Here is a 51,197-nt window from a genome sequence, read left to right on the forward strand (position 1 = left end):
CCATGGCGTTGTCCTGCAACGTGGAAAAGAGGATGCCGATACAAAGCCTTGGGTATTCGACGCACATTGCGCCGAATGACCGCAATGTGCGCAGGGCACCTGAAAATCCCCAAAAACCAACCGACCGGCCAGCACACAATGTGCGGGCTTTTATCTAGCCATCCCTCGGTTGTGTTGCCTGCCTCTCCCCTCTCCGCACGCCAATGTACGCTAGGGCGCGAGATGATGCGAAAAGCGCTTACGCGGCTCATTTCGAAGACCTTTCACTCGCTTTGGGCACGAACACGCCGTTTGAGCGAGGTTCGGCGTCGGCCAGCCCGTCCTTTGGCACAGACTCTGAACCGCTATCGCGGGAACGCCGCGGTTGCAGCGAACGGTCGGTGAGCCGGTCGCCCGGCTGCGCAACGAAAAGCGGTGCCCGCTTCCAATTGTGCTGTGTCGGGACTGCCGGACCAATAGTTTCCCCTGCGCCGTCATTGCCGATGGCGGATGTAACGACGGTGACATAGGCGCGCGTTTCGCGAGGCAGCCGCCTGCCTTGCAGTGAGGCCTCGTAGCGTCCAGGACCGGCGTTGTAGGCGGCGATCCAGCCGGGCGATCCGTAGCGGTCGAGCAGTTCGCGGATATAGGCCGAGCCTGCGATGATGTTGTCGTGCGGATCGTAGGGATCGCGGCCCAGCCGGTACCTGTCGCGCAGATCGAACCAGGTATCAGGCACAATCTGCATCAGACCCATGGCGCCCTTGCGCGATATGGCACGTTGGTCGCCGGCGCTTTCGGCGATGAGAACGGAGCGGATCCACGCGGGCGGAAGGCGAAAGCGCCGCGCCGCTTCCGCGATGTGGACGTCATAGAGTTTGCGCGCCGACGGCAAGTCGACTGTCGGGCTCTGCGCCAGGGCATGCGCGGAAACCAGGCATAGGATGCTGAGCCCGCCAAGCACGCCAAGAGGTCTGCGCCGGCACGTGCGAGGCGATGCGGGCGCTCCCGGTTGGGTCGTCGGCCGACGGCGCGCGGACATCACCTGTCCTTCTCTGCGCGCTCACGCGGGCGCGACCATTGCAAGGACCAGGACTTGTTGTCGTCGCCGTTCTGGAACAGATAGGCGCGGATCGGCTGCGCGAAAGTCGGGTCATCTAACTGCAGCGTTACGAACTCGCCGGCCTTTTCGCTCGAGTGTTTCCAACCGGCGCCAATCGCGGTGCCGTCTTCTGCTCCAGCGTGCACACGATAGTCGGGCGCATTGTCCGCATCGCTCGCTTCCGCCACGACGATCGCAACCTCGAGGTTGAGGCTGAGCGTGCGGATTCGACCTGAATACCCCGTCTGATGGCGGATGAACTCTCCGATCTGTGGCATGTCCTGTCTCCTGTCTTGATGGGTGCGGTGACGATCCAACGGCACGGAAGGCGCCGCCGGTGGCGCGCTCACCGCGCTGACGCGCGCCATTGGAAGCGGCCGTCGCCCTGCTCATCCGTCCACAGGGGAACCGCGCGGCCGACGATGTGATCTATGGGGAGGAGGCCGAAGTAACGTCCGTCGAAGCTGTCACGGACTTGACTGTTCATCAGGAAGACGGCGCCGACGGGAATGGGCCGGCAGCCCTGCCAATCTGGCAGGTCGCGACCGGCGCGATCGCGTTTGAGCGCCGTGCCGACTTCGGTGCCATCCGCGGAAATGGTGAGCCCTTTCCGACACACGGTCTGGCCAGAAACTGCAACGACGTGCTTGAGCAACAGCACGCCCTTCGGCAGATAGCCGCGGTCGGCAAGCAATGTTGCGAGCGGTTCGGGTGCCTCTATGGCAACGAGATCGGTTGCCGAGAACGGTACGCCGCCGTCGATCAGGTACAGGCCGATTGGCGTGCTGGCTGAAGCATTCCAGATGAACCTTGGCGACGTCGCGGTAGCCGCGGGAAAGAGCATGGCCGTGGTCGCCAACGCGGTCGCAAGGAAAATTACGGGCCGCGTCATGGCTGAACCCGCCGGCGGAGCAAATGGGCGCGGTGAAGATCCAGCGTATAGGCGCGTGGCTCCTGTGCGGCCGTCAATCGGTTGTGGACATGCCGCCAGTGATCGGCTGAGACCGCTTGCGGATCGATGCCGAGTTGCTCGATGCCATCGATCGTTTGCAACACCCGCTCCACCTTGGGCCAGCCCTCGGACCTGAGCAGGATGTCGCCGCCGGGTCGCACGAAAGGCAGCGTCTGGTGGGCTTCGCCCTCGCCAACGACGCGCACGATATCGACACGGGAAATAATCGTGCCGAAGTCGTTCGCGGCCCAGCGAACGAAGGCAAAGACGGCGCCAGGACGAAACGAGACGAGGCGCCGGTGGCGGTCGAGGATCTTTTCCTGAGCGACCGAACCGAAGCGGATCCAGGACTCGATCTTCTTTTCAACCCACGTTAGTTCGACGTGGGTCAAGCCGTCATCGTCCATCGCGCCGAGCCCCGAGCGGCCTGAACGGAAGTCAACGACAGTGCCCATTGGCTGTCTCCTGATTTCACGGGGAAGCAGGCGGCGAGATGTCGTCGCCGAGGTGATGCCAGCGTGGTGACTCACCGCGCCCTGGCGCGGGGCACAGGTCAGCGCCCATACCGACCGGTCGGCGCAAAAGCGGCCGGCGGATGCCGCTTGGCGGGAAGCACGGAACCGCGTGGGTCCGAAGTCGAGGTCACTGCGCCGCGCTCAGCCCATGCCTGGAGCTCGTCGACGGCGTAGACGACACGACCGCCAAGTTTGCGATAGCCAGGGCCAGTGCCGTAGGTACGGTGTTTCTCCAGCGTGCGGGACGACAGGCTGAGGAACTCGGCAGCTTCCTTGGTGCGCAGAAAGCGCGGCGGCAAAACGGCTAGATCTGGTCGCATGTAACGAGCCTCCGTGGAGTTTTGAGAACCGCTGGTGCTCAGCGGCGGACAGCGACAACCGTGGCGGAAAGGAGACGTCGCAGAGGATGGGGAAGATTGGGGGGCGCAATATTCCCACCCGGGAGCGCTAGGAGCGCTTGCGATGGCGCAGCAGTTGCAGATAGCCGCCGGCGATCATGGCTCTTCCACCCTTGACGAGACCGATCACGGTATCGCGCAGGGATGAGGTTTTCCATGGCGCGGCGAGAACTCGCCCCGTCCCGTAGAAGGCGGTCGCGATTTCACGGTAGCTGGCGCCATTGGCGCGGCCATCCGAGGCCCGCATCATCAGGCGCAGGCGGCGCCTCTGTTGAATTGTCATTCGCGTATCGGGGGGAACAGGCCGCCTGTTGTAGGCACGCCAGAAACGAACGAGAGCCTCCACCCGTCCGAGTGTCTGAGAATCCAGCGGTATCAAAGCTGTAAGGGAACGGTTCTCGTCACCGCCGGGAAGGAGGAGAAGTTGTGTTGCTATGCCGCTGTCATGGACGACATGCGAACCTTGCGGACTGTCGCGACCAGGGCCGACCCCGGCAAGCGCCCTGGAAGGGTCGGACGACAGGAAGTCCGGCGACGGGGCGAGGGCGAGCACGGCAGGATCGGCAAGAGGTGACCATAAAACGTCTTGCGTCAATGCGGACAGGTCGGGACGGGCCGCGAAATCGCAACCCCCAGCGTCTCTGCACTTCTGCTGGAAACGGTTTCGTCTCAGTTCCCGACGAACGAGCGCCAGGTAGAGCCGCTGATATGAATCTGAGCGGCGCAGGCATTCCCAGGCGAGTCCTTCGATTGGCAAGCTGTCGAAGAAGTCGTAGCTGTTATTGTCCCCCCAACGCGACGTGTTCGGCTTCATCGTGTGGGTCCTCGTCAAACTGCAAGTCGTGCCTGCATCGATTCCGGGCGATTGGGATTGGCGGAAGACCCTGGATGGACATCGCGTGATGCTTTTTTGGCATCACCGGGGCGACAATATTGGCTAGGTGTCGGTCTTACGCAGAAGTTGCCGGTAGCCTGTGCGTGTCATCCAGCGCGCCCGCGCCAGATGGCTGTCATGAACCTGTCGGGCACGCTGTGGCTCCTCTTTCGGATCAATCCCGAAGAGGATTCTGACCACCTCGTGCCAATCGGCGCCGTCGGCGTCGGCGTCAAACAAGCGCATGTAGAGCTTGATGTGGCTGCGGTCGTATTCGGTAGTACTTCCCCCGTGGGCGCGGCGTCGTCGAACGGCTCGATCATGGTTTTCACTCCCCAACCCGCGAGATGGAAATCACAGTCCTTACAGAGGTCACGGCAGCTGCGGAGGCCGCTTTGCGGGCATCACACGATGCTAAGTCGACATCGCCACCCACTGCGCGCCATGTCGCTTCCCGGTTTGACGGCAAGAGGCCCCGCCCGGATGAACCGGGCGGGACTGCGTGTACCTCCTTATTCTGCGCCGCGGCGGCTCGGGCGGGACCAGATCAGGCTGTAGGCCTCACCGTCCTCGTCATTGAAGAGGTTGGCGAAGATCGGGGCGATGAAACTCGGATCGTCGAGCTTGAGGCCCAGATAGTCCCGGCCCTCGTTGGACTGCTTGGACCAGGCGGCGCCGATCTCTGCGCGGCCGACGAAGACCCGGTGGCTGGGGGCGTTCTCGCCATTGGCGCGGGTTTCAGGAACGATGCGCACGCCGCGGGCCTGGACGCTGAGAGTGACGATTTCGCCAGTGAACTCGTTGTTGCCGGACTTTTTGAAGGTGCCGATGGTGGCCATGATAATTTCTCCTTGATCGTAATGTCTCGAGCTCCACACCATTGCGGCTCGATGGTGGTCGAAAGGTCGAAGGCGATCGCTTGCGCACCGGAGGGCCGAAGCGCAGCGGAGGACGGCGCTGGAGCGACTTAGTTGCTCCGCGAGGAATGACGGCGCAGCCGGCAGGGGAAGAAAGTCGTGCCGCACCGTTGCGCAACAAGCGATTGAGGCGAAGCCGTTCTTCGGACCAGAAACACCAATCGAAGAGACCGCATCGGTGTTGGCCAAGACAGCCTAGGTGCCAGGAGAAAAGGTGACCTGCGCCAATCTGACCCCGGCAACAGGGGCTCCACGCAAACGGTAGTCGCTTCGCACCTGGCCCGCGCGTCTGCATTGACTAATCTGCGCATAGCGAGGTGGCTCCGGTACCCGGCTCTTCGGCGTTGCACATAGACGTCTCCCGAGTTCGCAAGCTACGACGATGCCTGCGGTGCAAAATTCGATCGCGTTTTCCGCATCCATGTGCCGGCTTGTCGGCAAGGGATGAGGGCGTCGGTCATCGCTGACGTGTCTCAAACGCCCCAGAAAGCTCCGGCAGGCTTTGGCCATGCACAGGTCGTTCGGATTCCGTCCGTGTGGGATTCTGACGGACAGTTGCCTTGGGCCTAAAAACTTGGAGCATGGGTTTGTGGGGGACTTATCATGCCAAATCGAGCGATAAGTTGGCGCCTGTCAGCGGGCTGCTCACCGTCCTAGCGGTTGCGCTTGGCCCTTCCGTTGCCGAACGGGGGATGTGAAATATCGGGTCCGGTGGGACCTCGCTTCGAAGGCACAGGTGAGCTGGATAGCAGCGTGGTCGGTGAGGCTGCGAAAGGGTCGATAGACAGCCGGGCAGCCCTAACGTCTATTTGAATTGCCTTTGAGGCCAAGGTTGTTATCAGCAGCCAAGAATGGATAGTGGTCCCGGAAGATCGCGCTTTTCATCATGGCCATGGCGATTGTCATCATCGTCATGTCCGTGTGGCTATTCGAGCCGCCCTGGCTTGGGCAGGTTCTGAAAGCGCCCGGCAGACCTATTCTATATCCCGCTATATCGGCCTATAATTGCGGTTGCCGACAAACGTCCCCCTATGAGTTTGCCGGTAGGCCCGGCGGCCGAACCCCAAGCCCCACACCCCAGACCGCTGGGCCGCCCGCGTAGATAGGTCGATTAGCCGCCTTTGGCCTTGCCATGGGCGTTGGGTCTTGTGTCGGGCGTGTAGATCACCCCTACGGCCGTCCCGCCGCATCTGTTGCATTTCAGCTTGGGAATGAGGTCATCGGCCATTGCCGGCGAGTCAGGGCCGTAGCGGTCCCGGAGCTGGGCGAGATCGAGCTTCTGGCTATGGTTGCAGGGCGACCAGTGGCAAAACGCCGTCACGGTCATCTTCGCGTCGATCAGGGATTGAAACGTCCAGCCCTTGCTCATCCGGCCGATATAGCGCGCTACAGGGGAGCCGGCCAGCGCACGCGGCTCGACGTCACCATCGGCTTACTTCAAGTCTAGGGGGGTGGGATCCACCACAGTAGGAGTTGACACCTGAACGTTGGCCCCGATTTCTGGCTCGGATTCAATCCGCCAAGCTGCCGTCGCGGTGCTGCATGGCTTCGAAGATCGCCTCGAAGACGCTGCCGACCTCCTCGTCGATCTCCCACGGTGCAATGCCTTCGCGCAGTGCCGCCTTTATGCATTCGTCGGCCAGGTCGCTGACTGCCACCGGATCGTCGGTGATCGCATTAGGCAGATGCTCTGCCAGCCATTTGTCCAGGAAGTTGATGCCGCGCGTGCTCATAAACAGCACAAGCTGAACACGTGAGTTAGGTTCCGCCGTTGAACCGCGCGCGAAGTCACCGAGAAGGAAGTGGCGTTCATCCGGTGCAACGGCACCGGCCCGGTGAGTCACTTTAGAGACCGCTAACCCAGCGAACGCCCACCGCACGTTCCAAGAACGAAAGGCGCAAAACTAAGTCGAATGGGCATGGGGTTACGCCTTTAGGCGGGCCCCCTGAAAGGGTTGCCGGTTCACTAGCTTTCTTCCCGGAAATCCTGCAGCGAGACGCCGGTCCATCGTGCTCCGGGACGAACTCTTCCCAGAGGCCATCTCGCGGCGCCATGGCACGCAGCCTTGCTCCCGCAGGCCTATGGACGTCCCGGGGGCTGCTCCTGCGGGAACTTGTCTTCATGGACGATTGCCACGGCCCGCTCGAGGTTGCCTCTCACCTCGAAGCCGATCCAGTGGCCATCCATCAGGTGCGTTTGTCTCGGACAGGCGAGGAAATAGTTCCCCGCCTGCTGCGCAACAAAGTTGAGTTGTCTCCGCTCATTGATTTTAATCCCCTCCAGCGGGGTGGTGTAGGCTCCCCAGATCGCGTCCTCAGCCTTCAACTTCACTGGCATCTCCGACTGAGCATAGACCCTGGTCAGCATCAGGCCGTGCCAGAAATTGGAGGAGCCGTTGATGAATTCGATCTGCACCGACCATTGCTCAGGCACGATGATCGTGAGATTGCCGCCCCAGTAGCCGTTGAAGTCGATAATGTCGGTCCGGATGTTGTCCCTGCGGTAGCGCTCGATCTGGTTCCAATCGGCAACAATCTCTATGGCAACCGCCTTGGCTGCGGGGTCGTTTTTGATCCAGCTCGGGACGAAAGGCTCCCCAGCCAATGCAATTCCAGGCGACAATCCCAGGGCGAAGGCGAGAAGGACAAGGTGGGCAAAGCGCGCCATGGCAATCAGAGGCTCCTTCCTGGCCGGGTGGCCGAGTGCAATGGAGACCTCGTCGGCCGCGAGTTGACTGGATGGCACGATATAGCGCGCCACGGGGAAGCCCGCCAGCGCGCGTTCTTCGTACCCGCTGTGCTAGGTGGCCCTGCGGCCGATCGCTTTGTATTCAAAGACGGTGGGTCGGTGACGACTCCGATGCGGCCTTTCGGTGGTGTCAGTGACCCGAACCCATTCGGAGTCGCCATTGCGAAGTGTGACCGTTCTTCCGGTGGCTTTCGCAGCAGCTTCGAACGGCGTTAACGCCGGGACAGAATGCGACGCCACCACAGCGCCGTCTCGCATCTCTTCGACGAAGTAGATTTTCATATAGTACGCCCCGCTATTTCTGCTCCTCCCGAAAATCCTGCAGGAAGCGCGCCGTCACCTCTCCCCTGGCAGTTTCAAAACCCCGGACTCAGCCGAACGCGCGGCTCGATCGGCATCATGATCCGCTACCCTCATGCCGCGCTGGAACAATTCTCGTACCGCCTGAGATCGAGTCGGCATTCTTCTCTCAAACCGCCAAGCATCCAGCACGGCCAGTTCCTCGGCATTGAGCATGATCTGTAGACGGTATGTTCGTTTGTTGGGCGGCACGTTCTGCTATCTCATCAATCTGCAATACCGGCGTCGTAATGAACGATTGCGTCGAGGATGACTTCATAGACGCTGCCGGTGTCTTCCTCAATCTCAGTGCTTCTGATGCCTACCGACTCCGCGTCGGCGAACAACTTTTGCGTCAACTCGGCGACGGAAATGATATCGGCACCCACCGTCTCGGGAACGTTGGCGCCTATCCACTTGTAAAAAAAGTCAGTCCCACGGGTGCTCATGGCCGACAAAAGTCAAAGGCGGGCATTAGGTTCCACAGAGCCTCGCCAGCGCATTTCATCGCCGCCGCTCTCCTACAGCGCCGAAGTATCCGGCGCGCTCTGGCGCCTCCCTGTGCGGGCAGTGGTGGCCAGCATTCGCGCCTGTGCGGCAATGCTCTCCCCACTTTAGGAACCGACATTCGATGCCGCCGTTCTCCTGAGCGATCTGGAGGTCTGAATGTTCAATCCGTGGTTCGATCTTTATTTGTCGGCGCTGGAAGCGCACCAGGTAATTTGGCTTCGAACGCTGCGGATTGCCCAGGGAGGTAAATTGGCAGAGCGAGAAGCGAAGCAAATGATCAGTGAGAAAGTGGAGGCGGCCGCGATTGCCGGCACGCTCTTCGCTACCGGATCGGTGGGCAAGGTCGCAGCCGTCTATCGGAGGAAAATCAGAGCCAACAAAAAACGGCTCTCCATCTAATTTCTAGATGACCTGGTGGGGCTCCTGCGAAACCGGAAACGACTGACACACGCTGATGGTAGCAGAATAGACCAGTCGCCCCGCTTCGTCATAGACGGAGACGGTCATGGATTCATCCAAATCGCTTAAGGCCATTTCGTCGACTGCTATGTCTTGCAGAGCCTTTAGCGCCTCTCGTCGCATTTCGCTTAGGCTATCGAGATCGACCCAGGCATCGCCAAGCGCCTGGCCATTTCTCACAACCTCGAAGAGGTATTTCGACATTCGGCCACTGTGAGACAAAGCAACTGTGGCGGCATTCAAATTTGAGGGCCGGCTATGAGCACGGCGTCCCGCCCTCCGCCTAGCCGGCGGTCAATGCTTTGTGGGGCCTGACGCCGTGGGCGAGAATGCTGATTTCGGCTTCCGTTAGCGTGATCTGATAGCGCTGTGTGGAATTCTTCGAGTAGATGTCGTCAGCAATAATCGAGACGGTCACATCGCCATTCTCGTCGATCTGCACATCCTCGATCTGCAGCGGCGCTGAGTATATGCACTTCGGTGATCCTGGCCTTCGCGCAGGCTGAGCAGACAGTCGCAATGTGAAAAATCCCTTGCCGTACCAGCAATGCGTCTGACGCAAAATTGATGCCAGCAATTCGGTCCCGAGATGAGACACTGAAACGTTGGGCTACTCCCACGTTCGTCCTTATGGATACGTGCCTGCTATTTCGGCAAGAGCGTATTGTTTCGGCAGCCGGCGCCGCGTTCGCCCCCGAACCCAGCGCCGGTTAGGCCCGGCGTTTGCTGGCCTACCCACGCCAGCCTGCCGGGCCGCTCCCGTTTCATGGACTCCAGCTTTTGCGCTTGTCCGGTGTGGCCGCGTGGTTAGTGAATTGTAGGTTCCGGTCGTCTCGGCCGGCTCCGCGGCACTCGTAGCAAAAGATCACATTTACCAGATCCCAATGAAGGCACGGCTGGTCAGGGCCGAGACGCTCTACAAGCGCGGCGACATCGAGCACGACATGGCGTTTGCAGGTGAGGCAGTCGACGGAAAGTCCGGTGCCAGCCTCCAGCTTCTTGCCGAGCGTGTCTTCTAGGAACGGGAATTTCATTGTCATGGCGATCTCCGAAAATGAGGTCGCCGCACCGGAGAGGATTATATTCCCCATCGCGGACAGATTGCCCATAGCGATTCGGAACCACGCACAGCCCGGGCTCGCTTATCGAGGTGACACAGGATTCGCGGGCCGGGCCGTGTCCCCTGGGGAAAGCTCAATTCCAAGGGGGACTGAGCATTCTGCATCCGTCAGGCCCTGTAGGGCAAGGAAAAGTCCGTCGCTGGGAGGCGTAGCGACGGGCTCCCTGGCGACCCAAGAGTAGAGCGGACTCACACGCATGGGCAACTACATCGGAGACGTTAGGCCGACATCTCTTTGATGACCGCATCGAGCGAGGCGATATCTTCCAGTGCGGCTATTTCGAGCGGATCAGTGGCCTGTGCTGGCGTGCGTATCTCAGGAACGCCATCAGGCCCTATTGGTGCGTGACTCATCACCAGGGTGTCGCGATACTGCTTGAGCAAGTCGAGCGCTCTACCGATGGTTCTCTGGTCCATGGGTGAGATTTTAGCATATGGATTGGCCGACACCAGCCGTCCAACTGCGCACGAGGCTACGGCTGGCGGAACATAAGCGGCCCGGCCTTCTTAATCTGTTGGTGACACAGGAAATCCACCGATGGCACTGGCTGACGACATCGAAATGGTGCAGGGGCACGTGAGGTTGGGAAGACGACACATCTCCGAGCAGCGCGAGCGCATCTCTGATTTGGAACGTCTCCAATTGCCTACCGGCAAGGCGTTCGAAGTGCTTGATCTATTCGAAAGTATGCAGGACCTGCACGAACAGCATCTGTCGCGGTTGCTGGCAAAGGCAGAAGAACGCGGCCTAGATGCGCGTCAACGTGTCGATGCCTAGCCGGACCCTTTCGCCTTCAGCATAGTTCACGGCGGCCTGCTCGTCTCGGAATGAGCGAATGCGTATGTGTTGGTTCATCTGCTCGACAAGCACGTGCCACTCGTTGTCCACCTCGGTTATGGAAACAGCGTTGCGATCCAGGCATTGTCTATGCGGGTCCAACTGAGGCGCGGTTTCTGCAAGCAGCCGCCTCGAACGAACGAGGCATTCTCTCGTTCGGACGAGCAGAATCCTGTCATGCTCGGATTGAAAAGCACTCTTGCTGGCGTTGTCTGGCATGGGTGCGCCTCCGGTCTCTATGAACAGACGGGAGCTGCTGACGTCCTTTGCTGTCAGCGATGCGAGTGATAATAATAGCCCGAAAACGCTCGCTTTTCAAACCTGGTTGGGGGCGCGTCGATCTTGCTTAGGCAAGGATGAGCCCGTCGCCGGTCGCCAAACTGAGCAGCGGGCGGTGGGCAACGTGGCACCAGCGGGTCACAGTGAGCAATTCACCTTTCGTTCACGGTTTTAGCGCAAGCTCATAATCGGACATGAAGGGTACAGCGTACATGCCCAAGCAAGCCCCAGCGCTGATCCCCCTCAGCGCTGGGGCTTTTCCTTTAATGCTGCGTCTTGCCGCTTGATTGATCCGCCTGCGCCAGGAACTTGTTGAAGGCGCGCGCCTCATCGACAGTCTCAAACTGCCGAGACGTTGTCGTGCCGTCCGGCTTTAGAACCACGGCGAGGAATGGAAGCCCGAACACGGGCGGGTGATAGACGGCATAGATCGTGCTGCTGCGCTTCATCGCGGCATTTTAAAGGGTTTTCTGGCCCGGAACTAGATCAGCGTCGGGGGCCGGTGACCTTAGGTCAGTTCGATCAAATGCCTGATGAGGTCATCGGGCATAACGGGTTTCACAAGACGCGGGACGCCCGAAAATTCGCTCGGGACAATGGTCCGGTCATACCCGGTGACGAATATGAACGGGATACCGTGCCCCTTCAATTCGGCCGCGACAGCGAAAGTCGGGGCACCACCCAGGTTTATGTCAACGGTGGCGCATTCGACGTCCTCGCTGGCGATTTTCCTCGATGCATCTTCAGGATTGGCCACAGGGCCAATTACCCTGCCGCCAGCTTCGGTGATGGCCTCTTCGAGTTCGGCGGCGATCAGATACTCATCCTCGACGACAAGGACTCGGCGTCCCTGCAGTGGCGCTGCCGGCTTGAACTGGGCTGAATTAATGGGAATGACAGAACACAACATCGACGCCCCCCTTTTGGGTTGTCGGATCATCAAGAGAAACTTATACCTACCGGCGAGATTTGCGAGTCATTTACCGTTGCCCATGTCGAGGCCGCGATACTGCCGACGCGAAAAATTGCCCGGTCCGCTGTCTTGCTAGTCGGCTAGCTGAGCGCCTGAAGGGTTGCACAGGTCAGATAGACGCAGCGCTAACAAATGATGGGTCGCGACAGGAATATTAGCAGCCGCTTGACGAAGCCCGAAGCTGCGCCAGACTCATTCCTATGGCGAAGGGCACCGTCAAAGTCGGCGACGAAGTAGCTATCGGCGCGATAGTACGGCGCCGGGTGACGGAAGACCGGGTCAGCGTCTCGATCCCTTCCGACAGCTTCCCGCACTCGATCATCGACAGGACGTCAACGGTGAAGAAGGGCCAGCACATCGAGCTAACTGGCGATGTTACCCATGTCGATGGGGATCTGGTGACGATAAACCTAGGCGTGCCGGTCACGGTCAACATCGAAATCGTAAGGCTGGTGACAAGCTACGTACTGCCGAAGCGAAAAACAGGCCGGTGGGCAAGGGGGCTGAAAAGAAGCGCCCGCTGTCAGAATGAAGCCTAAGGGGGTCTGCTTGGGCCAACTTAATCGGCGTCGGGGCTTTTGCGTATGATCCATTCGACCAAGTTGGGGTCGACGTAGTCATCGCCTGTCACAATCCGAACGAGCTTCGTTGCGCGCGGTCGCCACTGTTCCTCAGGAACCTTGTCCTCATCCACCCAGCGGTTGAACGCTTCGCGCATTACGTCGAATTCGAAGTATGAGGCGTTGTCGTTGGTCGGCTGCTTTGGCATGGGTTCGCAACGACTAATCGTCCGAAATGTTCCAGCGGAAGTATGGCCAATCGCGTGTTGGTTTGCCCAACATGTCACCGCCGGTCAGCCCCGAGAGAGAACCAAGGCACACCCGCGCTCGCCTCACGTCCCAGGCGATTGGCGACTGAGGTCCGATGGCCGCACGCATAGGTCTGAGCACAGGAAACAACGGACCGCCAGTTCATTGGTAGCAGTCGCAGGAGATTATCCCCTCCATGTAACCCTGAACTGCCCGCCGCTAACTCCTTGGCGGCGGGCCTTTTGGATCTGACTCTGAAATCCTGCGGAGAGGCCAACCACCCGAACCCCGGATGGCGGGTTCAGTTTGGCCGCCATGTTCCCATTGCTCGGCCGTCGCCTATTCCATCGCGCTCCGGCTCGAACAGAAAACCTCCGCGCCGCTGAGCTACTGCCGGCGACGCGGATATGACAACGCGATCGGCCTGTGCCCTTGACGCCGGGCAGCGTCGTTTCGCTCGCTTTAACAGCCTTCGGTCGTCGTTTTCATCTGACCTGGAGCAGCCGACTTTGCATCGATGTCCTGCTGCCCCGGCGCAGCCTGCTTCGCACTTCCGGTCTGGTGGCCGGGCGCGCAATCCTTCGCGGACTTCGGATTGGTGTCGCTGGTTGTGGTCGGGTCCGTGCCTTGATTGGTAGTGCTCGGCATCGTCGTCGTCGTGGTGGTCGTGGTGGAAGATCCGCTCGTGGTGCTGGTTGACTGTGCAATGGCAAGCCCAGTGGACATTGCCAAGATAGGTAACGCGAAAAGTAGCCGGTTCATCGGTTGTCTCCTTGCGAGGCGGTCCCTTCGATTTCCAAATAGGAAAACTCGCAAACGGTTCCCGAAAAGCCCGATGGCTAGTCGAAGCTGGTGAGGCGGCGGTCAACGTCGCCTCAGAGGCTCCGACAAAAAAGGCCCGCCGGCCGAGGCCAGCGGGAGTACTGGAGTAGCCAGAGTGTGGTCTGGCACTTGCAAACGGTCCCACCCGCGTTTTGTTTCAAGTTGCTAAATTGACCTAGGACCCTGCCAACGGGTGCTCCAGCGGGGGCGGCCACCCCGGGCGGGTTTTGCCGGCAGGCGGGTTTTTCTTACCGGTTGACGGGTTCGTCTGATCGGAAATGAGCTTGCCTTGACAGCATGCACGCTCATTTCTCGTGCCCTCTCCAGGGCCAACTGACTGGCATACTCAGCCTCAAAGGCCTCCGAGTGCCTTCGATCCTCGCTTCGCAGATGGAGGTATGGCAGCGCAAATCCGAAAAGGATGATGACGCCGATTGCCCCCGTCATGTGGTCGATAACAGCAAGCCGGTGGAAGACCACCATCGCGCCTGCGGTCACAACCGCTCCGGTCATTCCTGCACGGAAGGGGTCAAATTTGGGCGGCGGCGCAAGCGAATTGGCCTGTCGCTTCGCCTCTAGGTAAACGGCTGCCTCATCCATCAAATAGCTCCGATAAGGAGACCTTTAGCACTTTCTAATGAAATGGCTAAGCCGGCATTCGGGTCAGTTGAGCTTGCGACCGAAGTCCCGATTGGTAAGCGCAAGTGGCGAGTCTGGGGAGGGCCGTTTGGATCCGATAACGAGAAAGGCCTGGTCCCCGGCACGCCTACGCATCGGCACCCACGCGACATCGAAATGTTTCAATATCGCATGGCCGTTTCAGTTCCGTTAGCAAACCCTGAAATGCACCGGAACCTTCCTTTCAGTCCGCTATTGGTCAACAGGAGGTCCGTGAAGTGCGAAACCTGACTGCAGAGCAGTTGCTAGCAGCAAGAACGCTATTGAAGTGGTCGCGCGTGCGGCTTGGCGCCAAGTGCAATCTTAGCGAAGCGACGATCAGCGAATTTGAGAATGGGCTAAGGAAACCGCATCCCCGCAAGGTCGCCGCTATGCTCCTGGCTTTCGAAGGGTCGGGAATTGTCTTTTCCGCCGAAGGGAGCCCATCACTAGCGCGCCCTGAGGCTCAGACTGGTGGTCGCCACACCGGCAACAGATCGTGGCGCCGTCGGCAGACAAATCGCGCGGCGGAATAGAAGAAACTCCTCGCATAAGGAGATCCTGGCGGAAGGAGTCACAAGATGGCAAAGGACAAAAGCAGAGCCGACCTCCGCGCCGCAGGCCAAATCTCACTTGACGATGAATATGAGGTGAATTTATTCGCCCTGCAGAACAACATCACACCGGCTCAAGTTCGAGAACTCATCCGCAAGCACGGCAATGATCGCGCGACCCTGACTAAGGCTGCCAAGGCATTGCCAGGACGATGACGAGAAATTCCCAGACGTGAGACCACCAATGAGGCCAGCCGCCTTGGCCTGAGCACCGGGCCGACCACCGGACCTTGTCTACATCGGCCCCGTCATGACGCGACAAGCGCCTCAAACCCTGCCGTACGCGAGCATCGACGTGGCGCGATACCTGCAGGAAACGCGAAGCCCGCCGTCTCGGGGAGAGAACGACGGGCTCTTGCTTGGGGAGCGGCGGAGGGGACTGGCCGCTCGCGACAGAAATCCGCCAGACCTGAAACTGTTCCCTGAAATCTTCGACTGAGACGCTATCCACCGCCGACAGACCCGCTGATTTTTCTTCGCGCCAGCCCTGCAGTGTGAGATAATTCCGACCAGGGTTTTAGGGCGGCAACGATGTCATTGTCGCGCAACAGTGGTGTGTACGAACCCGCTGATCTGGGACCGACTGTGCAAAGAACGCCGGCTAGCCCTCAAGGACAGGGACCAGAGGGAATATCTTGCCTCGCAAATCTTTGAAGTTTTCGACAACGGATCTACCGATGAGACCGAGCTGTGGCGATCGCTTTCAAAACTTCGTACCTCCAAGGAGGCACGAGAGAGCCCGTCGCCTGGAGGACATGGCGACGGGCTCTCTGGCCACCCAGAAGCGGTAGATGACCGCTCCAGATAGAACCGCGACGGCGAAGGTCTGTTCCATGTTCCGGACACAAATATTAGCATCCGCTTGACGAGGCAGCCGACGGCCCCAGACTCCATAATGTGGAACGGATCCAGCGCCAATCAGAGCACACGGTGAACGGTCGATGGCCCCGAAATATCTCGATCATCGGTTGGAATGCCCATACTGCCTCACCATCAGGCTCAGGATTCCCGATGACGCTCGTCCGGATACGCCCATTTTTTGCGATGATTGCGGAAAGTACCTTGGCACCTGGGATGAGATACAAACCGACTTTGAGAAGCAGGGCGGCCAGAACGGTGTGTTTCGACTCGACAAAGGCCGCATCCAGCGGATCCGCTAGTGCCGGCCGGCAACCCTCTAGTGTCGACCTTTCAGGAACCTAGCCTCGCGAAGCAGCGAATTCCAATCAGTTCCAATCAACTCGACCAGTCGCTTCGCCTCTTCCTGCCCGATGCCAGTCTCTCTCATCAGTCGCTCCGCCAACAGCTTTAGATGGGCGATGCGCTCATCTTCATTGTGGATTGCCGAGCACATAACGGTTCCTCCAATGACAGGAACCGCTGAAGTTGGCTTTTGTTTCGAGTGGGTCGCGACTCCGGGCTCATCCGATTTGCGGATAGAGGAACCCGACACCCACCGCTTTTTTGCCAAATAGCAGAAGATGGAACGGCCGATAACGTCGCCAGCCGGTAGCCTTGCCGGCTAGGCCCGGCGGTCAACAAGCGCTTATCCCCGACCATCGGGTTGCTGTTTGCCAAGCCCGGCTCGCTGGTCGAGGTGACACAGGACTTGCGAGCCGGGCTGGCCGCCGACATCTTCCAATCCGGGGAGGAGTGGTTTCAACAGCCGGCGAGGAGCAAAACGTATCCGATCAGGCCTCATCATGCGATGTGGACTGAGGTCCGAATGAGCCTCCTGCAATGGTCTATTTTAGCAACTGCTTGACTATGCCGCCCTGCGCCCCAGAGTCTCCTTCATGGCGAAGGGCAGCATCAAAGTCGGCGACGAGGTCGCGATCACCGCGACCGTGCGCAAGCGCGTGACTGAGGATCGGGTCGCCGTGTTGATCCCTTCCTACCACCAGCCGCATTCGATCGTAGACCGGTCGCCAAACGTGAGCAGCGGGCAGAAGGTCGAGTTGGTGGGCGACGTCACGCATGTCGACGAGGACAGAGTGACGGTGAACCTTGGCGGTCCAGTCACGGTCAAGCTCAACACGGTGCGGCTTGTCACCAGCTACGTGGCGCCGAAACGGAAGACGCCGCTGGTCGATAAGGCGACGTAAACAAAAAGCCCGCCGGCCGAAGCCAGCGGGCAAGCGGTGGTCACGACCCTAGAGCCCGCGAGGGTCGAGCCGCAACTATGCTCGCACGGCAGGCAGGTATTCCGCGCTAACAAATGTTAGGCGATGGCCCCGCGCCTTCGCCGGGCACCCTCAAAGCGGCGCGAACGACGCCACGCAAAGATACAGGCTGACGATACTGCCGGCACCTGTGTTCGAGAGGCAGCCGCGCCACCCGGGGCGTCGGCAAAGCCGCGACGATTCATGAGGCGTGGGGGTCTATCTCACCGACGATCTCGGACGGGTCACCATCGTACTCGTCTGCCGGCATGACCGCGAGCGTGCCATCGCCGGCACGAAAGATGACGATGCTGACCATCAAGCTGGTGGCGAGGCTGAAGGCAAAGGCGTTTGCTTCTATGAGGGACATTGATCCGGCTCCTGCTTGGAAGCGGGGATCGATCCCCGCGTGACAGGCGCCCGATGTGTCCGGCCGAGGGCCGCAATCACCGTGGAGGCGAAGCCGCAATGGCGGCACGATTTGCGTAGTCCGACCCTTTACGGGTTGATGGCATCAGGTCCTCGGACCGGACCAAGGAATTGCGCCGACAAACGCGGAGATCGGTCCCCTGTCTCTGCTTCCAGGACGAGACAGATGTGAACCTGGTGGTTTGCTGCCTTGCCTTGATCGACGCCAGAGCGGCTTGAGCGGTCATTCGATGAACGCGCGGGGAGCGACGGAAATCAGAGCGAATGACTTGAGGCGAGTGGACTGGTAGCCCCTTCACGCGGGCCCGAACTTCATCACCGGAATGCCAAGCTTGCGGGCCTTGTCGGCGAGGTTGTCCTGAATGCCAGAGCCGGGGAAGTGAATGACGCCTATCGGCAATGTGTTGAGCATGGCATCGTTGCGTTTAAACGGCGCGGCCTTGGCATGCCTGGTCCAGTCCGGCTTGAAGGCGATCTGTGGCACCTTGCGGCTGTGAGCCCATTTGGCGGCGATCAACTCCGCACCCTTCGGTGATCCGCCGTGCAGAAGAACCATGTCAGGATGCTTGCCATGGACCTGGTCGAGCTTGGCCCAGATCAGCCTGTGATCGTTGAAATCGAGCCCGCCGGTGAAAGCGACTTTCGGTCCGGGTGGCAACAGCACCTGGCTGTCCGCATGCTTTCTCGCGGCAACGAAGTCCCTGCTGTCGATCATTGCCGCGGTCAGGTGGCGATGGTTGACGACAGAACCGGAACGCGGGCGCCAGATCGAGTGGGTGTTACGCTCGTAGTGCTCGGCGGCCTGGTCGCGCATCAATTCGAAAGCGCTGCGGCGTTCGAGCAGGGTCTGACCTTGCGCGATGAGGCGCTCGAGCTCGACCGACTTGACCTCGGATCCGTCCTGTTCGCGCTGCAGCCGCAGCTGGCTAAGCTCGTTTTCATCGAGCTCCCGCTCGATCCGCCTGGTCGCGCGATGGAACAGATTGACCGTTCCCCACAGGAGTTCCTCGAGATCGGGTTCAAGGCGTGTGTCGGCCATTGCCACCACGAGAGCGTCGAAGATATCGGCGATGCTGGCCGCGACCACCTTGCCTTCGGGAAGCGGGCGCGGGTCGGGTTCTTCGTCAAAGGGATGGAAACCGTAAAGCTGAAGCTCCTGAAGGACATGATCTGTTGGTGATGATGAGGGGTGAGGCTGGAAGTCGGCATCGTGCTCGGTGCTCATGGGGTTTGCCTTCGTGGGATCGCCGCGCCCATCGCGGCCTTCATGGCGTCGAAGGCGATGGACGACCCGGACTTGCACCCGAAGCGTCAGCGTAGGGCCGGAAAGGAGGTGGAGGATGGCGAAGCCCGGATATTTTGTCTGGCGATGGAAAGGCCCGAAGAGGGGCTCCCCGTGACTTGCCGCCTGGGTTGGCAAGGGCCGCCGGAAAATAGCCGGGCGCAGCCATTGCCTGTCTGGATCGGCCGGCGCCCTATCGCCCTCTTGAAGGCCTTGGGCCGGCTCTCTCCTCAACGGAGGTCCCTTGCGCACCCGAGCCACGAAGACGCCGGCACGCCGCTCCCCTTCCCTTTCCAGTCAGGCCGCGGACGTCATGAAGCGTTCGACATCCTGCGGCGCGAGTTGGACCCGCAGCATCGCCCTCAAGGCGTCGGCACCGAGCAGGCGCAGGTCCTCATTGAAGTCGCCGAGCTGCGGCACCAGGACCATCGCCTCGATACCGGCCGCATTGGTGCGTTCGATGAGAGTTGCCACTGCTCCGTCACCGGCCGGATCATTGTCACGGGCGATATAGAGCCGCCGCAATGTGTCAGGAAACAGGATTGCGGACAGATGCGCCGCCGACAGTGCCGCGACTGCCGGCATGGCGGGCAGGACAGTGCGTTGCGATAACATGGTCTCGATGCCTTCGCCGGCAGCCATGACATCGCAACAGCAGCCGAAGCGGACGGCGTGTCCGAGCAGTTGGCCCATGGCGCGTCTCGGCGTCTCAATCGGAGCGCGCCCAAGGTGAGCCTCGCTAAATCCGCCCGGATCGAGCCAGGTGCGGTGGGCGCCGGTGAGTTTGCCTTTGAGGTCGGTAACGGTTGCGATCATTGCCGGCCATGTTTCGGTCGGGCCGCTTTCCGGACGGTAATAGCAGCGCGGATGAAACCGAAGGCTCCCGGTCTCGTGCAAGGCTGAGATCGCGCGTCCACGAAGATAGGTCTCCACAAGCGTTCCTGGTATCGACCGCGACATGGAGACCAACCGCCGCGCTGCTCCTGCCGAACCGGAAGGGGCCAGCGCCTTGGTCTGCTTCGATACCGCCGGCTGCTGTTCGGAGCGCGGCAAGCTCAGAAAGTTGCAGGCTTCCGCGCTGATATCGATAAAGTCGATCAGGCCGCAGCTCTCGCGGATCACGTCCAGCAGGTCACCGTGCTCGCCGGTAGCAGCATCAGTCCATTTGCCGGCGGGACCTTTGGGAGTGTCGTTCAGCCTTACATACATCGATCGCCCAGGCGTGTTTCGGGCGTCGCCTACCAGCCAATAGTTGCCATGGCGCCGGCCGTTTGAAAGATAGTTCCGACATACCGCCTCCGCCTGCCGGCTGAGACGGCGCGCGAGGTCGTTCGGGCTTCTAGACACGGTCCGGCTCCAGAAAAAAGCCCGCCGTCTCCGGCGGGCCAGATGAAGACTTGCGGCTGATCATTCAGCAGCGATCGTGTGAGGCTCATTCGCGGCTTCGTCATTTTCAGCGAAGCTCTCGGTGTCGGCCACGGACAATTCGCCGTCGTTCCCTGCCGTCGCTTCGACCACCGTTTGCGGCGATCCTGTCTCATTCGTTTCTGTATTCCCGTTTCCCGGGGTGCGCAGGGGCTCAGGTAGCCAACCGCTGCTGCCGATCAGCTTCTCCGCCTCGCTCGCCATGTCGCCCTTCTTGAGGTGCGCTATTCGGTCAGCGGCTTCCTGCCCCTTCGCTTCAGTGAGTGCCTGGAGAATGCGCGCCTTTGTGACACGTCCGAAGAAGTTGTCGACAGACGGCCGCCAGCCGGCCGCCGTCATGTCGAGGGTGATGGCCTGTGCCAGCCGGTCGGCATGGGCGAGAGCGCGCGGGCGCCTGTTCCATGTTTCATGCACAGCGTTGACCGACATGCTGACGGCATGTGCGAAAAGCGCAGCCTGGCGATCGCGATCCCAGTCGCGAAGGGCATCCCAAAGGTCGGCAGCTTCCTTCGGCAGCGCGTTGGCCCACAGGTCGTGTCGCACACGGATCGCCTGTGCGCAGGTGCTGTCGTTCAATCCTGAGGCTTGAGCGCCGAAACCGACGCTCTTCAAGTCCAACTCCAGGCAGCTATCTGATCCATATTGGTAGAAGATCTTCAGCGTGAACGCGTGCAAGGCGGCGAGGAAGGCGACGTCTGGATTTCCACCGAGCGCCTCGCGCAGGCCAAGGGTTCGATGTGCCGTCAGTTCCGTCATGAGCCGGTCAGAAATCGGCGAGATGCCATCGGCCTCCTCGGGCTCGGCCAGCGGCTCACGATCGGCCGAAACGCTTTCCCCGTCTCGGACGGCAGAAGCTGTCAGGGATTCCTCCCCCTCTTCGCTTTGCTGCGTTCCGATGGGCAACTCGTCCTCGGGACGGACGAAGCCGCGCTCGACGCGGAGACACCCGTCTGGCGCGATGCTGATGAAGCCACCGGCGCGGGCAACCTCGAGCGGGTCGAAGGTGAGTGGCCGGTTTTCGAAGGACTGAAGTCCAGTCTCCAATTCAGCGAGACGCTGATCGATTTCGTCCGGGAGGTCCTCGACGCTGTCATATTCCTCCGACAGACGATCGAGCTCGAGCTGCAAGGCCTTACGCGTCGACTCCTCCTCGGCGCTAAGAGGCGACGGTTCTCCGCGCAGTTGGCGGAGACCGAAGGCGTGGCCGTAGGCGAAGTCGGGCGCGATTTCGATCCACTTCCAGCCTTCTGCGCGAACCGCCTCCGCGCGTCGTTCCAACTCATCCGCGACCAGCCGGTCTACCAGGACGACGTCCTGCAGCCAGCCACCGTCGTCGCCCTGGAACAGGTCGCGCATGACTATGCCTCCGGCCTCGACATAGGCGTCGATGCCGATGAACTGCACCCGCTTGTCTGACGCACGCACCGAGCCCTCCGTCAGCATGCGCCGAATGGCATAGGGCTGCTTGTCATAGGAGGGCTTCAGGCGTTCGAATACCTGCTGCTGGCGTTCATGATCGCCGGATACAGTGAACGCCATGAGTTGGTCGAGCGTCAGACCATCTTCGGCATAAATCTCAAGCAGTGCCGGTGACACCGAAGCCAGCTTCAGGCGTTGCTTGACCACACCGGTCGAGACGAAGAACGCGGCAGCGATATCCTCCTCTGACTGCCCCTTCTCGCGAAGGGCAAGGAAGGCCCGGAACTGGTCGAGCGGATGAAGGGGCGCGCGCTGGACATTTTCCGCCAGCGAGTCTTCCTCGGCAATACCCTCCTCTCGCACGATGCAGGGAACCGGCGCGGTTTTGCTGAGGCGCTTTTGCCTCACCAGAAGGTCCAACGCGCGATATCGCCGGCCACCGGCCGGAATCTCGAACATTCCGGTTTCCACACCGGCTTCGTCCTTGACCGGCCGGACGCTGAGACCCTGCAGCAGCCCACGGCGGGCGACATCCTCGGCCAGTTCCTCGACCGAGATACCGGCCTTCACGCGCCTGACATTTGCCTGACTGAGCACAAGCTTGTTGAAAGGGATGTCGCGCGAAGACGACAGGGTGACCTTTTTGGCAATAGCAGCCATCGATGTTACTCCGCGACGGGCAGCCGAAAGCCACTCTCTCGACCTCCAACCCGTCACAAAGCGCAGCGCCGCCCTCTTACTCTTGAGGACGACGCCGCAGCACGAGAAAAAAAGACGCGAAGTGGACAGAACTGGAGACCGGTGCATCTCCTGGCTTCCAGAATGTCAGACCACCTTGTCGAACAGCTTCTTCGCCCGCGCCTCCAGATCAAGCCGAGCATCCTGATGGGTCTTGTTGCGAGCCACCGCCGTGATGCCCTGCACGAAGTCGAAAACACTTTCAGGCTTGCGACCTTCCTCGGTCAGCACTGTCTCAATGATCCTGGTCGCCTCCGCCTTTGAGAAGCCACGCTTGCGCAGGAAGTCGCCGCGGTCGTCATCGGTACAGGCAACGATCCGCTCGCGCGCCGCCTTGATGCCGTTGATGAAGGGCATGGGGGACGAATTGGCAAAGCGTGCAAGCGCCGGCGCGGCCTCACGCGCAAAACGTGAAGCTGCGTATTTCGAATGACGAATGGTAATCTCCTCGAACTCCTCAACACCCCAGAGATTGCGATTCTGGCAAACGGCGCGAAGATAGAAGCTTGCGATGCCGAGCGTCTTGGCGCCGACCTCCGAATTCCAACAGTAAAAGCCGCGGAAATAAAGATCGGGTGAGCCGTCCCGTAGCCGGCCGGCCTCGATCGGATTGAGATCGTCGACCAGGAAAAGGAACACGTCGCGGTCGGAGGCGTACAGCGTCGTGGTGTCCTTAGTGATGTCGGCTCGCGGATTATAAATGCTCGTCGACCAGTCAAGGACGCCCGGCACCTTCCAGCGGGTGTCACCTGTGCCGTTGCCGGCGATGCGCTGCACGGCGGCGACCAGTTCGCGATCGAAGATGCGGCCGTAGTCCGGGCCGGTAACCGCACGCAACTCAACACGACCATCCTCGATTTCCAGCGCCTTCACCTGTTCGGAGCGGTGAGACGTCAGGCCATATTGTAGATTGATGCCGGCGAGCGGCGCTGGAAGTTGGCGCAAATAGGCCGCCGGCGCGCCAACAAGACTCGCCAGTTGGCCAAAACTCCAATGGGTTGGGGCGATTGGAATATCGGAGCCCGGCAGCACCAGCGTCAGGCGCTCGGCATCGTTGCGGCTTGCCTCTACACGAATAGCCGCGCTTTCCACGGTCCTCGTCCGGCTGCGCTCGGTCCGCGTCTGCACCGCCTCGAATAGCTCCGATAAGGACAAGTAGCGCTCGTCGGCCGGCCGCGAAAACCATTCCGAGGACACGCGACCAATCCGCTCGCCGCGGCTCAAATCCACCTTGAAGCCGCGGGAAAGATCACGGGTGGCGTTCAGAACTTGTGTCATGGGTTGTCTCCATGACGGGCGCCGAAGGCCTCTCCTTCCGCCTCAACCCGTCGCCGAAAACCCGGCCCTTCTCTGACTCTTTGTCGGGAGAGCCCCGCTCTCCCGACAAACACAAAAAAGGGCGTACAAGGCGGAAGCACCGAAATGCCCGTCGGAGGGAGTAAGTCAGTTCGGTGCTGGAGCAGGTTCGTGGCCCTGAGACCGGGTCAACAGGGCGGCCGTAGGAGCATCAGCATAGCGCCGCCGTAAGGCGGGATGCGGGACCGACAGCCCCCGGCCAAGGGCGCTATATAATGCTTCCTCGGTAAGACTTCGGAGCGGCAAGCGATCCGTCGAGGCGCGTCAGGTCGAATAACCGTTTGGTCCGGGTCATGCGACCCTGACTGACCGATATGTGCGAAAACACCGCCCAACATACGCTTATCGACTTTCGCCCTTTCCATCCTCGCCAGCTATCGGCAGCAATCGTTCTGCGACACGAGGAAAGGTAGGCCGCCATGACTGATCCCAGGGAGGTTACAATAAAGCGGACGATCCGCCGTAAGGAGCTACGTGAAATCGTCCCTCTGGCTGACAGCACAATCTATGAAATGGAGCAGCGCGGGCAATTTCCGCGACGTTTCGCTCTTACCCCCCGTTGCGTCGTGTGGGATTTGGCCGAGGTTGAAGCCTGGCTCCATGCGCGCAGGGCAGCACCAATTCCCCGAGCCAGCCCTCCAGATGTGCGTTTGAGAAAGACCGCTCCTGTCAAAGCGCTGGATCGGGCTCAAAGACCGTCATCATCGGGGGCATAAGGACGACGGGCCGCTTCCTTCCCTCGACCCAGGCTTCCACTGCATCGGACCATTCTTGCATCATGTGGCGGCGCTGAACTTCGTATTCCGCCTTGTTGTAGACGCCGCGGGAGGAGCGACCGTCCTCGTGAGCCAGGCATTTTTCGATCCAGTCGCTGTTGAACCCTAGTTCGTTCAAAAGTGTAGAGCCCGTGCGCCGGAGATCGTGCACGGTGAATGGCTCAAGCGGCAGGCCTTCCTTCTTCGCCAGTTCGGCCACCGCATAGGTCACACGATTGAAGGTTGCGCGCGCCATTGGCGCGTCCGCGTCGTAGCGGGATGGCAGCACGAAACGAGAGTTCCCCGAGCAGGTCTTGAGCGCAACAAAGATGTCGAGCGCCTGGCGTGATAGATAGACGTTGTGGGCCTTCGATCGCTTCATCCGTTCCTTTGGAATGGTCCAGACCGCATGCTCGAAGTCAACCTCGTTCCAGGTTGCGTCCTGAAGTTCGCTTTTTCGAACCATCGTGAACAGGATGAGGCGAAGGCCAAGGCGAATGGTGGGCAGTGTTGCGACCTTCTCCAGTATCTTGAGCATGACGCGGATTTCAGTTGGGGAGAGCGAGCGATCTCTCGGGACAAAGTGAGCAATCGATGCCGGCCCTACGTCGTCGGCCGGATTGGACACCTTCTCGCCATGGAGAATGGCGAAGCCGTAAATTTGCTTGAGGATATCACGGACGTGGATCGCCGTTGCCGGCGCTCCACGCTCGACGATCTTGGCACATTGGGCGCGAAGATCGTCCGGTGTGATTTCGGTCAGCAGCCTATTGCGCCAAACCGGCAGGAGTTCGCGTTCGTAAATTGACCGGCGCATCGATCGAGTGCTGTCCGCCATCGGCGCCAAAGTCAGCCACTTCTCTCCGAATTGGCCAAAGCTCTTGGCTTCTTTCAGTCGCCGTTTGTCTCGTTGCTTTTCGATGGCAGGAGAGCGGCCTTCTCTGATAGCTCGACGCGCATCGAGGCATTTCTCGCGCGCTTGGAGCAGGGAGATCCCATCGCGCCCGTACTTGCCGAGGTAGACGGTCTCCCTCCGGCCATTGAGCCTGTAGTCCAGACGAAACGAGATCGTGCCGCTAGGCATGACGCGGACATACATCCCGTCACGATCCGCCACCTTGTACATTTTCTGCTTTATTTTCAATGCCTTGATTGCGGCGTCCGTCAGCATCCCGACTGCCTTTCCAAAAGTACCGTCACGGGTTTTTTGAGGGCTTTGGGCGGAACTTCTTCTTAATTTTCATAGCCTTAGCCTGAAAAAAGTACCGTCATCAGACCTCTATGACGTGACGGTACTGTCGAAAATTCATCGTGGCAATATGTCGGAGGTCCGGCAGCCAGTCCGGCAAGGCCGAACAATGCACGCCGATAGGCAGCGAAAGCTGCTGGCAAAAATTATTTTTAATTTCAGTTAGTTAGATCGATTTCTGGCGTAATTTCGGCGACGTTCGGATAGACCTGAATCATTCCCTGGTCTATTTTCACCTTCCTTATCCGACTGTCCTTGAGCGATGCCAACGTGGAAAAGCCGGTGCCGAAGACATCGAGCGCGATGGAAATGCCGGCATGTGAAAGCCGTCCGAGCTTTTCATCGACCCTGTCCGGGTCCACGGGCGATTCTTCTGTTATCTCAATTTCGAACATCGTTGCAGGGAGGTCCTTTGCCGCCAGACCATTCAGAACCATTTCGTCGATATCGCCGGCCTCCAATTCGCGCGGTGAAACGTTCATCGTCACACGAACATCACGACAGTCAGCTTTCACCAAGGCGTCGATAAAAGCGCAACATTCGGAAAATACAGCTTGAGTTAGCAGCTGGAGCATTCCGGTTTCGCGTGCCGCTGTCATGATTTCGGGCGGAGAGATGGAACCGTGAATCGGATGGGACCACCTTAGCAACCCTTCAAAACCGATCACAGCTTCGGTGTCGAGTCTTACGATTGGCTGGAACCAAGGGCCCAAGCTTCTCGTCTTTATCGCCGAATGAAGATCGCGTTCGATTGACTGGCGGCGTTGCAGTTCCCGGTCGAGCTCGGCATCGAACAGGCAAAATTCGTTCCTGCCACGGCGCTTAGCTGTGTAAAGGGCGATGTCCGCCCGCAACAACATTTCCGTCAGCCCCGGGTTTTTAGCCGAGTATATTCCTATGGATGCCCCGATCCGGACGGAGGCGACGCCAGGATAGGGGCGAGCAAGCTTGGATATGAGATTGGATGCGAGATTGCTGGGAGAAGGCGAATTTCTAAGCGAGGAAAAAACCAGCACGAATTCATCGCCACCGATGCGGGCGAGCGTTGAGCCCTCCGGTGCTTCTTCCTCTATTCGGCGGGCGATCCTGGCAAGCAGCTCGTCACCCGTTCTGTGACCGTAGGTATCGTTGACAGATTTGAACCCATCCAGATCAATCAGCATGGCCACAAAGGGCCCATCAGTGTTCTCAAACTGATCGATTGCATGTTCGAGGCCGCGCCTGTTGAGGAGCGCGGTAAGATGGTCCTCCCTGGAATTGCGCTCCATTTCCGCGGCAAGCCGCTCGGCTTGATGTCTCAGGCGGCTCGCGTCACGGAAGCGCGCTTGTCCAACGAACGAGGCTCGAGCCAGGCCGCCCTCGAAAAGCAGGACGGCAAAAGCCAGAATGTAGTTTTCCAGGGTTCCCTTCGTCAGCAAGCATGCGGCGGCAATGAGGAGTGGCGGTGTGATGAAGTATATCGCTGCCGCAGCATATGAGCTGCCGTACGTGACCGCGCCAGCTGAAATGCCCGCCAGAATTATTAGATGCAGCGATGCTTGAGACGTCGTGTACCCAGCCGTTAGGACGGCAAGGAATGACCAGGTGAATCCCGCCAGAAGAGCAAGCCTGCCAAACCAGCGAAGCCGCAGCCAAACCCGTGTCAGATCATCCTGGACTCCGGGTTCCTTCAGCTGATGACGGGCGAGTGCAAGGCGGGCGGCATTTATCGCATTAACGACCGAAAACCAGGCCGCGCCAGCAAGACCGTTCCCGGAAAGGGCCTGCACGGTCAAAATCAGCCCGGACAGCACAATGCTTATCGGCATTGAGACGAAAAGGCCTGCCCTCAGATCAGCGAGCTGGTCCTGAAGGATTCTCGCCTCCAGCGGATCTTCTTTTTCCAGGGCTGGACGGGTCAGCTTGCTTACTCCTGCTTGTCCGCAGCCTATGCAGCCCCCCTGAAGGACGGGTTAATTCTTCAATCGGAGATCAGCGTCGGGAGCAGGATTACTCCGGCGCATGATGCACTCTCTCCCATCGCTCGCCCAGCACATCGCGCAAAATGCAACTGCTGGTGCAGTATCACCGCTGGAGCTCCGCCGAAATCCCATGCCGGACAAGGGGAACATGTTGGGCAAAGCGAAGCCCCAGATGCCTTGCAAGCCGTGCCGCCAGGTGGTCTCTGGAGTAGAGTCCAACCAGTATGTTCGTTGCATGGTAGAGCGGCGCCGCCGACAGGCGCAGCCGCCTTTCGTATATGTGCAGCATGTCGGGGTCGCCAACATTGCGGCCGTCGCGGCACGCAGTCATGATTCCACGGGCGAGTTGCTTCTGGCTGCTGAGACCGATGTTGAATCCGTGAGCGGTCACCGGGTGCATGCCGATGGCAGCGTCGCCGATGAGTGCGGCGCTCGGGGCCCGGAATTTGTGCGCCCAGGTCGTGACCAGCGGATAGGTATGGCGCTTGCTTGCCAAGGTCATTTTTCCAAGGCGCCCTCGACACAGTTTCGTCAACTCCGACAGGAACAAATCGTCATCGAAGGCAAGCAGTCTATAGGCCTCGTTTGAGCGCAATGTGAGCAGCAGCGACGACACGCCCTCCGCGAGGGGCAATATCGCTATCGTCTGATGGTGATCGAACCATTCGATGGCGATCTGGTGGTGGGCGCGCTCGTGCCTCACTCGGCAAATCAGCATCGAGTGGCCAAGCCGGTTGATATCGGCGCCGATGCCCAGCAGATCACGCGTGGCGGACAAACGCGAATCCGCGGCAACAACAAGCCGAGCAGTTAAACGCGCGCCATTAGAGAGCGTTACGACTGCTCCTTCTTGGCTGTTTGTTGCATCGACGACCGAGTGGCCGCACAACAGCCGGGCGCGATCCTGCAAGCGGACGATTTTGAACAGCGCCTCGCGGATCCGGCAATTTGGAACCAAAACCCCCAGCGGTTCTCCAGAGTTGCTGGGAGGATCGAAACGAAGAGCGAATGCGCTCGAGCCGTTGAGCACGCGCGCGCCTTGAATTGCTGATTTGTCCGAAGCCGGGATGACATCCCAGGCGCCGAGCTCGCGAAGGGTTCTGATCGAAGCGTTGGTCAGCGCGATTTCGCGACCATCGAAAGCCGGATTCGCCAGACTATCGAATGTGTTCTGTTCAACAACTGCCACCTTGAGTTCGCTTTGGGCAAGCGACGCAGCGAACGAAAGGCCGACCGGCCCGGCTCCAACGACAACGATGTCAAAATTGTCGTCAGAGCCCATCAGCGTGCCGCCATCCCGTCGGCTATCCTCGTGTAACGGTGGAACTGAGCCGACTGACATCCGCTGAGCTCCGTGCCCGCCGCCAACGCGTATGATGCTCCGCAGCACATTGACATCACGAGGATCTTCGGCGCTGGATCCGAGCCTTGGAACATTTCTACGAAGTCAGCCCAAAGAAGGCTACCTCGCCCACTGGACGAAGCGATCCCGTCTCCATTGCCGTGCCCAGCGATGTGAAGCACGTCGCACTTCGCCTTGTTCGCTTGGACTACAGCCTCACGAAAATGCTTTCGGTCCAAAGCAATGTGGAGCTCCGCGCGGATGTTGACAGTCTTTAGCATCTTCTGTGTGATCGGTCCGTCCGCCCTGTCGGCGAAGTAGTCATTCGCGTTGTGGCAGTCGATGATGTGAACGGCGCTCATGGGATTCTGCCTATTATTATCGTCGTGACGAGTGGATACCACGTGCGGAACACCGTGATCTGCGCTGAGTTTCGGTGACCGCATTGCTGCAAGGCGCAGGGCCGGAAATTGGCATGGATCGGCAATGAAGCATGCAACCCCATCAGAGGTGGACGCGTCTGGCCGCGATACATAAGTCATGCATTCTCCTTCGAAGACTGGCCTATAAAGCACCACTGATGCGAATATGACCCTGATCTGGATCAGCCAGGGCACGATCAACCGGCACTGGTAGTTCACGCTCGGGTGATCGATCGCGACGCTCAACTTGTTACCCGTGCGCACAGTGCGAAGCTCGTCCGGCCGCGCGAGGTACTCTCGCGGCATCAGCCGCCTCATACTGGGTGCATGGGAAGGCAGTCCTTCGCACGACAGTGGATTTTCACAAATCAATGTAGTGCCCAGCTTAGGTCAAGCTGGTCATGGAGCATGGACAGCTTGTTCCCGACCGAGCCGGCTCGACTGACGAGCGGGATCCGCGCATCTTATGCACAGCGGATTGAAATCAGCGTCCCGGTTTGTCGTCCCGATCAATTAGTATCCGCTCGGCGGCTCCGTCGAGATCTTCGTATTGACCGCTTCGCAATGCCCAGACGAAGCCGGACAGGCCCAGTGCACCCAGAAAAAGGGCCACTGGTATGAGATAGAGCAAGGTCGTCACGAGGATTGTGCCGAATAGCCGACTGCGGAGCGTCTGACTTTTTGAATAACTTGCACCGTCGCATTCGCCATGAAGCCGTGCAAGCGCAATGCGTTTCCAATAACAAGCAGCGATGAGGCAGACATGGCAATCGCCGCTATCAAAGGCGTGACGTGCCCGAGGATGGCGATTGGTACTGCCACCGCATTGTAGACGATTGCGATTGCGATGTTCTGCCGGATCAGGTTTCCTGCCTTGCGCGAGACGCCCAGGGCGAGCGGCACCGCCAGGAGGCTTTCGCGCAGGAAGACGAAGTCTGCCGCGTTGCGGCCAATGTCGACGGCGGTGGCCGGTGCGATCGAGACATGCGCCGCGCTCAGGGCCGGCGTATCGTTGAGGCCGTCGCCAACCATCAGAACCTTGTGCCCAACTTTCGCGAGGGTTTCGATGCGTTCGAGCTTGCCCGATGGCAGCAGGCACGGAACGAAGTCGTCGATATCCAGCAGCTTTGCCACTTCGGCGCAGGCTGCGGCGGTATCGCCCGACAGCATTTGCATCGACACCCCGGCATCGTTCAATCGCTTGATCGCCGCCGCCGCGTCGGCGCGCAGCGCATTCTCGAAATCGAAGGTCGCGACAATGAACCCGTCTTTTGTCAGGGCCGTTCCACCATAGCCATGTTTGCCTTCACCTCCGGTCCGGGCCTTCCATCCAGCCCATCCGCGTCGACCCAGCCGCCAGGTGCTTCCGGCGACAGTGGCTTCGATCCCGAACCCCGGATGCTCTGTGACGGCATCGAATTTGTGTTGCCCGCCAGGAGCGGCAAAGCCGGTCATGGCCTTTGAAAACGGGTGACGCGAATGCGCGGCCATGTCGGCGGCGATTGCCAGCATGCCCGGATCAATCGAGTCCGCATTGACCAGCCGGGGCTGGCCGAGCGTGAGCGTGCCGGTCTTGTCGAACACGGCAGTATCGATCGCCGCGAGGCGCTCCATGGCCGAACCGTCCTTGACCATGATACCGCTCTCGAAAAGCCGCCGCGCCGCGACCACTTGGACGATCGGCACGGCGAGGCCGAGCGCGCAGGGGCATGTGATGATGAGAACAGCGATGGCGATCGTCATCGCCCGGTGCCAGTCGCCGGTCGCCGCCATCCAGCCCAGGAATGTCACGAAGGCGGTGAGATGAACCAGGGGCGCGTAGAGTGCCGACACGCGATCAGCGATGCGGCGATAGTGCGCGCGACCGCCCTCGGCGGATTCCATCAGCCGAACCATCTCCGCCAGGAACGAATCCTTTGCGGCGGCTGTCGCCTGGATCGTCAGCGGGCCGGTAAGATTGAGCACGCCGGCCTGTACTGCTTCGCCCGGCGCCACGTTTTTCGGCGTGCTTTCGCCTGAGGCCAGCGAGCAGTCGAGATCCGACGTTCCCTGGATGATCTTGCCGTCGACGGGGATCCTCTCACCGGCCGCGATCAACAACCGCATGCCTGGTTCGATCTCGCCGACCGGCAGATAGTCGCGCGCGCCGTCGCCGCGCATCACCATTGCGCCACGCGCGGCCATCTGAGACAGGCCCTTCACGGCAGTCCGGGCACGCTCCCGCATCACATGATCCAGCGTGCGCCCGATCAAAAGGAAGAACAGCAGCGATACCGACGCGTCGAAATAGGCGTGGTCGCCATGATTGATCGTCTCATAGAGGCTCATGGCATAGGCGAGCGAAACACCGACCGCGATGGGCACGTCCATATTCATGCGACCATGGCGCAAAGCATTCCAGGCCGAACGGAAGAAGATTCCGCCGGCGAAGGCGAGGGCAGGAATGGCGATCAGCGCCGAGACCCAGTGAAACAGGTCGCGGGTAGCACCTTCGGCGCCGGACCAGACAGAGACCGAAAGCAGCATGATGTTCCCCGCCGCAAAGCCGGCAACAGCGACAGCGCGGATCAGTTCGGCAAGCGTCTTGTCCTTGTCATCGACCTCGGGTGTGAACAGATGCGCCTCGTAGCCCAGCCTGCCAAGCGCGGCGACGAAGGGTGGCACCTCGTCTCCTCGCCACCGGACCGCGACCCGCTTCGTCGACAGGTTGACGCGCGCGCTTTCGACGTGATCGAGCTTTCCAAGTGCCGCCTCGATCGTCTGGATACAGGCGGCGCAATGAACCGTCGGCACTGAAAGATCGGTCTGCCGAAGATCATCGCCAAGCGATCGGCTCGCCAACCTGATCTCCTGGCTGGATGGCAGGACCGACGTGGCGCCGTTCAGATCCAGCGCCATTTCAGCGCCCGGTGCACAACAGCTCATTGCAGCGCTCCATGAGAAATCATAATCCTGCGGACGTCGCGATAGGGTCGTGTCAGGCCGGCATCGGTGTCGACTTCGACGATCCAGACGCCGTCCTTCGGCATATGCTGGGCGGCGAACTCCTGGCCGGAGGCGAGGGCGAGCGTGACGGACTTGTCCTCTTTCTCGTAGGCGGGATGACGAAACAGCACCTTGACGCCGTGCAGAGGAACCGGCTTGCCTGCAGCGTCGGAGAGGCTGTAGCGGACTTCGCCCCATGCGATGGTCAGCTTGCCGGTCCAACCGAGCGCTGCTTGAGCGCGGCCGGCCTCGGCCTCCTTGTTGAATTGCTGGCTGGCCACATAGGTGTTCTCGACGACGAGGCCGGTCCAACTCGTATTGGCGAGCGTGGCCATGGTCAGGTTGACCGCGATGACCACCCCGAAGAAGGTGAGAATGATGGCCAGCATGTGCCTGCCGGTGAATTCGCGAGGCTTTTGGGCATTGGCGGTCATTTGGCGGCCTCTGGCGCGTTGAATGTGGCGGCGTACTCGTTCGACTCGAAGCTCGCCTTATCCTCGACACGGAACTTGAAGGTCTGTGCCGGGGCGTGGATCTGGTCCGCCGGTTGGCGAACGAAGACCTTCAACGTTTTCAGGCGGTCGGGTTCGACCGGGATGGCGAAAGACCGGCCGGCCGGGATGTCGTCGCCGACGACGACCATGTCGGCACCCTCCAGACCCTGCATGGTGACGACGATTGTCCTTGGCTCAGGGATCATGTTGAGCAGCTTGACGCTATAGCCATTGCGGATGGAGCCATCGGATAGTGTGACGAATTGCGGATTGCGGTCATGCAGCACGTTCAGTTCGAGCCGATCGCGCGTCAGCAGCGAATAGAGCAGGCCCAGCCCGATCAGCGACCACAAGCCCATGTAGACGTAGGTGCGCGGCCGGAAGATCTTGCGAATGTGAAAATGCGCCACCTGATCGGAGAAGGTGCCGACAGCAGTCCTGACCAGCGACGGATTGATTGAACTGGAGCCGCCTGCGGTCGCCAGCATCATGTTGGCGTTGTAGTCGGAGAGCGTCGCGTAGGAGATCAGCCCGCGCTCCTTGCCGAGCTTGTCCATGACGCCGTCGCAGGCGTCGATACACAGCGCGCAGGTAATGCATTCGAGCTGCTGGCCGTCGCGAATGTCGATTCCCATTGGGCAGACCGCGACGCAGGCATTGCAGTCGACGCAGTCGCCGACGGACTGCCCCGAGGCTTGCACCTTCTTGGCGTGGCGCGATCGCGGCTCGCCGCGCCAGTCATTGTAGGTGACGGTGAGCGAATTCTCATCGAGCATGGCTGCCTGGATGCGCGGCCATGGGCACATATAGGTGCAGACCTGTTCGCGCATCAGGCCGCCGAAGGTGTAGGTCGTCGCCGTCAGCACGGCGATGGTGATGTAGGCGACAGGTGCGGCGGTACCGGTGAAAAGCTCGCCCACAAGTGTTGGTGCATCAGCGAAATAGAAAATCCAGGCGCCACCGGTCGCCGCCCCTATGACAAGCCAGATGGCGTGTTTCGAGACCCGCAGCATCAGCTTGCGGGCGGTCCAGGGGCCGGCATCGAGTTTCATGCGGGCGTTGCGGTCCCCCTCAATCGCACGCTCGACGACAAGGAACAGATCGACCCACACGGTCTGCGGACATGCATAGCCGCACCAGGCACGGCCGACAGCAGAGGTAATCAGGAAAAGTCCAACACCGGCCATGACCAGGAGGCCGGCCACATAGAAGAATTCCTGCGGCCAGATCTCGATGAAGAAAAAGTAGAAGCGCCGATTGGTGAGATCGAGCAGCACGGCCTGGTCCGGGGCAAATGGGCCACGATCCCAATGCAGCCACGCAGTCAGGTAATAGATGCCAAGTGTGATCGTCATCACCAGCCATTTGAAGCGGCGAAAGTTGCCCGAGGCGCGCTTCGGAAAGATCTTTTGACGCGCGGCATAAAGGGGCTTGCGGGTTTTGGCGGCATTGACAGTTTCTGTTTCGAGCCGTGTCAACTGCGTCTTGTCACGCACGTGCAACTCCACTTTCCCAGCCAATGTCAGGGGCACCTGTCGAAAAGCCTCGCGGTAGGACAGCCTTGCCGGGTTGTGCAGATCGCATTAGGAATGGTGTCGAGGCCCGGCTCGCGCCGGGCCTCGTCCGCTTGGCAGGGGTGACCGAAGAATAGGGCTTCCATTCCTATTCTCCGCCGCCAAGCGAATGGACATAAACTGCAAGTTCCTTGACCTTGATCTCGCCGAGACGGCCAACCCAGGCCGGCATGACGCCCTGCTTTGGCGCACGAACCTGGGCGGCGATGGCCGTCTCGCCGGACCCGTAAAGCCAGATCGCGTCAGTCAGGTCGGGGGCGCCGAATTCCCTGTTGCCTTTTGCATTGTCGCCGTGACAAGCGACGCAGTTCTCGGCAAAGACCTTGGCGCCGGGTTGGATCAGACTTGCATCGCGGACCTTGCCGGAAAGGCTGGCCACGTAGGCGCTGACTTGTGCGATCTGGTCGGCGGTGATGATGTCGCCGAAGGCCGGCATTTCTGACAGTCGCGTGTCCGGATCGGAAGCAAAGCGGAGGCCGTGCGTGATCGTCTGCTTGATCTGGTCGGGGCTGCCGCCCCAGAGCCAGTCATCGTCATTCAGGTTGGGAAAGCCCTTCGACCCCTGAGCGCCGGAGCCGTGGCATTGCGTACAGTTGACCTTGAACGCGGCAGCCCCGGCAGCGACCGCGAATTCGCGCAAGGCATCGTCGGTCAAGATCTCCGAGACGCTCTTTGCCTGGATGGCTGCAACATACTTGCCCTTGGCGGCCTCGGCCGCGGCAAGGTCGTTCTTGACGTCCTTACGGCTTGAATAGCCGAGCATGCCCTTGGTTGCCGAGGTCAGCATCGGCCATGCCGGGTATGCGGTCGTATAGACGAGCGCCCACGCTATGGTGACGTAGAAGGTAATCACCCACCATCGCGGCAGAGGATTGTTGAGCTCCCTGATGCCGTCCCATTCATGGCCGGTGGTTGAGACGCCGGAGACCTCATCGATGTGCTCGTCGCTCATGATCACTCGTCCTCGAGCGGAATGCGGGCAGCTTCGTCGGCCAGCCTTCGGCTGCCGGGGCGTAGGGCAAAGGCGATGCACCCGACGAAGAACAGCGCCATCGCAACCAGGCCCCAGCTGTCGGCAAACGCCCGCATCAAATTGTAGGTCATCAGCGTTCTCCTCAGCGGTAGCCGGCGGCTTCGTCGTAATTTTTGAAGTCGACCAGTGTGCCAAGCATCTGCAGGTAGGCGAGCAGGGCATCCATTTCGGTGACCTGTTGCGGGTTGCCGTCGAAGTCGCCGATCTTGACTTTGGGGTAACGCGCCTCAAGGCCTGATGTGTCGGCATTGGGATCGGCCTGCGCCGCCAGATCCGCATTGGCGTGCGCGATCATGTCATCGGTGTAAGGGACGGCTACACGCCTGTTGGCGACCAGATGCGTCGAGAAATCCTTCACGTCGATCGGCGTGTCTTTCAGGAACCCATAGCTCGGCATGATCGATTCCGGCACCACCGAGCGCGGGTCGGTAAGATGCGCGACATGCCATGCATTCGAGTAGCGGTCGCCAACTCTGGCGAGATCCGGCCCGGTGCGCTTCGATCCCCACTGGAAGGGGTGATCGTACATGGACTCGGCAGCCAGGCTGTAGTGGCCATAGCGCTCAACTTCGTCGCGGAACGGCCTGATCATCTGGCTATGGCAGAGAAAGCAGCCCTCGCGCATATAGATGTTGCGCCCGACAAGTTCGAGCGGCGAATAGGGGCGCATGCCTTCCACCTTCTCGATCGTATTGTCGAGATAGAAGAGAGGCGCTATCTCGACGATACCGCCGACCGTCACCACGAGCAGCGAGCCAACGAGAAGAAGCGTGGCGTTCTTCTCGATGATTGCGTGTTTGTCCATCAAGCCCATTACCTGGCTCCTGATCGCGCAGGTCGGATGGCGACGGGGCTCGGCATCGGCTCCTCCTCGCGCTGGTGGCCGAGGATGGTCATGGTGATGTTCCAGGCCATGATAAGGGCGCCGGAGAGGTACATGGCCCCACCGATGGCGCGCATGACGTAGTATGGGTGCATGGCAGCGACGGTTTCGGCGAAGGAATAGACCAGGAAGCCCTGCTGGTCGTATTCACGCCACATCAGGCCCTGCATGATGCCTGACACCCACATGACCGAGGCGTAGACGACGATCCCGAGTGTCGCCAGCCAGAAGTGCCAAGTGACGAGCCGCAGCGAGTAGAGCCGGTGACGGTTCCAGAGCTTCGGCACCATGTAGTAGATTGCGCCGAACGAGATCATGCCAACCCAGCCGAGCGCGCCCGAATGGACGTGGCCGATGGTCCAGTCGGTATAATGCGACAGCGAATTGACCGCCCTGATCGCCATGATCGGGCCTTCGAAGGTCGACATGCCATAGAAGGCGACGGCCATCACCATCATGCGGATGATCGGATCGGTGCGCAGCTTGTCCCAGGCGCCGGACAGCGTCATCAGGCCGTTGATCATGCCGCCCCAGGACGGCATCCACAGCATGATCGAGAACGCCATGCCGAGCGTCTGCGCCCAATCTGGCAAGGCGGTGTAGTGCAGGTGATGCGGGCCAGCCCAGATGTAGAGAAAGATGATCGCCCAGAAATGGACGATCGACAGCCGGTACGAATAGACTGGCCGGTTCGCCTGCTTGGGCACGAAATAATACATCATGCCAAGGAAGCCGGCGGTGAGAAAGAAGCCGACCGCGTTGTGGCCGTACCACCATTGGGTCAGCGCGTCCTGGACCCCGGAAAAGGCGGAGTAGCTCTTGGAGCCCAGGAACGAGACTGGCATCGACAGGTTGTTGACCACATGCAGCATCGCGATGGTCACGATGAACGACAGGTAGAACCAGTTGGCGACGTAGATATGCGGTTCCTTGCGCTTCAGGATCGTGCCAAGGAACAGAATGAGGTAGGCGACCCAGACGATGGTCAGCCAGACATCCACATACCATTCGGGTTCGGCGTACTCGCGGCCCTCGGTGATGCCGAGCAGATAGCCGGTCGCGGCCATGACGATGAACAGCTGGTAGCCCCAGAAGACGAACCAGGCGAGATCACCGCCGAAGAGGCGGGCGCGGCAGGTGCGCTGCACGACATACAGAGACGTGCAAAGCAGCGCGTTGCCACCGAAGGCGAAGACGACACCGGATGTATGCAGCGGCCGCAAACGGCCGAAATTGAACCAGGGCTGGATGTTGAGATCGGGATAGGCGAGCTGAAGCGCGATCACCACGCCGACCAGCATCCCGACGACACCCCAGAACACGGTGGCGATCGCGCCGTAGCGGATCGGACCATCCATGTAAGCGGATGGGTCAATCGGAGCTGCTGGCTTGAACTCCGTGTTGCGCAACAGGATCGCAGTGAAACCAGCCACTGCGAAGAACAACACCCACATATGTCGGCGGAAAGGTTCATCCACGCCGAAGCCGGCGGCCACCAGGGCCGCAAAAGCGAACACGCTTAGAAGGACGATCTCTGTGCCGAATTTCATTGCAGATCCCGATCTCGAATCTGGTGGATGCCAAATCCGCAGCGCACTAATTGCGCAGCCGCCGCCCCCTCGCCCTGATCTATGTCAGGCCGCACGATTTTGTGTCGGCGGCGCAATCAGCAGGTGGCGAATGAACGAGGAACGCAGCGCGGGCTCACCCCCTCATGGAAGGCGTTCCCTGGGTTGGGCGGGCGCAGACGCGATCGATTGAGGCGAAAGCTGAGGCTCTGCGACGCGTTGGATGCTATTGCCGATGCCCTGCCAAACGTTGTTCGGATCCCATTGGAAACGAACGCGATCGTTCGGCCGAGCCGTGGCAGCTTAAGGACCGTGCTTCGCCGGTATGTGCCGAAACACACCTGGCGATTGGTCGTCGTCCCTATCAAAGCCCGAAAGCTGTCTGTCTCGACCGTGACGCCGCTTCTTCGAAGGCGCGGCGACATCGCATTAGAAGGCAAGCACGGCCCGCCCCGGAGCCATGCGACATGGGCCTCGCCGCTTAGGGCCGCTCGCGTCCGCCGCCACAGCGCTTCTCCAGACGGCTTATGCTGTCCACCGTCACATGGCGTGCGTTCTCAATCCGAATCACCCCGTCAGCCCGCAATCGCGTCAGTTGGCGGCTCACGGTTTCGTTGGTAATTCCAAGGAAATCAGAGATTTCGGCACGCGTCAGCGGCAGATCGAAGGACGCTGACCTGGAAGCCGCGTCGAGACTGGAATCGATATTCCGGGCCATCATGAGGAGAAAACTCGCCACCTTTTCCGGAGCTGTCTTGCGCCCCAGCGTCACCATCCACTCGCGCGCCTCATCGAGTTCATTCAGCGTCTGTTTGAGCAGGCGATGCTCGAATTCCCGTGACGCCTTCATCATCCGTTCGACGGCCGCTCGCGGAAACGAGCACAGCGTGACTGCTGTTGCCGCTTCCGCATTGATCGAGCTTTCCACCTTGAAAGGACGTCCCAGAAAATTCGGTGCAAACTGGAGACCGACGATCTGCTGGCGCCCATCCGACAGGCTCTTTGATAGCTTTACCACGCCTGAAAGCACGTTCGAGTAGCTGTCGACGTTCTGTGCCTCGCCGGTCAACTCCATTCCTGACTCGATCCGGCGACGCGAGCAAGTCTTGGCGAGCCCAACCAAATTGTCTGGATCGAGCGCACCGCAGACACCGCGACGCCGTGCCTCGCAAGGGAGGCAAAGAACAGGAATGCCGGAAGTATGAATGTCTTGCCGAAAGGTCATGCGTTCGCTTTACCCGATCCTAACTGCCGGCAGGATACCCATCCAGGGTAGAGAAGTCCTGCGGCGGTTTGTCCATGCGCGCGGCTGATCGAGATCAGGGTCTGCTTCAGCGATGCGTGCAGTGTTCGGCGGGCAACACGGTGAACGCGAGATGCAATCGGAAATAGCTGTCAAACTCAGCGAGAACGTCCCACGCTACACAAGCTATCCGACGGCGCCGCATTTCCATTCCGGGGTCGATGCTGCCATTTACCGTGGCTGGTTGGAGGCGCTGGAAAGTGGCGACGAAATCTCGCTGTATTTGCACATTCCTTACTGCGACAAGCTCTGCTGGTTCTGCGCCTGTCACACCAAGCAGACGCACCAATATGAGCCGGTGGCCGCTTATCTGCGCTCGCTGAATGCCGAAATCGTCACGATTGCCGGTCTGGTGAGCGGCAAGGCACATGTCCGTGCAATCCACTTCGGTGGCGGTTCGCCAACGATGCTGAGGCCCGATGACATGGTTGCTCTTGGAGCGGCCTTGCGGGACAGCTTCGACCTTCTCCCGGATGCTACGGTCAGCATCGAAATCGGAACCAACGACATGGACAAGGCGCGCCTTGATGCGCTTGCTCAAATCGGCGTAACGCGGGCGAGCCTCGGCGTGCAGGATTTCGATCCGCAAGTGCAAAAAGCAATTAATCGTGAGCAAAGTTTTTTGCAGACCAAGGCAGTCGTCGACGGGGTTCGTTCGCGGGGCGTTGAATCGGTCAATCTGGACCTGCTCTACGGGCTCCCGAATCAGACACGCGAGACGATCTGTTCCACGGTGGCGCAGGCACTGACCTTGGAACCAGACCGGATGGCTCTGTTCGGCTACGCACATGTGCCCTGGTTCAAGAAGCATCAGACGATGATCGACGAGGCATGGCTGCCGAGTCCCACCGAGCGTTTCGCCCAATCTCAACTCGCGGCGCGGGCAATTGTCGCCAAGGGATATGAGGCAATAGGACTCGATCATTTCGCGAAGCCCGACGATGCGCTGGCCATAGCGGCCCGCGCAGGGGTTTTGCATCGCAATTTTCAGGGCTACACCGAGGATCGCTGCCCGACACTGATCGGACTTGGCCCTTCGTCCATCGGTCGTTTTCGCCAAGGCTACGTGCAGAACATGGCTTCGACTGCCGGGTACGGGCGCATGGTTGCGGATGGCGGGTTGGCTGCCGTCCGGGGCGTTGCCCTTTCCGACGACGATCGCGTCCGTGGCTGGATAATCGAGCGGCTGATGTGTGATTTTGCCTTCTCGGCAGTCGATCTGGTGGAGCGGTTCGGCAAAGCCGGCGAGAAGCTCCTTCATCGCTCGAGGTCCATCGCCCTCCACGATCCTGCCCGAGCGCTTGAATTCGATGGCGACAGTTTCGTCGTACGGGCTGAAAGTCGCCCCTTCGTTCGAACCATCGCGGCCAAGTTCGATACATATTTCAAAGGGGGAACGGCGAGGCACTCGGTGGCGGTCTGAGCAAAGCACAGTGCGCTCGCCGTTTGGTCGATCGCGAACCAGCTGCGTTTCATTTTGACCGCTCATAGGCGACTACCGCATCCAATCGAAAATGCAAACTTAGGCTGTTGCGCGGTATTTCCTTCCACATCCTCTCTTACGCATACCTGCATTCCAAGGTGTTTGATCCTATGCTTCGCGAGGAGCAGGTAGGCCGCGACAGCTAGGCAATGTTCCAGCTGCCTCTAGCGGAGGAGTCACGATTTTTCGGCAAGCTCCGTCGGCAGACCTTCTTTTCGGGCCTTGGCAAAGGCTCGGTCGCCTTCCAGAAACGCCGCCAGCATGAAAGGGATGAGTTCTGCCACGGTTTCAGACTGACGATAGGTCTGACGGTAAAGTGCAGCATACTCCTTGAGTGTTTGGCCCAGCTCCGCGCTGACGGTAATGGTGATCTTCGAAGCTGTTCGGTCTGGAAGCTTTCCAAGTTTCAGGTCAGCCATGGTAACTCCTGCTCAACTCGCGTATGGCCGCAGCACGATGTCCTTGTGCACGATGACGCGCAGTGGCCAACCTGGGCGGACGATGATGGTGGGCTGGATATTGAGGTTTTTTTCGGTGATGCGCTGGCCGGCTCGACTGGCGTTCTGCTGGGCTGATTCCCGGATCGCCTTGACCAGATCGCTCTCGTTTTCGCCGAGGCTGAATTCCGTGCCGACACCGAGCAATGTGGCAAGCGCCACCCCCTTGATCAGCTGCCAGGTGTGGAAATCGACTTTGTCTTCCAGCCCTGCGTAGCCGGCGGTGTCGCTCGCGGGCAGATTGTCGATTTCGACCGACGAGCCGTCGGGCAGCAGAATGCGCTGCCAGACCAGCAGCGCTCGCTTTTGCCCGAACGCGACGACGCTGTCGTAGACGCCGATAAGACGTGAGCCCTGCGGAATCAGCAATATGTTGCCCGTGACCGTGTCGTGCACATTCTCGGTGACTTGCGCGACGACAAGGCCCGGCAAATCGGAATTGATGCCGGTGATCAGGCTGGCGGCAATCACGCTGCCAGCCATCAGTTGATACGGCGAGATCGGCGTCTGCAGCGCATGCGGATTGTAGATCCCGCCAGTGCTCCGCTGGCTGAGGAAATCAAGCTTTCGCTGCTGATTGTTCTGGTCGCCTTCCGCCGGCGCCACCGAGGCTGACGCGCGTGCTGCTTCGGATTGGGGAAGTGCCTCAAATGGATGCTGAGCAGTTTGCACGCTCTCACCGACATCTGTCTGTTGAGCTCGATTTTCGACACGGAAAAGCACCTGCGATTCACGCGCTTCGATCGCCTGCTGCGCTAGACGCTGCTCCTCGGCCGAGATGTCTTGACCCGGCACGATGCCGAGCTGGCGCTGCCGCTCGAGGATGGGGCGACCGAGGTCGCCCGGCAAAGGTGGCCCAAGGACGGGAGGCTTCGGCTTCATGCCGGAATAGTCATGGGGAAGCGTATCGAGTCCCTCGACGGTTGGTTTGCGCTCAGTGCTGTAGGGATCTTCCGCCTGATCCCTGATGCGAAGGGCCGGCCCCTGGAGCGCCATCATGGCAACGCCGAACACAGCGCCGGATCCGAGCGCTGCGATCGCGATGATCACACCGCGCCTGAACCGCACCACGCGGCGGGGAGAGGCCCGAAGCTGCAGTTCCTCGGGATCCAGTTTCGGCGGGATGCCAGAGCGGGAATTTTCGATCATGAGCCCTCACCTCACCGGCTGGAACGCGAAAAGAGCGAGATCCGCCGTAGCGGTTGCCTGTCGTCAATCCTGCTGATGCGGATCACCTGCTGCTGCTTGGTGCCGAGGCGAAGTTCGGCCGCGGCGAAGAGCCGATCGACGATGTAATAGTTGCCGCGCACGCGATAGTTGACGAGCTCGCTGCTCCCATCTGCGCCGACGATGAAGAGTGGTGGCGCCTCGCCCTGATCTATGCGACGAGGGAACTCAATATAGACCTTGCTGCCGTCGTCGAAGGCTCGCGTCGGTCTCCAGGGCGGTGTGTCGCCACTGATCGAGTAGCGAAAGCGAAGGTTTTCGAGCGCGATATTCGACGCGACCGGTGTAACTGCCTCGGCTTGAGCATTGCGCTGGCGAAGCGCGATGATCTGGTCTTGGCTGTAGGTCCAGGAGATTGCCGCCATTGCTGTCTTCTCGGTGCTTTGAAGCTGCAAATGATAGGTCCGCCGGTCCGTCGTAATGACGACATTGGTGGCAAGACCCGGCGCGAAGGGTTTCACCAGAACATGGGTGCGCTGATTGTCACCGGTGCCGCTTGCGGTATCGCCTATGACCCAGCGCACGGTGTCGCCAGCCGACACGGCGGTTAGTTTCTCGCCCGGCTGCAGAGCGATGTCGGTCACGCGCTCCGGCGCGGCATAGAGCTGATAAAGCGCGCCATCGGTGAAGGGGTAGACTTGCACGGCATTAACATACCCGTACTTGGTGGGTTGCTGGGTCGCGGCTTTGTTGGCATCAGCGACGCGTTCTTCAGGGGGGCGCTTGTCCTCGGCCTTGCCGGACTCGGGCTGCAATTGGCCAGGCAGCGGCAGTGGTTTTGGCACCTCGACAATTCTAATCGGCCTCTCCGGCGCCTTCTCGATCGCGGCCGGTTTGAAGTCAGCAGCGTCATAGGAAATCTCAGGCGGCGGCACCTTCTTCGATGCACAAGCGGAAACGACCGCTGCCGACACCGATAGGATCAGCACGGCACGAATCGGTGACATTTTATCTTTCATTGGTGGACTCCGTCGGAGAAAGGGGGGGTGGGACGGCGCTGTCGAGCTCGCGTGACCAGTCAATGGCGTTGATGAAGACGCCGAGCGGATTCTTGCGCAGCTGATCCGTATTGCTTGGCGAGCGGATCACGATCGTGAGGATCGCAGTCCAGCGCATCGTGCTGGCAAGGCTTCCGCGCTCAAACACCTGCTCGGTCCATTTGACCTGGAATGAACTTTCGGAGGCCCTGACCACGCTGGTGACCTGTACCGAGACACTGCGCGTTCCGATCTGACCGAAGGGGTCGTTCGCCTTGGCGTATTCGTTGAGGAAGAGCGCTGCGCGATCGCTAGCAAAGTCGTAAGCTGCGAACCAGTTCTGCCGTACCAAAACCGGATCGGTGGAAACGGAACGGACATTCTGGATGAAGCGGCCGAGATGCCAGGCGATCTGAGCATCCGAGGGCTCATAATTCCGGATTGCCGGCGCGACGGCGCGCGTCTCGCCGAAGCCATCGACCTCGACGACGTAAGGCACGACACGGCTTTGCATCGACTGCCATACGAGTCCGCCGGAAAGTCCGGTCGCCAAGGCCAGGCACCCAAGGGCCATGAGCCGCCAGTTCCTGGCCTGCAGTCGAGATGAGCCGATGCGCTCGTCCCACAGCTGGGCGGCTTTTTGATACGGCGTGACCGGTTCGGGTGTTTTGCCGTAACGGTGCACGGGTCGCTTGAAGAGCATCTAGTCATCCTTGTCGTTGAGAGAGGGGTTGGCGCTGCCTCCCGGCCGGTCTCCGTCTCGGACAGCTTGCATGGCAGCGTGGCGATGTGCACGGGCGGTCTGTTCAGAACGTAGGCGCCTTGCCCACGTCGGCGCCGAAACAGTGGCCGAACCGGCAGAGCGCTCGGTCATTGACGCGGTCGGCGTGCCGCCGGTCGCGGTCCACGCGGCATCGCGCCCGGCATCGGCGTTGCGCCCAACACTTGCAGTGGCGGATCGCGCTACGCGTATAGCGGCGCCGCCAGCGGCACTGGTTACACCATGCATTCCAGCAGCCACACCGGAGAGGCCAACGTCGGGCGAGGTTGCGCGCCCGATCTGCCAGGACGTGGAAGCAGCCGATCCCATTGTTGTGCCGGCGCGGATGGCGGCGAGACCGCCGCTGGTTGCCATACGCGCGCCAGAAAATGCCGTGCCTCCAGCAACGAGTGATACACCCGCTGCCGCCGCGGTCGTGCCGAGGGCGGCGCCCGCGCCAAGCTGCGGTGCGCCTGAGACAAGACCCGACGCGATCCCCGGCCCAAAAATGCCAAGGCCAAGCAGTGCCAGTGCGCCCAGTACCTGGGACATGGCAGCGGCCAGATCCGGCTCCTTGCCTTGCAATGCGGAAGCGAACTCCCCGAAGAGCGTGGAGCCGATGCCGACAATGACGGCGAGCACCATCACCTTGATGCCTGACGAGATAACATGGCCGAGCACGCGTTCGGCCAGGAACGCTGAACGGTTCCAAAGTGCGAATGGAACCAAAACAAAACCTGCCAGCGTGGTGAGCTTGAACTCAAGGATAGTGATGAAAAGCTGGATGGAAAGGATGAAGAAGGCGATGATGACCAGGAACCAGGCCATCAGCAGCACGAAGATGGTCAGTGCGTTGCCGAAGATTTCCGGGAAGCCCAGGAGCTGACTGGCTTGGTCAAGCATTGGCCAAGCACCTTCGAAACCGGTCGCGGCAATGCGGCCCGGGCGCAGGAGATTGTCTGCCGACAGATTGCCGGCCGACGCATTAATCCCGAGACCGGCAAAAGAACGATAAATGATATCGGCGAGGTTCTTGAAATTGTTCAGGATGAAGGCGAAGACGCCAACATAGAGCACCTTGCGGACAAGCCGGCCGAGAACGCTGGTCTCCTCGCCGAGCGCCCACGCCAGGCCGGCAAGTGTGATGTCAATGCCGATCAGAATGGTAGTGAGGAAGGCGACGTCGCCCGAGAGCAGACCGAACCCGCTGTCGATGCAGCGGATGAAGGTCTCCATGAAGCGATCGATGACGCCAAGGTCGTTCATGCCGCTGCCTTCCTCGTCGTGATGAACTCGTGATTAATTGCCGGGATAAGCCGAGCCGGTACCCAAGAATCGCTTCGTCATCTCGCGGGCGGCTTCCTCTGACTGGGCCTTGCGGGCGGCATCCTCGGCCTCAGCTCGAAACTGCGTTGCGAGCAGCGTCTGGATCTGCATCTGCTGCTTTGTCGAAAGCGCTATCAGCTGGTTGGTGGCCTGGCTTGCCTGAAGCGCACCGGCCGCCCCTTGGCTGCGGTTGACGAGATCGGCGAGCAGATCGCCGTCGGCGCGGACGTTCTCGACGATTTGCGACTGGACCCCCATGGTCTGGCGGAACGCCTGCATGGCGCTTTGCCAACGCTCGCGCGCAGCACTCGCCACATCGCTGACCTTGATCGTGGCGTCGTAGCTTTCCGGATATTGGCTGCGCCACTGGTCTTGAAGCTTGCCCAGATCAAAGCTGAGGCCACTCGCCTGGTCCATCAAGCCGTCGATGCGATGGAGCGAACCGGTGAGTTGGCCAACGGAAGAGAAATCCAGACGCTGAAGATTGCGCGCCATGTTCTGCAGCATGGTCGCCTGATTCTGCAGCGACTGGATCTGGTTGTTGATCTGCTCCAGGGCGCGCGCGGCCGTCAGCACGTTCTGCGCATAATTGGACGGATCGAACACGATAAGGGCGTAGGCGGGCTGCACATAGTCGGCCATAGGCTTGGCGATCAGGGAAACGGTGATCAGGCCGGAGAGAAGGCGTCGCCGCATCATGCTAATTGCTCCTTGTCTGGTTGAGGGAATTGCTTGAGAAGTTCGCCGGCCCAATCGAGGCCGCGCGCGATCAGGAACTGCGAGGCAAAGCTGCCTTGCCCGTCTTCGGACAGGATCCTGTCGATCAGAGTCTGCGTGGCCGGATCGGAAGCACCGCAAAGCGCAAGAGCGATGGGGCCAAGCCCGAGCTCGAACAGACGGTTGCCGCGGCGCGATTGCAGATAATACTGACGCTTCGGCGTGGCGCGGGCGATCAATTCGATCTGCCGCTCGCTTAAACCGAAGCGTTCGTAGGCTGTGCGCGCCTGGGGTTCCACGGCACGATCATTGGGAAGGAAAATGCGCTGCGGGCAGCTTTCGATGATTGCCGGCGCTATGGCAGAGCCCGCGATATCAGCCAGCGACTGCGTAGCGAAGACAACCGACACGTTCTTCTTTCGCAGCACCTTCAGCCATTCGCGGATGCGGGCGGCGAACAGCGGATTGTCGAGATAGACCCACGCCTCGTCGAGCATGATCAGCGTGGGCCGTCCGTCGAACCGTTCCTCAAGTCGCTGGAACAGATAGGTAAGCACCGGCAGCAAAGCGCCTTGGCTGTGCATCAGCTCCTCGGTCTCGAAACACTGCACATCCGACAAGGCCAGCCCATCATGATCGGCATCGAGCAGGCGGCCGAAGGGACCGTCGAGCGTGTAGGGCATCAATGCGGACTTCAGCGCATTGGATTGAAGCAGGACCGAAAGGCCGGTCAGTGTGCGTTCCTGCGCCGGCGCGGTGGCAAGGCTGGCCAGCGCTGACCAGATAGCCTCCTTCACCTCCGGCGTGACGGTGACGTTCTCGTGGGCAATAAGGCTGGCGATCCATTCGGCCGCCCAGCTTCGGCTAGCCTGGTCGTTGATGCTGCGCAGTGGCTGAAAGGCAAGGGAACCGTCCGCTCCTAGCGCGTGGTGTTCTCCACCCATGGCAAGTGTTGCAGCACGGGCCGAATTGCCTTTGTCGAAGACATAAACCTGGGCGCCGGCATAGCGCCTGAACTGCAGAGCAATCAGAGCAAGCAGAACCGACTTGCCGGCGCCGGTCGGACCAACAGCCAGCATGTGGCCGACATCTTCGACGTGGGTGGAAAGCCGAAACGGTGTCGACCCGCTGGTCTCGGCAACGAGAAGCGGTGGCGCTTCGGTTTGGGTGACTTTCGCGAGATACTCGTTTGTCGCAGGACCGGCCCAAACCGACGACAGCGGCATGAGATGGGCAAGGTTCAAAGTATGAACGAGCGGTTGGCGAACGTTAGCGTAGACATGGCCAGGCAATGAGCCGAGCCAAGCCTCGACCGCATTGACGCCTTCTCGGATCGTGGTGAAACCGATCCCATTGATGATGCGCTCGACCGCGCGAAGCTTCTCTGCAGCGGCTTGGCGATCCTCGCCCCACACCGTCACGGTCGTGGTGAGATAGCCGAAGCTCACATGATCGCCGCCCAATGCCTGAAGGGCTTCGTCGGCATCGAGCGCCTTGTTGTCGGCATCGCTGTCGACAAGCGGGACCGGCTCGTTGGTAATGACCTCGCGTAGGATTGCCACGATCGATTTGCGCTTGGCAAACCACTGCCGGCGCAACCGCGTCAGCGTCTTCGTGGCTTCCGTTTTCTCGAGCGGAATGAAGCGCGTCATCCAGCGATAGGCGAAATCCTGATGATTGAGGGCATCGAGAATCCCGGGCCGGGTGAGGTTCGGAAAGCCGAGGATGGTCAGTGTGCGAAGATGCTGCTCACCCAGCATCGGCTCCAGGCCACCGGCAAGCGGCGCATCGACCAGGATGGCATCCAGATATATCGGCGTTTCCGGGACCATGATAGGATGGCGTCGAGGCGAAATCGTGCCGTGGAGATAGGTCAACGTCTGAGCATCATCGAGGACGCGTACTTCGGGCATGAAGCCCGAGAAGAGATCGAGCACGCGGTTGGTCTCGTCACGGAACCTCGCCAGATCCTGGCGCCAGTCTCTTTCTCCTTGGGAATAATGAGAGTCGACGAGCGCGCTTTCCGCGCGCGCCTGGGCGTCGGGCGGTGGCATAAACACTAAGGTCACATGATAGCGGCTCTCGTAGTGCGCTACCTTCCCCTCGAAAGCAGCGCGGCGTTCTTCGTCGACCAGCCACGACGCGGCGTCAGGAAAATGCGAGTTCGGATAGCCCAGCGCTTCTATGCGCTCGGCCTCAAAGAACAATGCCCAGCCAGAGCCAAGGCGTCTGAGAGCATTGTTCGCCCGGCCGCAAATGCCGACGAGTTCAGCCTCCGTCGCACTTTCGAGATCCGGGCCGCGGAACCGCAACGTCCGCTGAAAGCTGCCGTCCTTGTTGAGCACGATGCCGGGCGCCACCAAGGCAGCCCAGGGTAGATGGTCGGCAAGCCGGTCGGCTTTGCTTCGATATTCCGAAAGGTTCAGCATGCAAGCCACCCCTTCAGACGAAGGTGGCGCACAAGCACGCTGGCGAAGTCCGGATCGCGTCTTGCGGCAAAGACCGCTAACGAGTGGCCCGCGATCCAAAGCACCAGACCAGCAATCCATTGCTGCAAGCCGAAGCCAATGGCCGCGGCCACTGTACCGTTGAGGATCGCCACCGCGCGCGGAGCCCCGCCGAGCAGGATCGGCTCGGTCAGCGCCCGGTGGACCGGTACTGCGAAGCCCTCGATATGCTGCTCCCCGGCGGCCATCAGACGAGCGCCCCACCACCGAAGGAGAAGAAGGAGAGGAAGAAGCTCGATGCCGCGAAGGCGATCGACAGACCGAAGACGATCTGAATCAGGCGCCGAAAACCACCGGCGGTGTCGCCGAAGGCAAGCGTCAGGCCGGTGGTGATAATGATGATCACCGCAACGATCTTGGCGACCGGTCCCTGCACCGACTCCAGGATCTGCTGCAGCGGCTGCTCCCACGGCATGCCGGAGCCGGCCGCATAAACGGGGGCCGTGATAAGAAACGCGAGCGCTGTGGACGAAAGAAAGCGAAGCTTCTTGCGCATGAGGAAGGCCTTTCAAAGCTGCTGGAGTTGCGAAAGCGTGAGCGGGGCAACGGCGTAATCGCCGCTGCCGTCGAGACCGGTGACCTCGGCGATTGCGTCGATGTGGCGCGACGAGCCGCGGCCGGCGATGAAGACGAGCAGGTCGACGGCATCGGCGATGAGGCGGCGGGGAACGGTGACGACTGCTTCCTGTGCGAGCTGCTCGATACGGTAGAGTGCGGAGCGCGCCGAATTGGCGTGAACCGTGGCGATGCCGCCGGGGTGCCCGGTGTTCCATGCCTTCAGCATGTCGAGTGCTTCCGCACCTCTTACTTCGCCGACGATGATGCGGTCGGGCCTGAGCCGCAGCGTTGAGCGCACGAGATCGGCAAGGGTGACCGAGCCCCGCCTCGTTCTCAGGGCAACGCAGTCCCTGGCCGCGCACTGCAGTTCGCGCGTGTCCTCGATGAGGATCACCCGCTCGTCGCATTCTGCGACCTCCGCCAGCAGCGCATTGGCAAGGGTTGTCTTGCCCGAAGACGTGCCGCCGGCGACCAGGATGTTGCGCCGCTCGCGGACTGCCCTCTTGAGCACATCGACCTGCAGCGGCAGCATGATCCGGTCCGCGACATAGTCGGCCAGCGTGTAGAGCTTTGCCGCTGGTTTACGGATGGCAAAGCATGGCGCGAGCACGACCGGCGGCAGCAGACCCTCGAAGCGCTCGCCCGACGGCAGTTCGGCACTGACAATCGGATTGTCCGCGTGCGCCTCGACCCGCACATGGGAGGCGACCAGGCGGATGATGCGTTCCGCCTCGGACGGGTGCAGATGCACGCCCGTATTGACTCGGCCCTCGCCCAGCCGGTCGAGCCGCAGCGCACCGTCGGGATTGACCATCACCTCGATGACGGACGGATCGGCAAGGGCTTCGGTGATTGCCGGACCCAGGGCGGTGCGCAGCATGACACGCCGCCGGTGGTCGGCCTCGGGATGAGAGCTCATCCTTCCCCTCCCCCACCATTGTCTTTGCTAAGCGACCTTTTGCCGGAAGCGATCTGGCGGCCGACCTGCTCAACGAATTTGTCAAAACGCTCCTGGGCAATCGCCTGGGTCGCCCTGTCCGGCACAGGCGTGTGGGCATGAAGCGTGATCGAAAAGCGGATGAAGAGCGCCAGACTCTCCAGGATCACCTCGGCATCGCGCCTGACGTGGGCAAGGTCGCGGGAGAGCCGGTCAAGCCTTACGCCGTAGCGCCGATCGAACTCGTTCTCGCCACGCCGCTCGATGAACGCCTCGACCGCCTTCGCCACGATCGCTGATTTGGTCGTTGACGGATCGCGACTGAGGTTGTCCAGTTTCTCGCTGAGCTCCGGCTCAAGCAGAAACTGATGGCGAATGCGGTGGGGCTTCATGCGGCTCGTTCCGACGGCCCGGCGTTGCGCCGGCGACGGGAGAAGGATCGGCCAGACGCTCAAAATTGCTTATGGCCGTTATCTACGCTGAGATGCGCTCTGCAACTCAGCGGACTTCAGAAGCCGGGAATGACATCCTTGTCGTCGCCCCTGCCCTCGTTGATACCGTAGGCGCGGGCCGCAGTGGAAATCCGATCCATGACACGCTTGTCCGCGAGCGCTTCGCTGTCATCGTCTGCGGGCTTCAACAGATCGGCCTGATCGGGCTCTTGAGAGACAACAACGTCTTCTACGGGCAGGCTTGGATGGCGTTGCTGCTGAACGCCTCCCTCGTCTTCAACTGGCGCGTCGGCGCTTTCGTCGTCCGCAGCAAGTCGGCTATCGACGCTGCACACTTGTCCAGTCCAGCCGTCCGGGCGTGATGCAGGGCAGTCCGCATAGGGACCGTCGCGCAGCACCGGCGCAGGCAGCACCCGGTCTGTGAAATTCTGATCCTGATAATAGCGCAGCTTCTTGGCGCGGATCGGCGG

The 51,197-nt window shown here is 60.5% G+C and carries 58 protein-coding genes and 2 pseudogenes; 10 read left to right on the forward strand and 50 right to left on the reverse strand.

The features are described 5' to 3' along the window. Positions 1–247: 247 nt before the first annotated feature. The 12 genes and pseudogenes from EN738_RS01460 to EN738_RS01520 form a co-directional block, all read right to left on the reverse strand. The gene (locus EN738_RS01460; protein WP_127282160.1) at positions 248–1,021 is read right to left on the reverse strand and encodes a lytic transglycosylase domain-containing protein; all 774 of its coding nucleotides are present in this window, start codon (positions 1,019–1,021) and stop codon (positions 248–250) included. Next, complete coding sequence (locus EN738_RS01465) at positions 1,021–1,359, reverse strand: DUF736 domain-containing protein (RefSeq protein WP_127282161.1); 339 nt, start codon at positions 1,357–1,359, stop codon at positions 1,021–1,023. Before EN738_RS01465 ends, EN738_RS01460 begins: the two co-directional genes overlap by 1 nt. A gap of 68 nt (positions 1,360–1,427) precedes the next feature. Continuing rightward, a complete protein-coding gene (locus tag EN738_RS01470) occupies positions 1,428–1,973 on the reverse strand; it encodes a S26 family signal peptidase (protein ID WP_127282162.1) in 546 nt (181 codons plus the stop codon). Then, positions 1,970–2,488 (reverse strand): DUF2840 domain-containing protein, encoded by a 519-nt coding sequence (locus EN738_RS01475; RefSeq protein WP_127282163.1) that lies wholly within the window; start codon positions 2,486–2,488, stop codon positions 1,970–1,972. Before EN738_RS01475 ends, EN738_RS01470 begins: the two co-directional genes overlap by 4 nt. A gap of 98 nt (positions 2,489–2,586) precedes the next feature. Beyond that, entirely contained in the window at positions 2,587–2,868 is a 282-nt protein-coding gene (locus EN738_RS01480; RefSeq protein WP_127282164.1) for a helix-turn-helix domain-containing protein, read from the reverse strand. A gap of 127 nt (positions 2,869–2,995) precedes the next feature. Further along, positions 2,996–3,760 carry a DUF2285 domain-containing protein gene (locus tag EN738_RS01485; RefSeq protein ID WP_127282165.1) on the reverse strand — a complete coding sequence of 255 codons (765 nt, stop codon included), beginning with the start codon at positions 3,758–3,760 and terminating at the stop codon, positions 2,996–2,998. A 123-nt stretch (positions 3,761–3,883) separates the two neighbouring features. Further along, positions 3,884–4,143, reverse strand: a pseudogene (locus EN738_RS01490) (DUF2285 domain-containing protein). Positions 4,144–4,332: 189 nt separating this feature from the next. Further along, complete coding sequence (locus tag EN738_RS01495) at positions 4,333–4,659, reverse strand: DUF736 domain-containing protein (protein WP_127282167.1); 327 nt, start codon at positions 4,657–4,659, stop codon at positions 4,333–4,335. 1,189 nt (positions 4,660–5,848) lie between these two features. Next, positions 5,849–6,106, reverse strand: a complete 258-nt coding sequence (locus tag EN738_RS01500; RefSeq protein ID WP_127282168.1) for a hypothetical protein — start codon at positions 6,104–6,106, stop codon at positions 5,849–5,851. 142 nt (positions 6,107–6,248) lie between these two features. After that, the gene (locus tag EN738_RS01505; protein WP_245478235.1) at positions 6,249–6,581 is read right to left on the reverse strand and encodes a hypothetical protein; all 333 of its coding nucleotides are present in this window, start codon (positions 6,579–6,581) and stop codon (positions 6,249–6,251) included. A gap of 236 nt (positions 6,582–6,817) precedes the next feature. Beyond that, positions 6,818–7,498 carry a sulfocyanin-like copper-binding protein gene (locus tag EN738_RS01510; RefSeq protein ID WP_245478236.1) on the reverse strand — a complete coding sequence of 227 codons (681 nt, stop codon included), beginning with the start codon at positions 7,496–7,498 and terminating at the stop codon, positions 6,818–6,820. Positions 7,499–8,052: 554 nt separating this feature from the next. After that, entirely contained in the window at positions 8,053–8,274 is a 222-nt protein-coding gene (locus EN738_RS01520) for a DUF768 domain-containing protein (protein ID WP_127282169.1), read from the reverse strand. A gap of 217 nt (positions 8,275–8,491) precedes the next feature. Here EN738_RS01520 and EN738_RS01525 point away from each other — a divergent pair, with 217 nt between their 5' ends. Then, positions 8,492–8,734 (forward strand): hypothetical protein, encoded by a 243-nt coding sequence (locus EN738_RS01525; protein WP_127282170.1) that lies wholly within the window; start codon positions 8,492–8,494, stop codon positions 8,732–8,734. Positions 8,735–8,737: 3 nt separating this feature from the next. Here EN738_RS01525 and EN738_RS01530 read toward each other — a convergent pair whose 3' ends face one another. Next, a complete protein-coding gene (locus EN738_RS01530) occupies positions 8,738–8,998 on the reverse strand; it encodes a hypothetical protein (protein ID WP_127282171.1) in 261 nt (86 codons plus the stop codon). A gap of 79 nt (positions 8,999–9,077) precedes the next feature. Next, entirely contained in the window at positions 9,078–9,236 is a 159-nt protein-coding gene (locus tag EN738_RS35255) for a hypothetical protein (RefSeq protein WP_189340449.1), read from the reverse strand. Positions 9,237–9,678: 442 nt separating this feature from the next. On the opposite strand from EN738_RS35255, the gene EN738_RS36735 reads away from it, so the two are divergent. Next, positions 9,679–9,813 carry a hypothetical protein gene (locus EN738_RS36735; protein WP_281034302.1) on the forward strand — a complete coding sequence of 45 codons (135 nt, stop codon included), beginning with the start codon at positions 9,679–9,681 and terminating at the stop codon, positions 9,811–9,813. A gap of 320 nt (positions 9,814–10,133) precedes the next feature. On the opposite strand, the gene EN738_RS01535 is transcribed toward EN738_RS36735, so the two are convergent. Beyond that, positions 10,134–10,364 carry a hypothetical protein gene (locus EN738_RS01535; RefSeq protein WP_127282172.1) on the reverse strand — a complete coding sequence of 77 codons (231 nt, stop codon included), beginning with the start codon at positions 10,362–10,364 and terminating at the stop codon, positions 10,134–10,136. A gap of 88 nt (positions 10,365–10,452) precedes the next feature. Between EN738_RS01535 and EN738_RS01540 the strand changes: the two genes are divergently transcribed. Continuing rightward, positions 10,453–10,692 carry a hypothetical protein gene (locus EN738_RS01540; RefSeq protein WP_127282173.1) on the forward strand — a complete coding sequence of 80 codons (240 nt, stop codon included), beginning with the start codon at positions 10,453–10,455 and terminating at the stop codon, positions 10,690–10,692. Between the two features lie 602 nt (positions 10,693–11,294). Here the strand turns inward: EN738_RS01540 and EN738_RS01545 are convergent. Beyond that, the gene (locus tag EN738_RS01545; protein ID WP_127282174.1) at positions 11,295–11,480 is read right to left on the reverse strand and encodes a hypothetical protein; all 186 of its coding nucleotides are present in this window, start codon (positions 11,478–11,480) and stop codon (positions 11,295–11,297) included. A 59-nt stretch (positions 11,481–11,539) separates the two neighbouring features. Then, positions 11,540–11,941: a response regulator gene (locus EN738_RS01550; RefSeq protein ID WP_189340649.1), complete on the reverse strand. Its 402-nt coding sequence runs from the start codon at positions 11,939–11,941 to the stop codon at positions 11,540–11,542. 263 nt (positions 11,942–12,204) lie between these two features. On the opposite strand from EN738_RS01550, the gene EN738_RS01555 reads away from it, so the two are divergent. Continuing rightward, on the forward strand, positions 12,205–12,543 hold the full coding sequence (locus EN738_RS01555; RefSeq protein ID WP_127282176.1) for a hypothetical protein: 339 nt from the start codon (positions 12,205–12,207) through the stop codon (positions 12,541–12,543). Between the two features lie 20 nt (positions 12,544–12,563). On the opposite strand, the gene EN738_RS01560 is transcribed toward EN738_RS01555, so the two are convergent. From EN738_RS01560 to EN738_RS01570, 3 genes are all read right to left on the reverse strand, one after another. Next, positions 12,564–12,773, reverse strand: a complete 210-nt coding sequence (locus tag EN738_RS01560; protein WP_127282177.1) for a hypothetical protein — start codon at positions 12,771–12,773, stop codon at positions 12,564–12,566. A 502-nt stretch (positions 12,774–13,275) separates the two neighbouring features. Then, positions 13,276–13,575 carry a hypothetical protein gene (locus EN738_RS01565; RefSeq protein ID WP_127282178.1) on the reverse strand — a complete coding sequence of 100 codons (300 nt, stop codon included), beginning with the start codon at positions 13,573–13,575 and terminating at the stop codon, positions 13,276–13,278. A 225-nt stretch (positions 13,576–13,800) separates the two neighbouring features. Further along, complete coding sequence (locus EN738_RS01570; protein ID WP_127282179.1) at positions 13,801–14,235, reverse strand: hypothetical protein; 435 nt, start codon at positions 14,233–14,235, stop codon at positions 13,801–13,803. 296 nt (positions 14,236–14,531) lie between these two features. On the opposite strand from EN738_RS01570, the gene EN738_RS01575 reads away from it, so the two are divergent. The 4 genes from EN738_RS01575 to EN738_RS01595 all read left to right on the forward strand — a co-directional run bounded on the left by EN738_RS01575 (position 14,532) and on the right by EN738_RS01595 (position 17,011). Beyond that, the gene (locus EN738_RS01575; protein WP_127282180.1) at positions 14,532–14,828 is read left to right on the forward strand and encodes a helix-turn-helix transcriptional regulator; all 297 of its coding nucleotides are present in this window, start codon (positions 14,532–14,534) and stop codon (positions 14,826–14,828) included. A gap of 45 nt (positions 14,829–14,873) precedes the next feature. Continuing rightward, entirely contained in the window at positions 14,874–15,062 is a 189-nt protein-coding gene (locus EN738_RS01580; protein WP_127282181.1) for a DUF3606 domain-containing protein, read from the forward strand. A gap of 785 nt (positions 15,063–15,847) precedes the next feature. Then, entirely contained in the window at positions 15,848–16,066 is a 219-nt protein-coding gene (locus EN738_RS01590) for a hypothetical protein (RefSeq protein ID WP_127282182.1), read from the forward strand. A 636-nt stretch (positions 16,067–16,702) separates the two neighbouring features. Further along, positions 16,703–17,011, forward strand: a complete 309-nt coding sequence (locus tag EN738_RS01595; RefSeq protein ID WP_127282183.1) for a hypothetical protein — start codon at positions 16,703–16,705, stop codon at positions 17,009–17,011. Positions 17,012–17,270: 259 nt separating this feature from the next. On the opposite strand, the gene EN738_RS35260 is transcribed toward EN738_RS01595, so the two are convergent. The 5 genes from EN738_RS35260 to EN738_RS01615 all read right to left on the reverse strand — a co-directional run bounded on the left by EN738_RS35260 (position 17,271) and on the right by EN738_RS01615 (position 23,639). Continuing rightward, on the reverse strand, positions 17,271–17,438 hold the full coding sequence (locus EN738_RS35260; protein WP_187331533.1) for a hypothetical protein: 168 nt from the start codon (positions 17,436–17,438) through the stop codon (positions 17,271–17,273). A 354-nt stretch (positions 17,439–17,792) separates the two neighbouring features. Continuing rightward, entirely contained in the window at positions 17,793–18,722 is a 930-nt protein-coding gene (locus EN738_RS01600; RefSeq protein WP_127282194.1) for a DUF2493 domain-containing protein, read from the reverse strand. A 354-nt stretch (positions 18,723–19,076) separates the two neighbouring features. After that, positions 19,077–20,126 carry a toprim domain-containing protein gene (locus EN738_RS01605; protein ID WP_127282184.1) on the reverse strand — a complete coding sequence of 350 codons (1,050 nt, stop codon included), beginning with the start codon at positions 20,124–20,126 and terminating at the stop codon, positions 19,077–19,079. 60 nt (positions 20,127–20,186) lie between these two features. Then, complete coding sequence (locus EN738_RS01610; RefSeq protein ID WP_127282185.1) at positions 20,187–22,283, reverse strand: ParB/RepB/Spo0J family partition protein; 2,097 nt, start codon at positions 22,281–22,283, stop codon at positions 20,187–20,189. Between the two features lie 165 nt (positions 22,284–22,448). Then, on the reverse strand, positions 22,449–23,639 hold the full coding sequence (locus EN738_RS01615; protein WP_127282186.1) for a DUF932 domain-containing protein: 1,191 nt from the start codon (positions 23,637–23,639) through the stop codon (positions 22,449–22,451). Positions 23,640–24,136: 497 nt separating this feature from the next. Here EN738_RS01615 and EN738_RS01620 point away from each other — a divergent pair, with 497 nt between their 5' ends. Next, positions 24,137–24,433, forward strand: a complete 297-nt coding sequence (locus EN738_RS01620; protein WP_127282187.1) for an AlpA family phage regulatory protein — start codon at positions 24,137–24,139, stop codon at positions 24,431–24,433. On the opposite strand, the gene EN738_RS01625 is transcribed toward EN738_RS01620, so the two are convergent. The 13 genes from EN738_RS01625 to EN738_RS01680 form a co-directional block, all read right to left on the reverse strand. Further along, on the reverse strand, positions 24,387–25,643 hold the full coding sequence (locus tag EN738_RS01625) for a site-specific integrase (RefSeq protein WP_127282188.1): 1,257 nt from the start codon (positions 25,641–25,643) through the stop codon (positions 24,387–24,389). The two genes, EN738_RS01620 and EN738_RS01625, sit on opposite strands and share 47 nt — an antisense overlap. A gap of 236 nt (positions 25,644–25,879) precedes the next feature. Further along, positions 25,880–27,529 carry an EAL domain-containing protein gene (locus tag EN738_RS01630; protein WP_245494303.1) on the reverse strand — a complete coding sequence of 550 codons (1,650 nt, stop codon included), beginning with the start codon at positions 27,527–27,529 and terminating at the stop codon, positions 25,880–25,882. Between the two features lie 256 nt (positions 27,530–27,785). Then, positions 27,786–28,967: a 5-demethoxyubiquinol-8 5-hydroxylase UbiM gene (gene ubiM, locus EN738_RS01635; RefSeq protein ID WP_189350574.1), complete on the reverse strand. Its 1,182-nt coding sequence runs from the start codon at positions 28,965–28,967 to the stop codon at positions 27,786–27,788. Further along, entirely contained in the window at positions 28,964–29,692 is a 729-nt protein-coding gene (locus EN738_RS35265) for a hypothetical protein (protein ID WP_128344425.1), read from the reverse strand. The genes ubiM and EN738_RS35265 overlap by 4 nt, the downstream gene beginning before the upstream one ends. A gap of 238 nt (positions 29,693–29,930) precedes the next feature. After that, entirely contained in the window at positions 29,931–30,086 is a 156-nt protein-coding gene (gene ccoS / locus EN738_RS01640) for a cbb3-type cytochrome oxidase assembly protein CcoS (protein ID WP_084831491.1), read from the reverse strand. Beyond that, positions 30,083–32,371, reverse strand: a complete 2,289-nt coding sequence (locus tag EN738_RS01645; RefSeq protein WP_091595777.1) for a cation-translocating P-type ATPase — start codon at positions 32,369–32,371, stop codon at positions 30,083–30,085. The genes ccoS and EN738_RS01645 overlap by 4 nt, the downstream gene beginning before the upstream one ends. Beyond that, the gene (locus EN738_RS01650) at positions 32,368–32,865 is read right to left on the reverse strand and encodes a FixH family protein (protein WP_091595779.1); all 498 of its coding nucleotides are present in this window, start codon (positions 32,863–32,865) and stop codon (positions 32,368–32,370) included. The genes EN738_RS01645 and EN738_RS01650 overlap by 4 nt, the downstream gene beginning before the upstream one ends. Next, positions 32,862–34,421, reverse strand: coding sequence for a cytochrome c oxidase accessory protein CcoG (ccoG, locus tag EN738_RS01655; protein ID WP_029354962.1), 1,560 nt, complete (start codon positions 34,419–34,421; stop codon positions 32,862–32,864). The genes EN738_RS01650 and ccoG overlap by 4 nt, the downstream gene beginning before the upstream one ends. Before the next feature lie 166 nt (positions 34,422–34,587). Beyond that, positions 34,588–35,451, reverse strand: a complete 864-nt coding sequence (gene ccoP / locus EN738_RS01660) for a cytochrome-c oxidase, cbb3-type subunit III (RefSeq protein WP_029354960.1) — start codon at positions 35,449–35,451, stop codon at positions 34,588–34,590. Between the two features lie 2 nt (positions 35,452–35,453). Next, positions 35,454–35,603 carry a cbb3-type cytochrome c oxidase subunit 3 gene (locus tag EN738_RS01665; RefSeq protein WP_024502864.1) on the reverse strand — a complete coding sequence of 50 codons (150 nt, stop codon included), beginning with the start codon at positions 35,601–35,603 and terminating at the stop codon, positions 35,454–35,456. Positions 35,604–35,614: 11 nt separating this feature from the next. Then, positions 35,615–36,346 carry a cytochrome-c oxidase, cbb3-type subunit II gene (gene ccoO / locus EN738_RS01670; RefSeq protein WP_091595781.1) on the reverse strand — a complete coding sequence of 244 codons (732 nt, stop codon included), beginning with the start codon at positions 36,344–36,346 and terminating at the stop codon, positions 35,615–35,617. After that, on the reverse strand, positions 36,346–37,965 hold the full coding sequence (gene ccoN, locus EN738_RS01675; RefSeq protein WP_091595783.1) for a cytochrome-c oxidase, cbb3-type subunit I: 1,620 nt from the start codon (positions 37,963–37,965) through the stop codon (positions 36,346–36,348). Before ccoN ends, ccoO begins: the two co-directional genes overlap by 1 nt. A gap of 499 nt (positions 37,966–38,464) precedes the next feature. Next, the gene (locus EN738_RS01680) at positions 38,465–39,208 is read right to left on the reverse strand and encodes a Crp/Fnr family transcriptional regulator (RefSeq protein WP_091595785.1); all 744 of its coding nucleotides are present in this window, start codon (positions 39,206–39,208) and stop codon (positions 38,465–38,467) included. Between the two features lie 151 nt (positions 39,209–39,359). Between EN738_RS01680 and hemN the strand changes: the two genes are divergently transcribed. Continuing rightward, positions 39,360–40,709, forward strand: coding sequence for an oxygen-independent coproporphyrinogen III oxidase (hemN, locus tag EN738_RS01685; protein WP_091595897.1), 1,350 nt, complete (start codon positions 39,360–39,362; stop codon positions 40,707–40,709). 236 nt (positions 40,710–40,945) lie between these two features. Here the strand turns inward: hemN and EN738_RS01690 are convergent, their stop codons facing one another. From EN738_RS01690 to EN738_RS01745, 12 genes and pseudogenes are all read right to left on the reverse strand, one after another. Continuing rightward, a complete protein-coding gene (locus tag EN738_RS01690) occupies positions 40,946–41,188 on the reverse strand; it encodes a DUF2274 domain-containing protein (protein ID WP_029354949.1) in 243 nt (80 codons plus the stop codon). A gap of 12 nt (positions 41,189–41,200) precedes the next feature. Then, positions 41,201–42,415 (reverse strand): TrbI/VirB10 family protein, encoded by a 1,215-nt coding sequence (locus EN738_RS01695; RefSeq protein WP_091595787.1) that lies wholly within the window; start codon positions 42,413–42,415, stop codon positions 41,201–41,203. Positions 42,416–42,426: 11 nt separating this feature from the next. Continuing rightward, complete coding sequence (gene trbG / locus EN738_RS01700; RefSeq protein ID WP_029354945.1) at positions 42,427–43,452, reverse strand: P-type conjugative transfer protein TrbG; 1,026 nt, start codon at positions 43,450–43,452, stop codon at positions 42,427–42,429. Then, complete coding sequence (gene trbF / locus EN738_RS01705) at positions 43,442–44,173, reverse strand: conjugal transfer protein TrbF (protein ID WP_095520370.1); 732 nt, start codon at positions 44,171–44,173, stop codon at positions 43,442–43,444. Before trbF ends, trbG begins: the two co-directional genes overlap by 11 nt. After that, on the reverse strand, positions 44,174–45,496 hold the full coding sequence (trbL, locus tag EN738_RS01710) for a P-type conjugative transfer protein TrbL (RefSeq protein WP_127282190.1): 1,323 nt from the start codon (positions 45,494–45,496) through the stop codon (positions 44,174–44,176). It lies immediately after the preceding gene. Between the two features lie 33 nt (positions 45,497–45,529). Further along, positions 45,530–46,255 carry a P-type conjugative transfer protein TrbJ gene (gene trbJ / locus EN738_RS01715; RefSeq protein ID WP_091595793.1) on the reverse strand — a complete coding sequence of 242 codons (726 nt, stop codon included), beginning with the start codon at positions 46,253–46,255 and terminating at the stop codon, positions 45,530–45,532. Next, the gene (gene trbE, locus EN738_RS01720) at positions 46,252–48,702 is read right to left on the reverse strand and encodes a conjugal transfer protein TrbE (protein WP_029354937.1); all 2,451 of its coding nucleotides are present in this window, start codon (positions 48,700–48,702) and stop codon (positions 46,252–46,254) included. Before trbE ends, trbJ begins: the two co-directional genes overlap by 4 nt. Beyond that, entirely contained in the window at positions 48,696–48,968 is a 273-nt protein-coding gene (locus tag EN738_RS01725; RefSeq protein ID WP_024502852.1) for a VirB3 family type IV secretion system protein, read from the reverse strand. The genes trbE and EN738_RS01725 overlap by 7 nt, the downstream gene beginning before the upstream one ends. Beyond that, entirely contained in the window at positions 48,968–49,276 is a 309-nt protein-coding gene (locus EN738_RS01730) for a TrbC/VirB2 family protein (protein ID WP_024502851.1), read from the reverse strand. Before EN738_RS01730 ends, EN738_RS01725 begins: the two co-directional genes overlap by 1 nt. A 12-nt stretch (positions 49,277–49,288) precedes the next feature. Then, a complete protein-coding gene (trbB, locus tag EN738_RS01735) occupies positions 49,289–50,257 on the reverse strand; it encodes a P-type conjugative transfer ATPase TrbB (RefSeq protein WP_091595797.1) in 969 nt (322 codons plus the stop codon). Next, entirely contained in the window at positions 50,254–50,667 is a 414-nt protein-coding gene (locus EN738_RS01740) for a CopG family transcriptional regulator (protein WP_029354930.1), read from the reverse strand. Before EN738_RS01740 ends, trbB begins: the two co-directional genes overlap by 4 nt. 116 nt (positions 50,668–50,783) lie before the next feature. Next, a pseudogene (locus EN738_RS01745) lies at positions 50,784–51,197 on the reverse strand (conjugal transfer protein TraG); the annotation flags it as partial.

Origin of the sequence: Mesorhizobium sp. M4B.F.Ca.ET.017.02.2.1 (genome assembly GCF_003998955.1) — a bacterium.
GTDB classification, from domain to species: Bacteria; Pseudomonadota; Alphaproteobacteria; order Rhizobiales; family Rhizobiaceae; genus Mesorhizobium; species Mesorhizobium abyssinicae.

Excerpts from the sequence above, each read along its gene's own strand:
- EN738_RS01645 (WP_091595777.1), bottom strand. The coding sequence starts at position 32,371 with ATGAGCTGTTGTGCACCGGGCGCTGAAATGGCGCTGGATCTGAACGGC.
- EN738_RS01545 (WP_127282174.1), bottom strand. The coding sequence starts at position 11,480 with ATGAAGCGCAGCAGCACGATCTATGCCGTCTATCACCCGCCCGTGTTC.
- hemN (WP_091595897.1), top strand. The coding sequence starts at position 39,360 with ATGCAATCGGAAATAGCTGTCAAACTCAGCGAGAACGTCCCACGCTAC.
- EN738_RS01500 (WP_127282168.1), bottom strand. The coding sequence starts at position 6,106 with ATGAGCAAGGGCTGGACGTTTCAATCCCTGATCGACGCGAAGATGACC.
- EN738_RS35260 (WP_187331533.1), bottom strand. The coding sequence starts at position 17,438 with ATGTCCCTCATAGAAGCAAACGCCTTTGCCTTCAGCCTCGCCACCAGC.
- trbG (WP_029354945.1), bottom strand. The coding sequence starts at position 43,452 with ATGAAAGATAAAATGTCACCGATTCGTGCCGTGCTGATCCTATCGGTG.
- EN738_RS01475 (WP_127282163.1), bottom strand. The coding sequence starts at position 2,488 with ATGGGCACTGTCGTTGACTTCCGTTCAGGCCGCTCGGGGCTCGGCGCG.
- EN738_RS01485 (WP_127282165.1), bottom strand. The coding sequence starts at position 3,760 with ATGAAGCCGAACACGTCGCGTTGGGGGGACAATAACAGCTACGACTTC.
- EN738_RS01580 (WP_127282181.1), top strand. The coding sequence starts at position 14,874 with ATGGCAAAGGACAAAAGCAGAGCCGACCTCCGCGCCGCAGGCCAAATC.
- trbE (WP_029354937.1), bottom strand. The coding sequence starts at position 48,702 with ATGCTGAACCTTTCGGAATATCGAAGCAAAGCCGACCGGCTTGCCGAC.
- EN738_RS01730 (WP_024502851.1), bottom strand. The coding sequence starts at position 49,276 with ATGCGCAAGAAGCTTCGCTTTCTTTCGTCCACAGCGCTCGCGTTTCTT.
- EN738_RS01525 (WP_127282170.1), top strand. The coding sequence starts at position 8,492 with ATGTTCAATCCGTGGTTCGATCTTTATTTGTCGGCGCTGGAAGCGCAC.
- EN738_RS01565 (WP_127282178.1), bottom strand. The coding sequence starts at position 13,575 with ATGAACCGGCTACTTTTCGCGTTACCTATCTTGGCAATGTCCACTGGG.
- EN738_RS01610 (WP_127282185.1), bottom strand. The coding sequence starts at position 22,283 with ATGGCTGCTATTGCCAAAAAGGTCACCCTGTCGTCTTCGCGCGACATC.
- EN738_RS01590 (WP_127282182.1), top strand. The coding sequence starts at position 15,848 with ATGGCCCCGAAATATCTCGATCATCGGTTGGAATGCCCATACTGCCTC.
- trbF (WP_095520370.1), bottom strand. The coding sequence starts at position 44,173 with ATGCTCTTCAAGCGACCCGTGCACCGTTACGGCAAAACACCCGAACCG.
- EN738_RS01625 (WP_127282188.1), bottom strand. The coding sequence starts at position 25,643 with ATGCTGACGGACGCCGCAATCAAGGCATTGAAAATAAAGCAGAAAATG.
- EN738_RS01725 (WP_024502852.1), bottom strand. The coding sequence starts at position 48,968 with ATGGCCGCCGGGGAGCAGCATATCGAGGGCTTCGCAGTACCGGTCCAC.
- EN738_RS01550 (WP_189340649.1), bottom strand. The coding sequence starts at position 11,941 with ATGTTGTGTTCTGTCATTCCCATTAATTCAGCCCAGTTCAAGCCGGCA.
- EN738_RS01470 (WP_127282162.1), bottom strand. The coding sequence starts at position 1,973 with ATGACGCGGCCCGTAATTTTCCTTGCGACCGCGTTGGCGACCACGGCC.
- trbJ (WP_091595793.1), bottom strand. The coding sequence starts at position 46,255 with ATGATGCGGCGACGCCTTCTCTCCGGCCTGATCACCGTTTCCCTGATC.
- EN738_RS01595 (WP_127282183.1), top strand. The coding sequence starts at position 16,703 with ATGGCGAAGGGCAGCATCAAAGTCGGCGACGAGGTCGCGATCACCGCG.
- EN738_RS01480 (WP_127282164.1), bottom strand. The coding sequence starts at position 2,868 with ATGCGACCAGATCTAGCCGTTTTGCCGCCGCGCTTTCTGCGCACCAAG.
- ccoN (WP_091595783.1), bottom strand. The coding sequence starts at position 37,965 with ATGAAATTCGGCACAGAGATCGTCCTTCTAAGCGTGTTCGCTTTTGCG.
- EN738_RS01460 (WP_127282160.1), bottom strand. The coding sequence starts at position 1,021 with ATGTCCGCGCGCCGTCGGCCGACGACCCAACCGGGAGCGCCCGCATCG.
- EN738_RS01530 (WP_127282171.1), bottom strand. The coding sequence starts at position 8,998 with ATGTCGAAATACCTCTTCGAGGTTGTGAGAAATGGCCAGGCGCTTGGC.
- EN738_RS01690 (WP_029354949.1), bottom strand. The coding sequence starts at position 41,188 with ATGGCTGACCTGAAACTTGGAAAGCTTCCAGACCGAACAGCTTCGAAG.
- EN738_RS01695 (WP_091595787.1), bottom strand. The coding sequence starts at position 42,415 with ATGATCGAAAATTCCCGCTCTGGCATCCCGCCGAAACTGGATCCCGAG.
- EN738_RS01665 (WP_024502864.1), bottom strand. The coding sequence starts at position 35,603 with ATGACCTACAATTTGATGCGGGCGTTTGCCGACAGCTGGGGCCTGGTT.
- EN738_RS01570 (WP_127282179.1), bottom strand. The coding sequence starts at position 14,235 with ATGGATGAGGCAGCCGTTTACCTAGAGGCGAAGCGACAGGCCAATTCG.
- trbL (WP_127282190.1), bottom strand. The coding sequence starts at position 45,496 with ATGAACGACCTTGGCGTCATCGATCGCTTCATGGAGACCTTCATCCGC.
- EN738_RS01540 (WP_127282173.1), top strand. The coding sequence starts at position 10,453 with ATGGCACTGGCTGACGACATCGAAATGGTGCAGGGGCACGTGAGGTTG.
- EN738_RS01465 (WP_127282161.1), bottom strand. The coding sequence starts at position 1,359 with ATGCCACAGATCGGAGAGTTCATCCGCCATCAGACGGGGTATTCAGGT.
- ccoO (WP_091595781.1), bottom strand. The coding sequence starts at position 36,346 with ATGGGCTTGATGGACAAACACGCAATCATCGAGAAGAACGCCACGCTT.
- EN738_RS01560 (WP_127282177.1), bottom strand. The coding sequence starts at position 12,773 with ATGCCAAAGCAGCCGACCAACGACAACGCCTCATACTTCGAATTCGAC.
- EN738_RS01680 (WP_091595785.1), bottom strand. The coding sequence starts at position 39,208 with ATGACCTTTCGGCAAGACATTCATACTTCCGGCATTCCTGTTCTTTGC.
- EN738_RS01620 (WP_127282187.1), top strand. The coding sequence starts at position 24,137 with ATGACTGATCCCAGGGAGGTTACAATAAAGCGGACGATCCGCCGTAAG.
- EN738_RS01495 (WP_127282167.1), bottom strand. The coding sequence starts at position 4,659 with ATGGCCACCATCGGCACCTTCAAAAAGTCCGGCAACAACGAGTTCACT.
- trbB (WP_091595797.1), bottom strand. The coding sequence starts at position 50,257 with ATGAGCTCTCATCCCGAGGCCGACCACCGGCGGCGTGTCATGCTGCGC.
- EN738_RS01740 (WP_029354930.1), bottom strand. The coding sequence starts at position 50,667 with ATGAAGCCCCACCGCATTCGCCATCAGTTTCTGCTTGAGCCGGAGCTC.
- ccoP (WP_029354960.1), bottom strand. The coding sequence starts at position 35,451 with ATGAGCGACGAGCACATCGATGAGGTCTCCGGCGTCTCAACCACCGGC.
- EN738_RS01555 (WP_127282176.1), top strand. The coding sequence starts at position 12,205 with ATGGCGAAGGGCACCGTCAAAGTCGGCGACGAAGTAGCTATCGGCGCG.
- EN738_RS01600 (WP_127282194.1), bottom strand. The coding sequence starts at position 18,722 with ATGAGCACCGAGCACGATGCCGACTTCCAGCCTCACCCCTCATCATCA.
- EN738_RS01630 (WP_245494303.1), bottom strand. The coding sequence starts at position 27,529 with ATGCCGATAAGCATTGTGCTGTCCGGGCTGATTTTGACCGTGCAGGCC.
- EN738_RS01520 (WP_127282169.1), bottom strand. The coding sequence starts at position 8,274 with ATGAGCACCCGTGGGACTGACTTTTTTTACAAGTGGATAGGCGCCAAC.
- EN738_RS01650 (WP_091595779.1), bottom strand. The coding sequence starts at position 32,865 with ATGACCGCCAATGCCCAAAAGCCTCGCGAATTCACCGGCAGGCACATG.
- EN738_RS36735 (WP_281034302.1), top strand. The coding sequence starts at position 9,679 with ATGAAGGCACGGCTGGTCAGGGCCGAGACGCTCTACAAGCGCGGCGAC.
- EN738_RS01615 (WP_127282186.1), bottom strand. The coding sequence starts at position 23,639 with ATGACACAAGTTCTGAACGCCACCCGTGATCTTTCCCGCGGCTTCAAG.